At 39.1% G+C, this 57,671-nt stretch carries 47 protein-coding genes, 1 tRNA gene and 3 pseudogenes (2 of these 51 cut by a window edge); 16 read left to right on the top strand and 35 right to left on the bottom strand.

Annotated features, from left to right (window positions below):
* The 4 genes and pseudogenes from PS1M3_RS04760 to PS1M3_RS04745 form a co-directional block, all read right to left on the bottom strand.
* Positions 1–279: the 5' portion of a sensor histidine kinase gene (locus PS1M3_RS04760; protein WP_203986529.1), read on the bottom strand. The gene continues 1,635 nt to the left of window position 1, outside the view; only the first 279 of its 1,914 coding nucleotides appear in the window; its start codon is at positions 277–279; its stop codon lies off the left edge, out of view.
* On the bottom strand, positions 266–2,491 hold the full coding sequence (locus tag PS1M3_RS04755) for an EAL domain-containing protein (RefSeq protein ID WP_203986527.1): 2,226 nt from the start codon (positions 2,489–2,491) through the stop codon (positions 266–268). Before PS1M3_RS04755 ends, PS1M3_RS04760 begins: the two co-directional genes overlap by 14 nt.
* A gap of 161 nt (positions 2,492–2,652) precedes the next feature.
* Positions 2,653–3,285: pseudogene (miaE, locus tag PS1M3_RS04750) on the bottom strand (tRNA isopentenyl-2-thiomethyl-A-37 hydroxylase MiaE); the annotation flags it as partial.
* 275 nt (positions 3,286–3,560) lie between these two features.
* Entirely contained in the window at positions 3,561–4,559 is a 999-nt protein-coding gene (locus PS1M3_RS04745) for a hypothetical protein (protein ID WP_203986525.1), read from the bottom strand.
* Between the two features lie 423 nt (positions 4,560–4,982).
* Here PS1M3_RS04745 and istA (PS1M3_RS04740) point away from each other — a divergent pair, with 423 nt between their 5' ends.
* The 6 genes and pseudogenes from istA (PS1M3_RS04740) to PS1M3_RS04715 all read left to right on the top strand — a co-directional run bounded on the left by istA (PS1M3_RS04740) (position 4,983) and on the right by PS1M3_RS04715 (position 10,422).
* Complete coding sequence (gene istA, locus PS1M3_RS04740) at positions 4,983–6,488, top strand: IS21 family transposase (protein ID WP_203986523.1); 1,506 nt, start codon at positions 4,983–4,985, stop codon at positions 6,486–6,488.
* A gap of 132 nt (positions 6,489–6,620) precedes the next feature.
* Positions 6,621–8,165, top strand: a complete 1,545-nt coding sequence (gene istA / locus PS1M3_RS04735) for an IS21 family transposase (RefSeq protein WP_008111092.1) — start codon at positions 6,621–6,623, stop codon at positions 8,163–8,165.
* Positions 8,166–8,193: 28 nt separating this feature from the next.
* The gene (istB, locus tag PS1M3_RS04730; protein WP_008111090.1) at positions 8,194–8,958 is read left to right on the top strand and encodes an IS21-like element ISShfr5 family helper ATPase IstB; all 765 of its coding nucleotides are present in this window, start codon (positions 8,194–8,196) and stop codon (positions 8,956–8,958) included.
* 114 nt (positions 8,959–9,072) lie between these two features.
* Positions 9,073–9,534: pseudogene (istB, locus tag PS1M3_RS04725) on the top strand (IS21-like element helper ATPase IstB); the annotation flags it as partial.
* 239 nt (positions 9,535–9,773) lie between these two features.
* Complete coding sequence (locus PS1M3_RS04720) at positions 9,774–10,094, top strand: hypothetical protein (protein ID WP_203986521.1); 321 nt, start codon at positions 9,774–9,776, stop codon at positions 10,092–10,094.
* A gap of 4 nt (positions 10,095–10,098) precedes the next feature.
* Entirely contained in the window at positions 10,099–10,422 is a 324-nt protein-coding gene (locus PS1M3_RS04715) for a hypothetical protein (protein WP_203986519.1), read from the top strand.
* Positions 10,423–10,489: 67 nt separating this feature from the next.
* Here the strand turns inward: PS1M3_RS04715 and PS1M3_RS04710 are convergent, their stop codons facing one another.
* The 8 genes from PS1M3_RS04710 to PS1M3_RS04675 form a co-directional block, all read right to left on the bottom strand.
* On the bottom strand, positions 10,490–11,113 hold the full coding sequence (locus PS1M3_RS04710; protein ID WP_203986517.1) for a hypothetical protein: 624 nt from the start codon (positions 11,111–11,113) through the stop codon (positions 10,490–10,492).
* Positions 11,114–11,164: 51 nt separating this feature from the next.
* Complete coding sequence (gene hsdR, locus PS1M3_RS04705; RefSeq protein WP_203986514.1) at positions 11,165–13,675, bottom strand: EcoAI/FtnUII family type I restriction enzme subunit R; 2,511 nt, start codon at positions 13,673–13,675, stop codon at positions 11,165–11,167.
* Positions 13,675–14,883, bottom strand: a complete 1,209-nt coding sequence (locus PS1M3_RS04700; protein ID WP_203986511.1) for a restriction endonuclease subunit S — start codon at positions 14,881–14,883, stop codon at positions 13,675–13,677. Before PS1M3_RS04700 ends, hsdR begins: the two co-directional genes overlap by 1 nt.
* Positions 14,883–16,349: an N-6 DNA methylase gene (locus PS1M3_RS04695; RefSeq protein ID WP_203986508.1), complete on the bottom strand. Its 1,467-nt coding sequence runs from the start codon at positions 16,347–16,349 to the stop codon at positions 14,883–14,885. The genes PS1M3_RS04700 and PS1M3_RS04695 overlap by 1 nt, the downstream gene beginning before the upstream one ends.
* Before the next feature lie 534 nt (positions 16,350–16,883).
* On the bottom strand, positions 16,884–17,708 hold the full coding sequence (locus PS1M3_RS04690) for a hypothetical protein (RefSeq protein ID WP_203986505.1): 825 nt from the start codon (positions 17,706–17,708) through the stop codon (positions 16,884–16,886).
* Between the two features lie 240 nt (positions 17,709–17,948).
* Complete coding sequence (locus PS1M3_RS04685) at positions 17,949–19,442, bottom strand: IS66 family transposase (RefSeq protein ID WP_203987272.1); 1,494 nt, start codon at positions 19,440–19,442, stop codon at positions 17,949–17,951.
* Positions 19,443–19,519: 77 nt separating this feature from the next.
* On the bottom strand, positions 19,520–19,870 hold the full coding sequence (gene tnpB / locus PS1M3_RS04680; RefSeq protein WP_036956871.1) for an IS66 family insertion sequence element accessory protein TnpB: 351 nt from the start codon (positions 19,868–19,870) through the stop codon (positions 19,520–19,522).
* Positions 19,867–20,169, bottom strand: a complete 303-nt coding sequence (locus PS1M3_RS04675) for an IS66 family insertion sequence element accessory protein TnpB (protein WP_138741057.1) — start codon at positions 20,167–20,169, stop codon at positions 19,867–19,869. The genes tnpB (PS1M3_RS04680) and PS1M3_RS04675 overlap by 4 nt, the downstream gene beginning before the upstream one ends.
* Positions 20,170–20,280: 111 nt before the next feature.
* On the opposite strand from PS1M3_RS04675, the gene PS1M3_RS04670 reads away from it, so the two are divergent.
* Together PS1M3_RS04670 and mobV are read left to right on the top strand one after the other, a co-directional pair.
* Positions 20,281–20,745 (top strand): hypothetical protein, encoded by a 465-nt coding sequence (locus PS1M3_RS04670; protein WP_203986503.1) that lies wholly within the window; start codon positions 20,281–20,283, stop codon positions 20,743–20,745.
* Positions 20,746–20,894: 149 nt separating this feature from the next.
* Positions 20,895–21,692, top strand: coding sequence for a MobV family relaxase (gene mobV, locus PS1M3_RS04665; RefSeq protein ID WP_203986501.1), 798 nt, complete (start codon positions 20,895–20,897; stop codon positions 21,690–21,692).
* A 238-nt stretch (positions 21,693–21,930) separates the two neighbouring features.
* Here the strand turns inward: mobV and miaE (PS1M3_RS04660) are convergent, their stop codons facing one another.
* The 3 genes and pseudogenes from miaE (PS1M3_RS04660) to miaE (PS1M3_RS04650) all read right to left on the bottom strand — a co-directional run.
* Positions 21,931–22,704, bottom strand: coding sequence for a tRNA isopentenyl-2-thiomethyl-A-37 hydroxylase MiaE (miaE, locus tag PS1M3_RS04660; RefSeq protein WP_203986499.1), 774 nt, complete (start codon positions 22,702–22,704; stop codon positions 21,931–21,933).
* 2 nt (positions 22,705–22,706) lie between these two features.
* Entirely contained in the window at positions 22,707–24,380 is a 1,674-nt protein-coding gene (locus PS1M3_RS04655; protein ID WP_203986497.1) for a recombinase family protein, read from the bottom strand.
* A 41-nt stretch (positions 24,381–24,421) separates the two neighbouring features.
* Positions 24,422–24,553 (bottom strand): annotated as a pseudogene (gene miaE / locus PS1M3_RS04650) (tRNA isopentenyl-2-thiomethyl-A-37 hydroxylase MiaE); the annotation flags it as partial.
* Between the two features lie 205 nt (positions 24,554–24,758).
* Between miaE (PS1M3_RS04650) and PS1M3_RS04645 the strand changes: the two are divergent.
* Positions 24,759–25,358: a Yip1 family protein gene (locus tag PS1M3_RS04645; protein ID WP_008128633.1), complete on the top strand. Its 600-nt coding sequence runs from the start codon at positions 24,759–24,761 to the stop codon at positions 25,356–25,358.
* Between the two features lie 89 nt (positions 25,359–25,447).
* On the opposite strand, the gene purF is transcribed toward PS1M3_RS04645, so the two are convergent.
* The 10 genes from purF to PS1M3_RS04595 all read right to left on the bottom strand — a co-directional run bounded on the left by purF (position 25,448) and on the right by PS1M3_RS04595 (position 42,195).
* Complete coding sequence (purF, locus tag PS1M3_RS04640) at positions 25,448–26,974, bottom strand: amidophosphoribosyltransferase (protein WP_010557197.1); 1,527 nt, start codon at positions 26,972–26,974, stop codon at positions 25,448–25,450.
* An 18-nt stretch (positions 26,975–26,992) separates the two neighbouring features.
* The gene (locus PS1M3_RS04635) at positions 26,993–27,487 is read right to left on the bottom strand and encodes a CvpA family protein (protein WP_006793890.1); all 495 of its coding nucleotides are present in this window, start codon (positions 27,485–27,487) and stop codon (positions 26,993–26,995) included.
* Positions 27,488–27,671: 184 nt separating this feature from the next.
* Positions 27,672–28,361, bottom strand: a complete 690-nt coding sequence (locus PS1M3_RS04630) for an SPOR domain-containing protein (RefSeq protein WP_008128638.1) — start codon at positions 28,359–28,361, stop codon at positions 27,672–27,674.
* An 11-nt stretch (positions 28,362–28,372) separates the two neighbouring features.
* The gene (gene folC / locus PS1M3_RS04625; protein WP_008128639.1) at positions 28,373–29,638 is read right to left on the bottom strand and encodes a bifunctional tetrahydrofolate synthase/dihydrofolate synthase; all 1,266 of its coding nucleotides are present in this window, start codon (positions 29,636–29,638) and stop codon (positions 28,373–28,375) included.
* A gap of 24 nt (positions 29,639–29,662) precedes the next feature.
* Positions 29,663–30,538 carry an acetyl-CoA carboxylase, carboxyltransferase subunit beta gene (gene accD, locus PS1M3_RS04620; protein ID WP_008128641.1) on the bottom strand — a complete coding sequence of 292 codons (876 nt, stop codon included), beginning with the start codon at positions 30,536–30,538 and terminating at the stop codon, positions 29,663–29,665.
* A gap of 150 nt (positions 30,539–30,688) precedes the next feature.
* Positions 30,689–31,483: a tRNA pseudouridine(38-40) synthase TruA gene (gene truA, locus PS1M3_RS04615; RefSeq protein ID WP_008128643.1), complete on the bottom strand. Its 795-nt coding sequence runs from the start codon at positions 31,481–31,483 to the stop codon at positions 30,689–30,691.
* A 155-nt stretch (positions 31,484–31,638) separates the two neighbouring features.
* On the bottom strand, positions 31,639–37,287 hold the full coding sequence (locus PS1M3_RS04610; protein WP_203986495.1) for a FimV/HubP family polar landmark protein: 5,649 nt from the start codon (positions 37,285–37,287) through the stop codon (positions 31,639–31,641).
* Positions 37,288–37,636: 349 nt separating this feature from the next.
* Positions 37,637–38,653, bottom strand: coding sequence for an aspartate-semialdehyde dehydrogenase (locus PS1M3_RS04605; protein ID WP_006793896.1), 1,017 nt, complete (start codon positions 38,651–38,653; stop codon positions 37,637–37,639).
* A 45-nt stretch (positions 38,654–38,698) separates the two neighbouring features.
* Positions 38,699–39,820 (bottom strand): 4-phosphoerythronate dehydrogenase, encoded by a 1,122-nt coding sequence (locus tag PS1M3_RS04600; RefSeq protein ID WP_203986493.1) that lies wholly within the window; start codon positions 39,818–39,820, stop codon positions 38,699–38,701.
* A gap of 152 nt (positions 39,821–39,972) precedes the next feature.
* Entirely contained in the window at positions 39,973–42,195 is a 2,223-nt protein-coding gene (locus PS1M3_RS04595; RefSeq protein WP_138527414.1) for a TonB-dependent receptor, read from the bottom strand.
* 463 nt (positions 42,196–42,658) lie between these two features.
* On the opposite strand from PS1M3_RS04595, the gene PS1M3_RS04590 reads away from it, so the two are divergent.
* The 5 genes from PS1M3_RS04590 to PS1M3_RS04570 all read left to right on the top strand — a co-directional run bounded on the left by PS1M3_RS04590 (position 42,659) and on the right by PS1M3_RS04570 (position 46,741).
* Positions 42,659–43,804: a porin gene (locus tag PS1M3_RS04590; RefSeq protein WP_203986491.1), complete on the top strand. Its 1,146-nt coding sequence runs from the start codon at positions 42,659–42,661 to the stop codon at positions 43,802–43,804.
* Between the two features lie 12 nt (positions 43,805–43,816).
* The gene (locus PS1M3_RS04585; RefSeq protein WP_138527415.1) at positions 43,817–44,224 is read left to right on the top strand and encodes a phosphate ABC transporter substrate-binding protein; all 408 of its coding nucleotides are present in this window, start codon (positions 43,817–43,819) and stop codon (positions 44,222–44,224) included.
* Between the two features lie 296 nt (positions 44,225–44,520).
* Positions 44,521–44,823: an IS66 family insertion sequence element accessory protein TnpB gene (locus PS1M3_RS04580; protein WP_138741057.1), complete on the top strand. Its 303-nt coding sequence runs from the start codon at positions 44,521–44,523 to the stop codon at positions 44,821–44,823.
* Positions 44,820–45,170 carry an IS66 family insertion sequence element accessory protein TnpB gene (gene tnpB / locus PS1M3_RS04575; protein WP_036956871.1) on the top strand — a complete coding sequence of 117 codons (351 nt, stop codon included), beginning with the start codon at positions 44,820–44,822 and terminating at the stop codon, positions 45,168–45,170. The genes PS1M3_RS04580 and tnpB (PS1M3_RS04575) overlap by 4 nt, the downstream gene beginning before the upstream one ends.
* A gap of 77 nt (positions 45,171–45,247) precedes the next feature.
* Positions 45,248–46,741: an IS66 family transposase gene (locus tag PS1M3_RS04570; protein ID WP_203987272.1), complete on the top strand. Its 1,494-nt coding sequence runs from the start codon at positions 45,248–45,250 to the stop codon at positions 46,739–46,741.
* A gap of 93 nt (positions 46,742–46,834) precedes the next feature.
* On the opposite strand, the gene PS1M3_RS04565 is transcribed toward PS1M3_RS04570, so the two are convergent.
* From PS1M3_RS04565 to rlmE, 8 genes are all read right to left on the bottom strand, one after another.
* Positions 46,835–48,460, bottom strand: coding sequence for a methyl-accepting chemotaxis protein (locus tag PS1M3_RS04565; protein WP_138527416.1), 1,626 nt, complete (start codon positions 48,458–48,460; stop codon positions 46,835–46,837).
* 291 nt (positions 48,461–48,751) lie between these two features.
* Positions 48,752–48,836 (bottom strand) — tRNA-Leu (locus PS1M3_RS04560).
* Positions 48,837–48,902: 66 nt separating this feature from the next.
* Positions 48,903–49,256: a preprotein translocase subunit SecG gene (secG, locus tag PS1M3_RS04555; RefSeq protein WP_138527417.1), complete on the bottom strand. Its 354-nt coding sequence runs from the start codon at positions 49,254–49,256 to the stop codon at positions 48,903–48,905.
* A gap of 1 nt (position 49,257) precedes the next feature.
* Positions 49,258–50,007, bottom strand: a complete 750-nt coding sequence (tpiA, locus tag PS1M3_RS04550; RefSeq protein WP_138527418.1) for a triose-phosphate isomerase — start codon at positions 50,005–50,007, stop codon at positions 49,258–49,260.
* Positions 50,008–50,078: 71 nt separating this feature from the next.
* Positions 50,079–51,428, bottom strand: coding sequence for a phosphoglucosamine mutase (gene glmM, locus PS1M3_RS04545; RefSeq protein ID WP_138527419.1), 1,350 nt, complete (start codon positions 51,426–51,428; stop codon positions 50,079–50,081).
* The gene (gene folP / locus PS1M3_RS04540; protein ID WP_203986490.1) at positions 51,425–52,273 is read right to left on the bottom strand and encodes a dihydropteroate synthase; all 849 of its coding nucleotides are present in this window, start codon (positions 52,271–52,273) and stop codon (positions 51,425–51,427) included. The genes glmM and folP overlap by 4 nt, the downstream gene beginning before the upstream one ends.
* 113 nt (positions 52,274–52,386) lie before the next feature.
* On the bottom strand, positions 52,387–54,330 hold the full coding sequence (gene ftsH / locus PS1M3_RS04535; protein WP_033019700.1) for an ATP-dependent zinc metalloprotease FtsH: 1,944 nt from the start codon (positions 54,328–54,330) through the stop codon (positions 52,387–52,389).
* A gap of 66 nt (positions 54,331–54,396) precedes the next feature.
* Positions 54,397–55,026, bottom strand: coding sequence for a 23S rRNA (uridine(2552)-2'-O)-methyltransferase RlmE (gene rlmE, locus PS1M3_RS04530; RefSeq protein ID WP_006793907.1), 630 nt, complete (start codon positions 55,024–55,026; stop codon positions 54,397–54,399).
* Between the two features lie 87 nt (positions 55,027–55,113).
* On the opposite strand from rlmE, the gene yhbY reads away from it, so the two are divergent.
* The gene (gene yhbY / locus PS1M3_RS04525) at positions 55,114–55,410 is read left to right on the top strand and encodes a ribosome assembly RNA-binding protein YhbY (protein ID WP_006793908.1); all 297 of its coding nucleotides are present in this window, start codon (positions 55,114–55,116) and stop codon (positions 55,408–55,410) included.
* Positions 55,411–55,491: 81 nt separating this feature from the next.
* Here the strand turns inward: yhbY and PS1M3_RS04520 are convergent, their stop codons facing one another.
* Together PS1M3_RS04520 and PS1M3_RS04515 are read right to left on the bottom strand one after the other, a co-directional pair.
* Entirely contained in the window at positions 55,492–56,001 is a 510-nt protein-coding gene (locus PS1M3_RS04520; RefSeq protein WP_203986487.1) for a histidine phosphatase family protein, read from the bottom strand.
* Complete coding sequence (locus tag PS1M3_RS04515) at positions 55,998–57,152, bottom strand: serine hydrolase (protein ID WP_203986484.1); 1,155 nt, start codon at positions 57,150–57,152, stop codon at positions 55,998–56,000. Before PS1M3_RS04515 ends, PS1M3_RS04520 begins: the two co-directional genes overlap by 4 nt.
* A 112-nt stretch (positions 57,153–57,264) precedes the next feature.
* Here PS1M3_RS04515 and PS1M3_RS04510 point away from each other — a divergent pair, with 112 nt between their 5' ends.
* Positions 57,265–57,671 carry the 5' portion of a hypothetical protein gene (locus tag PS1M3_RS04510; RefSeq protein ID WP_039038535.1) on the top strand. The gene runs 397 nt beyond the window's last position, so the window shows 407 of its 804 coding nt (coding positions 1–407); its start codon is at positions 57,265–57,267; its stop codon lies off the right edge, out of view.

Raw genomic sequence — 57,671 nt, 5'->3', positions numbered from 1 at the left:
TCTAAACATATACCTGAGCTTATTGCCCCTTTTTAGGTTTTTGTTGTCTGCTAAAACTTGTGTTAGTTTTTTTATACTACTTAGCTCTTTTACAAACTCTGTCTGCACTAGAGATAGTTTGTCGTCTTGATAATCTTGAACAAGCGCAAGCCTTGATTGGTAAATTTGCCAATATACTAAAAAACTAATAACGCCAGCAGCAACCATAATAAACAATGCTTTAATATATAGCTGTTTATTATTTAAACTAACAGAAAGTCTATGATCAAACTTTTCCATATTGCTTTAACCATGTTGTTAAATCGTCAAAAAACAGTGGTTTTGAAAAGTAATAACCTTGGGCCACATCACAGCCTATTTTTTTAACCCATTCACACTGCTCTAGTGTTTCTACACCCTCAACAATAATAGAAAAATTAAATCGTCTGGCTAAGTTTACAATCATTTCTAGGATGTATTGGTTATTAGCATTGCGCTCAATATCAGTTAAAAAACATCTGTCTATTTTTAAAATATTTGCAGGTATCTCAGTTATGTGTGAAATAGATGAATAACCTGTTCCAAAGTCATCAATGCTTACTTTAATACCCAGCGCCATAAATTCATCTAACGACTCTCTAATTAAGTCGTAATTACTGATCGCTTGGGTCTCAGTAATCTCTAGCTCAAGCATTTCTGGAGGTATATTGGCATCTTTTAACTTATGAAGGATTTTTTTGCAGTAGTCAGAGTCAACCAAATCAAAAGCCGACGCATTAAAAGCAATAGGCAAATTTACGCCCATATCACTTAACTTATGAATAGTCGAAATTATCTTATCGAAAATAACGCTGTCTAATTCACTAATTAAACCTGCTGTTTCAGCAAGTTCAATAAATATCTCTGGGCTTACAAAACTACCGTCTTCTAACTGCCAACGAGCCAATGCTTCAAAGCCCACAGGGGTTAACGTTGCTAAGTCCATTTTAGGCTGTAAGGCTATTTGTAAAGTACCAGCACCAATTACTCTTCTTAATCGGGCCATTAAACTATATCGGTTAGTTAATGCTTCTGTTTTTTCTTGGGTATGCTTTATATATTTTAAAGATGCGGTTTGGCTATCACTTAAACTAGATTCAGCAATGCTTATTATTTTTTCGGGTACAATATTTAAAACAGAACTTAGCGCTAAATCAAGAATTCTCAAATCAGCATATTGTTTTACAGAGGTAATTATACATTTTTGCCTTATCAGGCTAGCTATCATTTCGTCGGTTATATCGAAGTTTGCGTTTATAAGTAATCCAAAGCTGCTGTTATTGATAATGGCAATGCGCGCTGAATAACCATCAAAAATAGTCATTAAATTTTTATAAACTTCTTTTAATAGCTTTTGACAAAAATCATGGCCAAACGAAAATGCTTTTTCTTCAAATTGCTCAACTTCAAAAACTAACAAACGTGTTTGGTACTGCTCGTGCAGGTTCATATTTTTTATTTCACGAATGAGCCAGTTACGATTGTGCGTGTTTAACGACACATCGGTATATGCAAGTTCAGTAAGCTTGTTAAGCAGTGCTATGTTACTAAAGCCTGTGCTTACATTTTCACTGAATACTTTTAATAAATATTCATTTTGTTCTGATATTTCATTGTCCGACTGAACAATCGTTACATAGCTTTCCCCAGCTATTTCTTTGTTGCAAAAATAAAATATCGTGTGGTATTCAGAAAAAACGTGCCTTTTTTCGTCCAAAGCTCGCTTAAAATCACTGTAGATTTGTGGAAGTAAAACCCTATCGTCAATAAGCTTTCCTTCAAACCCATCAAAACAACCATTAGCTGTCGAAATATGCGCTCTGATAATTTCGCCATCACTTTGAGTAGAGCACATAATCCCTCCTCCCTCAGTGACGTTTAAAATATTACTGATTTCTTCTAAAACAGCTTTAGAGAAAGATCCCATATCGTGTTTACTGTTTATGCTTCTTGAAGCATCTAAAACAAGTTGAAGACCTTTTCTGGCTGAAGATATTTGTGAAATGTATTTCCAGGTGCGTAAGTTGCTTGTAACAATAGATTGTAATTTTTCAGCAGAGACGTCTGATTTATTCCAATATTCGTCTATATCAAGCGTTTTCATTATTTGCTGTTCGGGAGCAAAGCCTGGTTGACCTGTAAGTAAAACAATACGCATGTCTGCGTTACCAATCACCTCTCTTATAGTACTTACAAGCCTGAGACCTGAGTCATCATCTTCCATTACAACATCTATAAAAGTGAGCGCTATATCTGGATGCAAACTGAGCACTAAAGCTGCTTGTGAAACCGAGTTAGCTGTGAGAACTTCTATTTCACAATTATCCTCTGGTCTCATTTCTTTTAAGCTGTTGGTTAAAGCATGCTGATAATTTATATCGTCCTCAACAGTGAGCACTTTTATTTTTTTTATTGTTGAGCTGTCTTCTTCAAGCTCCTCATCAAATACAAACAGACTGTTGTTATCGGACATCCTACACCGCCTATATAAAAAATATACAACTAAATTTAATAGATATAGTTCATAAATTTGTATGTAACTATTTACTATATATAGTAGAAGGCGATTTAAGTTTGGTCTAATTTTTAGTGCTTTATCTCATCAGTTATGCAAAAAATAAAGCACTGGGGGGATTATGCTGGAGTACCACTATGAAATTTGAAGTCTTCATCTGCCGATACAATAAGTTCAGCTTCAATTTCACCAAATTCCTTAACCCTTTGCGTAATATCAAAATCGGCAATTTCTTGCGCCAAGGCTAGATAATCTTGATAATGACGTGCCTCTGAGCGCAGTAGCGAAATATAAAAATCACCTAGACGTTTATCTACATGGGGCGCCAACTTTGCAAAACGCTCACACGAGCGTGCCTCAATGTAAGCACCTACAATTAATTTGTCGACAAGTGCATTTGGCTCGAATGTTTTAACATTTCGTAACATCCCTTTAGCGTAACGACATGGTGTAATACTTTCGTACTCTACACCATACTCATCCATTATTTCTAAAACTTGGTAAAAGTGATGTAACTCTTCTTTTATGAGCAACACCATTTTGTCAATTAAGTCTTGCCCGTAAGGAGAGTTAGACTTGGGAATGATTGATTTAGTAAGCTTGTTTTTTGCTGCTAAATCACGCCAGTTACCTTCACGTTTATAAATAAGTGTTTCGAAAGGTTTAAGCCAAGCTAAAAGTGCATCACCGCTTTCTTTATCTACTGCATACTTACGAATTAAAAACATTGCTGACTGAGCGGCTTTTAACTCACTAAATGTAAATATGTGCATATTAAAATTCAAGATGATTTAAAATCTATATCCACAATGAATTTAGATTTAAAAAATCGCTTAGTTCAAATTATTTAGAGATCAAAACAGAAAACCCCTTGCAATCTTTTTAATTGCAAGGGGTTATAAAATTAAGATATATATTTTAAATTGTTTCTGTAGATTGATAGTTCATGAGCTATTCTCCACTTTTTAAAAGGGGTTTGAAAATTCAATAATTCTTAGATTGTCTCTGTTGATTTATATTTCATGATTTACTCTCCACTTTTCTGAGGAACTAATACTAGTATATATCCTTGACCAGGCAGTAGCAAGTTATCAGATGTGACTAATTGCCAACGTTCAAAACCATATCCATCGTCATTAATATAATGCTCATCTGGTAAATCACCTAGACCAAACCTTTCAAAATGAACTCGATGCGAGTCTGAAACCTTCACTCTGATTTTAGCCCCTTTGATATATCGTTTTATGGCTCCTTTTATGTAAGGATCACTTGTAAGGTCTTGAGTCCATTCGACAACTCTTTCTAACCTTATTACCTTATCGTTCGCATCAACCTTTGTACGTGCGAATTCTGAAAGAGGCACTTCTAATAAACGACGGTTTTCATTGTCTGGGTCAACCTTGAAAAGTTCTGGTTTATCATATGCTATGTCGTTTAACCTTAAAGCTTTAAATGTAAACTCCCCTTCAGTTTCAACATATTGCTTCAGAGTTGGCTCTTCAGATAAAGGTGAAATAACAAGTGTTGAGTTAGTCACACTCTTGACTGTTGCAATATTGTTATTATCAACATATATGTCGTAAGAAAGAGTGTGTTCTTCGAAATGATAATCTAGCTCAGAGTTAAAAAACTGATTTTCAATTCTTTCAACCGCCTGATGATGTGTGCTAGGAAGGACATTTTTCAATAATGCATTAGTTATACCCTTCCATTTTTCTATCAAAGGAACACCATCTTTAATTTCATTTGGCGCATAAAAAACATCATATATATGCTTTTGAAAAAGCTCAGTAAATTGCGCCGATTTCATTATAACAGCAAACACACCGGCACCTAAAATTGCACTACCTGATTTTAATATCGCTTCACCAGTACCAGCTGGAGCGTATGCGAAACTATCAATCGAGCTACCAAAAATAGCCCCTATAAAAACAGAAACAAGGCCTCCCCAAAATAACACAACAGATAAGTTACCTTTAATAGGCTCAACGACAAGACTATTAAAAAAGTTTTTCACATTTCCCATAAGAACAATTCCAAGCTATTGATAATATTATTATATTTAATTTTTAGTTGGTACATTGTACCTTTAAAGCAATGAACGTCAAACTTCATAAAATATTGCTTTTTCAGTAGGGAATTTGAGTTTTTAGTTTACCACAAAGATCACGGTATGATTTACAAGCATAAGGTGGGCTCTCAAAAAGAAATTACTCCTTACTGGACTTTCCAAGTTACCACCCAGATTCCCATTTTCACCTGATGCCCTAAAGTTTTCCCAGATAAATATGATCGTGGAAATTACGCTTGGGAAAATATTAACTTTAAAATGAAACTAATAAACGCATATATTCAATATTAAGCGACAATTACGGTGGCCGGTCTAGCGACAATTATCTTGGCCGGTTGATCTGATAAGGTTCGGTACAGCAGAACGGAGGAGTTCACTGTGCCGGGAACACGAATCACTGATCAGCAGGTCACTATTTATATGAAACATAGAAAGCGTAATAGCCAAGTTATCGCGGCTGCGAAAGCAGGTATTTCTGAACGTTCAGCAAGGCGCATTGATAAACTGGATGAGCAGCCATTGTCTAATAAACGCCAATGGCGAACACGTATAGATCCACTTGAATCTATCTGGGACAGTATTGTTGTCCCTCTACTTCAAGGTGATGCTACGTTAACTCCAGTGGGAATTTTTGATCATCTTTGCGAGTTTCACACCGACAAATTTAACCCGAGCTCACGGCGTACATTAGAGCGTCGAATTCATAAATGGCGGGCACTGTATGGCTCAAGCAAAGAGGTCGTATTCCTGCAAACACACGAGTATGGCCTATTAGGTATATGTGATTTCACACATGTGAAGTCACCCGTTACCATTGCTAGTGAACCCCTTAAGCATATGTTGTTTCATTATCGTATGCCCGCCAGTGGCTGGGCTTACGCCCAAGTGATTTACGGCGGTGAAAGCTTTGCTGCTTTTTCTGATGGTGTGCAAAACGCATTTAAAGCAGCCGGCGGTGTGCCTAAAGAAGTGCGTACAGACAGTCTCAGTGCCGCCTATCGTAATCATACTAATGATAATGATTTTACAGAGCGCTTTAATGAGCTAGTTATCCATTATGGCTTTAAAGCGACCCGTAATAACCGCGGTATTGCGCATGAAAATGGGGCTATTGAGAGCCCTCATGGGCATCTTAAATCGCAACTGGAGCAAGCATTAAAAATCCGTGGTAGTTATGACTTTCAGACAAGAGAAGTCTATGAATCGTTTGTTGCAGACATTGTTGCTCGCCGTAATCGCCGTGTAAGTGATAAGTACGCAGTAGAGCAGCGACAATTACACGCTTTACCACGGACGATGAGCGTCAATTACACCGAGCATTATCTAACGGTGTCACGTACGAGTACTATTTCATTGAAACGTGTTACCTATAGCGTCCCGTCACGCCTTATTGGTAGCCGATTACTTGTTCGTTTATATGACAACCGCTTAGAGCTGCGCTATGGCAGCGATTTAGTTCAAACGTTAGCGCGTGTCTATGCTTCTAAAGGGTGCCGTGCACGCAATATTAGTTACTTGCATGTTATTGACGCATTGGTTAAAAAACCATTGGCATTTCGCTACTCACAACTACGTGACGACTTACTCCCAAGCGACAATTACAAAGCTATTTGGGAATACGTTAATACTCATCTTTTAGCGGATGAAGCGAGCTATTACATGGTAAAACTGCTCCATTTAGCAAAACAAAGTGGGTGTGAACGTCAATTAGGACGATTTGTAGCAGTGTCAATTACTCAGCGACAATTACCGGCCATCCGAGAATGTGAAGCGCAATTTTTAGTGATTGCATCAAACATACCCACAATAAAAATAAAGCAACACAGCTTGAGCGCTTATAGCAGTGCGTATTCTCATGCATCGCGATCACCTAATACTATCTAAGCCGATCACTTTTCGGTCAAAATGGTATTGAGTGATCGGCTTGAATGGTATCGTTCAATTTGTACACGTTTTTGTCTAGCCAGTAGGTGTTTTTAACCGTTATTCTTTTCATTTTTGATGATGAGAATGACCATGCCAACGGCACCTATTTCAATGCGTAAACTTAAAGAGATTTTAAGACTAAAATACAGCTGTAAACTCAGTCATCGTCAGATAGCAACAAGCTTATCTGTTTCACCCTCAATCGTGTCTAAATATGCCTGTAAATCAGCAGAGTTAGATATTACTTACTGGCCGCTTGATGAGAAGTGGGATGATCACGCTCTGCAACAAGCGTTCTTCAAAACAAAGCCTCGATTAAAGGGCTTTACCATTCCTGACTGGTCGTTAGTTCAGCAAGAGCTTCGGCCTAAAACCATGACGTTGTTGCTGCTTTGGGAAGAATACAAAGAGCGGCACGCGGAAGGTTTTTACAGTTACACTCACTTCTGCCGTCAGTACAAGGCATGGCTTAAATGCCAAAAACCCTCCATGCGACAAAATCATAAAGCAGGTGAAAAACTGTTTGTGGATTACTGTGGCCCAACCATGAGTATTGTTGATACAAGTACAGGCGAATGTCGTACTGCACAAGTGTTCGTTGCGGTCATGGGTGCATCAAATTATACCTATGCCGAAGCGACTTACAGCCAGAAACTCGAAGATTGGGTGATGAGTCACGCCCGTTGTTTTGAGTTTCTTGGCGGAGTTCCTGAGCTAATAATTCCTGACAACCTTAAAAGTGCCGTCACCAAACCGTGTCGATATGAGCCTGACTTAAATCCAACCTACCAACAACTAGCGACACATTACGATACGGTCATTGTGCCCGCTAGACCCTATAAACCAAAGGATAAGGCTAAGGCTGAAGTGGGTGTGCAAATTGTTGAACGTTGGATAATGGCGCGCCTTCGCAATGAAACCTTCTTTAGCTTGCGTCAATTGAACCTGAAAATACAAGCATTACTGGTCGATTTAAATCAACGTAAAATGAAAAAGCATCCTGGCTCACGGCTCAGTCAGTTTGATGCTATCGACAGACCTGCACTCAAACCACTGCCTACACAGCCTTACAGCTATACCTTAGTAAAACAGGTGAGCGTGCATATTGATTATCATGTGGAAATTGAAAAGCACTACTACTCAGTGCCACATACCTTAATTAAACAAAAGCTTGAAGCCCATGCCTCCGGGAAGTTGGTGACACTCTACCATCAAGGCATACAAGTCGCTGTTCACCCCAGATCATACCGAGAAGGTGCGCACACCACGCTTGATCTGCATATGCCTATCGCTCATCAAAAGCAGCAACAATGGACACCACAGCGGTTCGAACGCTGGGCGAGTAAATTTGGCACATCAACTGAGCAGTTTGTTATGCAATTGATGCAAGCTAAAAAACATCCAGAGCAAAGCTACCGTGCTTGTATGGGGTTATTAAGCCTAGGTAAAAAGTTTAGTGATCAACGTCTTGAAGCCGCCTGTCATCGCGCATTAACCACAGGTGTTACTCGCGTTAAACAAGTAAAGACTATCTTAGAAAAAGGCTTGGATAAACAACCCTTGCCACAAGCTCAAGGTGATTTACTACAAGATATTGATCATAAAAATATCCGTGGCAACCACTATTACCATTAATAAAAATTAACAAACCATAGGAAGACTTATGCAAAATATCAATCAACAAGTTAATAATCAGTTAAGTAATTTAAAGCTAAGCGGCATACGTGATGCGCTATTGCAGCAATACGAGCAACCCAATTTATACGTTGAACAAAGCTTCGAAGAGCGGCTAAGTTTATTGCTTGAACATGAAATAACGCAGCGTGATCAGCGTAAAATAGATCGCCTAACGCGACAAGCAAAGTTCAGAGTTGGCGGCACACTTGCCCAACTCAACTATGGCGCAGCACGACAACTCGATAAAGCTCAGATCCGTTCATTAGCACAAGGTGAATGGCTTCGTCTTCACCAAAACATCTTGATCACAGGAGCAACAGGTTGTGGCAAAACTTACCTCGCTTGCGCGCTTGGTCAAAACCACTGCCAACAAGGGAGTAGCGTTTATTATTTTAGGCTCAAAGAGCTATTAGAAAAGATGTTTCTAGCGCAAGCCGATGGTAGTTATCGAAAACTGATCAACAAGCTTAGCTCTGCCAATTTACTGATCTTAGATGATTGGGGATTAGAGCCATTAACGGCTCAACAACGGAGTGATTTACTGGAATTAATTGATGCAAGATATGATACAAAATCGACCTTAATAGCGAGTCAATTACCGATAGAAAATTGGTATGAAATGATCGGAGAATCGACACACGCGGATGCGATTCTAGATAGGCTTGTGCACGGGGCGATAAAGTTGGAATTAAAAGGCGAGTCGATGCGAAAAAAACTAAATTTCTTGACTGATGCCGATCACTCAAGTTAGATTTTACTGAGGTCTACTGACAGACAAAAAAGTGATCGGCTTGAATGGTATTGAGCGATCGGCATCATGGTATTACGCAAGCCCCTTGTTGCTGATTTAATAAATCAGCCGGATTGGTTGAAGCACGGTGGCAATATATTGTTATTTGGCGCCAGTGGTCTTGGTAAAACGCATATCGCCAGTAGCATCGGTTATGGCCTTATCGAGCAGGGCCATAAAGTTAAGTTCGTTGCCGCGTCAGCGATTGTTCAACAACTCCAGCAAGCAAAGCGACATTTACGCTTGCAAGACGAACTTGTAAAGCTCGATAAATACAGCTTATTAATCGTTGATGACGTTGGTTACGTTCGAAAAACTGAACAGGAAACGAGCGTGCTGTTTGAATTGATAGCCCATCGCTATGAGCGACACAGCATGATCATCACATCAAACAAATCATTTGAGCAATGGGATGAACTATTTGAAGATTCAACGATGACAGTCGCGGCAATCGATCGTTTGGTTCATCATGCCACGATTATTCATTGTGAAGGTGACAGCTACCGACGCAAAACAGCGCTCAATAAGAGTAAATAAAATTCGGTATCAACCGGCCAAGATAATTGACGCGGAACCGGCCAAGTTAATTGACGCTAGATAATTCAATTTGATACAAAACACATGTAAGTTTAAAGCTAACTTAGACTGAAACTATGTTAAGTTACAATCATAGCAACAAAATTAAAGGATTAATTAATGAAAGTTACAAACCTTCTCATCTCAATTTCTCTGTTAACTTCACTGTATTCAATACAGTTAATAAGGATATAAATTTTATGTTGATTGGTATTTTACAAATAATAATAGGTATAGCCCTATGGTGTTTGGCTTTTAGCTTGGGTACTGCGTGGATAGCGTTTTGTTTTGGCTCGATACTGATTGGTATTTTAGTTCTTATTTTCGCACCTCACCTTCTGCTTTTGCCCTTTGCCTTTATTGCAACCCCAGCAAATGGTTTTTTATTTTTAGGTTGGCAAAATATTAGGAATGTTCAAAATCAAACAATAGATTCAGATGCTGTATGGGATAAATCAAGTGAAAATTTAAGCCAAATCTCAGCACTAATCGAAGAAAAAAAATATAATCACAAGGAGTAAACTTATGTTTGGACTATTTAAAAGAAAAAAGCCTAAAACTCTGTTAGATGGAGTAAATTCTAGTATTGTAGATATTTACAGACCTTATTTGGTCAATAATAAAAACCTTCCAGATGAAAAAATACTCGAAATTGTACAAACCGTTATGAGAGCATTTCAACAAGCTTCTGAAAGCAAACAGGAGCGTTTATCTGGCACTACCATGATGAATATAGGTATTAAATTTATAAAAGTATATGACTTAGCCGGTCCAGATTTTTTCATCGAACACTTAAAGTATGAAATAAACTTATATCTCACATCAGGCCTACGAAAAGACTACCTCTAGGTTTCATGAGCTATGTGGTCAACCTAAGCTGACCACATGAACAAGCCACAAATTCTATTGCAGCCTGTTATGAGCTACTAACAGCAATAATAATCCCTATTATTATAACCCAAAAAATTAGAGTATTTTTAGCTCCTTGTTTACCTGCTTTCTGCCTATGTAAGATCACTCTTTCAGTTACTCTCATAAGCTTTGAACTGCTGTCTGCTGAAAGCTCTTGTTCATCAGAAATTTTATCTTCATGACGCTTTATCTCATCAATTAAAAGTTGATCATTAGCTTGAACATCATCTTTAGTATATGAGCTTAAGGCATCCTCGCTAAAAACCTCTAATTTAGTACCAATTCTTTGTAGTTCAGATAGGGTATGTTTCAATTTTTGGGTTTGCTTAAAATCTCTAGTATTAACAACTTTTTTCGCAGTGAAAACAGCTAAATAACAACACATTGTTTTAGCTGCATGCAGGCACTTTTCATTACCTTCGACTAATAAGTTGTATGTATTTTCGGTGTATTTTTCAATATGAGCATAAAAATCGCTATCTTTGTTATGTTTTCTCGCCGTCTGTTCTAATATTATTGCTTTTATTTCCGCTAAATTTTTACCTTTAACCCAAAAGTCATACACAAATAGTGTCGTCCACCCTAAAACATCAATCTCAGTTTCTTTTTCAGTAAATTCGTACTTCATATATTCCCTTAGTTAATAAATATCCATAGTCTAATATGCTAGTTCTAGTAACTACCTTGCATACAAATACTTCTGAAAACCAATAAACGTATCGCGTATCGCGGCTGGTGATCCAAACTCAATAGCGGCGTCGTTAATGGTGTTGTATTTAAGCTCTACTAAGCTGCGCATTTTTTTAGGTGCCAGTTCTTGCACGCCGTCTTCAATGTATTTACTTAATATAAAGTTGATAAACTCTTGTTGTTTATAGTCAGTAAATGCAGAGTTTATTTTAGGCTTAGCTTGTTGAGCTCGTTCTGTGCGTGTTTGCGCTTCTGCGGCATAGGCTATGTACGACAAAACATCGTATACATCGCTATCTTGTGCATCAATTACGGCCTTCATGCTGTCGAGTTTTTCGCTATCGTAACCCGCTTCGGTTAAGTCTTCTAATAGCTTTTCGCGAGTGGTTGGGTCGCTCCAGATTTCGCGTAGTTGGTCTTCGTTTTCAAAAAAGCGTGGTAAGTCGTCAAACATACGTTCAACAAACTCTTTAGCTGTAATGGGCTTCCCTTCAGCGCTCCAGTACATTGCTGAAGAAATATGCTTAATTAGCCGTGTACGGCCGTCTGAGAGCTTTATTTCGAGCTTTTCACATACACATGGCCTTTCGCCACATTTTTCACAGCCTTCAGGCTCTGGCTTTTCACAAACACATGGTTTTTGTTCACACACCTTGCACGGTTTCTTTTCACCGGCACCATCGCCGCTAGTGTCTTCACATTGGCACGGGGTTGTACCGCACTCTGGGCATACTTCGCTGGGTATTGGTTCACCATCCCAAGCTGGGTCAGCAAAGTTATGGTGCGCTTTTACAAAGTCGTAAATGGTAAAATAGTCTTTTCCATCATATGTGCGAGTCCCTCGCCCTATGATCTGCTTAAACTCAATCATATTGTTACAAGGCCGCATCAATACAATATTACGTACATTACGCGCGTCAACGCCGGTAGAGAGTTTGCGTGATGTGGTTAAAATTGTTGGAATAGTTTTTTCGTTATCGCAGAAGGTTTTTAAGTCGTTTTCACCCGCTACACCGTCGTTAGCGGTAACACGAACACAATAGTTAGTGTTGGTGGTCCAGCCTTTTTTCACTGCGTACTGATTAATAAAATCGCGCACCATACCGGCATGAACCTGTGTTGCACAAAACACGATAGTTTTTTCTTTAGGATTAAAGCGATCCATCCAATAGTGTACACGGCGCTCTTCGCGCTGAGGTATGGTAATAATGCGGTTAAAGTCACCTTCTTTATACAGTTTACCAGGCTCAGGATCGCCTTTTACAACAACACCATCCCCCTCTATGTACTTGTACTCATCCATAGTGCCAACAATCGGTAACACTTTGAATGGCGTTAAAAAGCCATCGTTAATGCCTTCTTTTAAAGTATAGCTGTAAACAGGTTCGCCAAAGTAACCATAGGTGTCGGCGTTATCGGTGCGCTTAGGTGTTGCGGTTAAACCTAGCTGAACTGCTGGTTCAAAGTGTTTAAGAATATCGCGCCAAGCACTTTCATCATTTGCGCCACCACGGTGACACTCATCAATAATAATTAAATCAAAAAAATCAGCTGGGTATTGCTCGTAATACGGATTTTCTGCCTTTTTGAGTGGCGCATTTTCATCTTCTTCTGTTGTAGCTTCTTTTAATTCGGTTTTAGGCCCACACATTAGCGTATGGAAAATAGTAAAGAACACACTGGCATTTTTAGGTACGCCGCCTCGTTTGCGAATATCGTCAGGGGTGATACGTACAATGGCATCGTCACCAAATGAGCCAAAATCGTTAAACGCTTGATTAGCTAAAATATTACGGTCGGCCAAAAACAAAATACGCGGGCGCTTTTTAGCAAGGCTAATATCTTTTTGCGCGGTTAAGCTCCAACGGGTTTGAAATAACTTCCACGCGGTTTGAAAGCCAATACACGTTTTACCCGTACCGGTAGCAAGCGTTAGCAAAATTCGAGGTTCGCCTTGGGCAATGGCTTCAAGAGCATTATGAATAGCATTTTCTTGATAATAACGCGGCGCCCAATCACCTTTGGCCTCAAAGGGAATAGTAGAAAACGCATCACGCCAAGCCGTGGTAAAATCGGCTTCAGGGGTATCGCCTTTTTGCTCAAAGGTAAGGTCCCAAAGCGCTTGGGGTGATAAGTATTCATCTACCAGCGTCTCAATGCCGGTGAGCATATCAATCTGGTAAATTTCATGGCCGTTGGTGGCATACGCAATACGGCATTGCAGGCGTTGTGCATAGTCTTTCGCTTGTCGCACACCTTCGCTATAAGTTAGGCTTTCTTTTTTGGCTTCTACTGCGGCAAGCTTGCGGCCTTTATATACCAGCACATAATCACACGGCACTTTATTAGCACGTTTACCGCCAGCCATGATTTGACCTGGGCAAATCAGTTCACGACGAATAAAGCTGTTATCGACTTCACCCCAACCGGCAGCGACTAATTTAGGGTCGATTAAATCCGCTCTGGTGTCGGCTTCGTTACGCGTCCTTGCTTGTGACATTAGGCCACCGCTCCTTCTTTTTCTTTGGTCAACTCGCCTGAAAAGGCTTTTTGTAGGATGGATTTCTTTAGTTCGTCTAGTGTTGCCAACTTCTCAGTGTAAATCTTGATTAACTTTTTTGATTCCGCAGAGACATTTTTTATTTTCAACTCAAGTTCAACCTGCTTAGACTTCGAAGGGATTGGTAGATTAAGCGCCCTAATACTCTTCATGCTAACAGTCGGTTGCGCACTACCCGCGGCAACACTATCAATCTGACGTTTAGCTATAGGACTTAATAGAAAGTAATACAACCAATAAGGATTAACCTTTGAAAGAATAAAAATAGTATTTTGCCCAAGACAAAATGGCTCATCCGTTTCTACAATAACAGGCACTCCATAGGATGCACCAACTCGGGATAGAATTATGTCACCAACAGCAGATTTATGCCTTTTCGAAAATTTTTCATATGTTTCTTGATCAACTCGTCGAGCTTTCTCTAAATTTAACCCACTCTTCTTTATTTCAGTAACCCTAACCATTGGAAAACCACCTGTCTCTATATAGCTAGGTGTCGTATGCAGTGAATCAACTAATTCAGCAACTTCACCTAAAGGTTTGTTTTCCCACCCCTCACCACGCTGGCTAAACACTTGTTGCAAATAGCTTTCAAAAAGTTCGCGGGCGTTTTTGAGGTTTTGCTCGGTCTTGGCGCGGGCTTGCTCTATATCGGCGAAGGCTTGATCGAGAATAGCGACGATGCATTTTTGTTCGGGAATGGGAGGGAGTACCACCCTGATAGAATTAAATTTACTCTTATTTACGATAGGAACAGTTGTTCCAGATGCTAATTCCTCAAGCTGGGAATTAAACCAAGGGGACAGCGCCTGATAAAACATAAATTTAGATACGAAGCTATCATCAGCCTTAATTCCATTAATTTGCTGATTAAAAGCAACAACTTTAGAGTTAATTCCAACTTTCCCAAGATTTCCGATGCATGAAATCAGTATTGAGCCAGATGGCAGGGTTCGACTTATGGAGGCCCCTTTATCACTCAAGTTGTCAGCCGTTTCGAAAATTACAGAGTTTAATAACTCTGGCGGCTTAACGAATGGAACGTCGCAGCCATAATTATCCTTTTGACTTTTGGGAGGTGTTGACCCTGTAACTGTTTGAAATAAATTGCCCAGAGAGTCAATCGTCCAATGCGTAGGAAAAAGCATTACAACAACTCCTGAATCTTACCAAGAATCGCTTCGCTCTCTTTATCCAGCGCAATGATTTCTTCAATAATGACTTGCGGTTCACGCAGTGGGGCATCTTCTGCTTGGTTTGGGTTTTTTACCGATAAATCCCATGTTGCATCATTTAGTTCAGACGTTGCCAATGACCAAGACTTAACACTGTCCTCAAAGCCTTTTTGCAATTCGACAAATTCTTTTAAATCGTTGTCATTTAGGGGATTGGTTTTACCTAAGCTGCGACCAGGGTCTAGCTGATAGAACCAAGTTTTCTGTGTTGGCTGGCCTTTAGTGAAAAACAATACGACGGTTTTAACCCCAGCGCCTAAGAAGGTTTTTGCTGGGCAATCGAGTACGGTGTGTAAGTTGCAGTTTTCTAATAGCTCTTTACGCAAGGCAATGGCGGCGTTATCGGTATTCGATAAAAAGGTGTTTTTAATCACAATGGCAGCGCGGCCACCAGGCTTGAGCATTTTGATAAAGTGCTGCAAAAACAAGAAGGCGGTTTCACCGGTTTTGATTGGAAAGTTTTGCTGAACTTCTTTGCGCTCTTTACCACCAAACGGCGGGTTAGCTAATACAATATCGTGCTGGTTGCTTGGGGTAATGTCTTGTAGGTTTTCGCCCAGGGTATTGGTGTGAATAACGTTAGGTGCTTCAATGCCATGCAAAATCATGTTCATAATGGCGATAACGTACGCTAAAGACTTTTTCTCTTTGGCGTAAAAGGTGTTTTCTTGCAGGGTTTTTAAATCGCTGGTTGAAAGCTGCTTGTTGCTGGCACCACCTTGGCGTAGGTAGTCGTAGGCTTCACATAAGAAGCCTGCGGAACCTGCTGCACCATCGTATATGGTTTCGCCAATTTGTGGCTGTAATACGTCTATCATGGCGCGAATTAATGGGCGTGGTGTGTAGTATTCGCCCCCGTTACGGCCAGCGTTGCCCATGTTTTTAATTTTTACTTCGTACAGGTGTGAAAGCTCATGCTTTTCTTCTTGTGAGCGAAAGCGAAGTTCATCTACTTTTTCGAGCGCGTCACGTAGTGAATAGCCACTTTGAATTTTATTTTTGATCTCGCTAAAAATCTCACCGATCTTATATTCAATGGTGTCAGGGCGCTCTGCACGAAGCTTAAAGCCTTTAAGATAGGGGAAAAGATCGCCATCAACAAAATCCATTAAGTCGCTGCCGGTTAAGGCGTTATTGTGATCAAACTCACCATTAGCAGTTTTAGGCGCAGCCCACGAACTCCAGCGGTACTTTTCTTCAATAATGTACTGGTATTCTTCTGCCATTAATTCGGCTTCTTGAGACTTAGTAAACTCTAAGTCATCAAGGTATTTTAAAAATAACATCCACGATGATTGCTCGGTGTAGTCTAATTCGCTAGAGCAGCCTGCGTCTTTGTGAAAAATATCGTCGATGTTTTTAAAGGTTTGTTCAAACATTATTGTTTTATCCCTGCATAGGCTGTAGAGCCTAATTAAATGTTTATATAATTATTTTAGCCACTTACTATTTGATGCGTTAAAGGCTTTAAGTGATATTGAGTATTTTAATCCATGCTTGAGCAACATAATGTTTTTGTTTTGCACAATCAACATTACCCAGTACAGGGCTGTATTTCAAGCAGTTAAGCCAAAAAGAAAATTGCTATTAAAGCACTAAATACGTTTGTTGTATTACGTCAATAAGCGAAGCTTTTATTGTTGTATGGATTACATTGGAATTATAAAGGGAAAAACATTAACAAAGAAGTGCTGGGTTTGAATTGAAATACTTTAATATCCAATCTAACCAATAACTTGCACTTCTTAATTCTTAACGCGAAGCACCTCATAAACTTGCTTAATTGCTTTAGCGAACTTTATTTTTTAATATGTTCGCTAAAGTTGGTTTTATACAGCCCGCATTCAAAGCGAAGTAATTTGAGTGTATTAATAACTGTAATTCAAAAAGAGTTACAGTTATTAACAACCTTATTACGCCTTGTCTATGTGCTTTGCAACAGTTTGTCTACTGAGACCTACAGCTTTAGAAATTGCCTTATAGGTCATGCTAGGAATCTCCTTTTTTAACAGGGCTGCATGCGTCTTAGGCTCACCCTGTTTTATCATTAGAAGACATGAGCTTTTACGGTTTAATTCCTCTTTGAGCTCTACATTTAACAAATGAAGACTTTCAAGATCTGCATCTTTTTGCGTAACTATAGCCAATAATCGTGACCACTGTTTCAATACATTAAAAAATGAACGATAATCAGAACATGCTAGTAATCTTTTTTTACTGAACAAGCGGTTTTTTAACAAACCGATTAGATGCGGGTTTGAGTCTGCCTCAAGCTTATGAAAAACCCTTGTAACCTGCTCATTTAAGGGACTAAAGCGGATAACTTTTTGACGCCAGCGCTCATCCTGTTGAAATTCATTTGCACAAGCCCGTAAAATCTTAGTTGCTGGCGCGGGTTCACTAAGGGCTAAGCTGATAAGGAAATAAAGCTGCTCATCACTTAGCTTCTGACGAGTTAGGCCTTCTTTATCTGCATTTTCTTTTTTCCTTTTTCGAATATCAGCTAGAACAGCTAAACTTTGTTTGCGAAGGTTTTTCAGCACAATAAATTGTTTTTTTATCTGTATATTATTGCTTGTTATGGATTCTTCCATATCCATATCCATATCCATATCCATATCCATATCCATATCCATATCCATATCCATATCCATATCCATATCCATATCCATATCCATATCCATATCCATATCCATATCCATATCCATATCCATATCCATATCCATATCCATATCCATATCCATATCCATATTATTTTCTCATATTCCGTTATGACAAGTTAATATATTAACATAAATGGCACGACTCGTTATTTTTACCCTTATATTTATTATTATTTATTAAGGAAATTATTTATAAACGCCTAAAATCAATAATAAAAAAAATAGATAGAAAATTAGCAATATTTATTTTTACCGATTGGCGTCGAGTTACTTCAAATACGTTACTATATTAGGTAAGCGTCCGGCAATCTACACCTAGCTTTTGATATTCCAAGGCAGTAAATCATCGATTTGGCAACCCGGTTTGCAGATTTGGGTTAAATAATAGCTAATATAATCGTAAGGTATTAGTCCGTTGGCCTTTGCCGTTTCCACTATGCTGTAGAGCATTGCACTGGCGTTGGCCCCATTAGCTGTTTGGCTAAACAGCCAATTTTTGCGGCCAATGACAAAGGGTTTAATCGCCCGCTCAGCGCGATTATTGTCGATAGACAAATGACCATCTTCAACATATTGAACCAACTTATCCCATTGATTCAGGCTGTAGTTGAGCGCTTCCCCTAATTTGGATTTAGGTAAGGTATTGAGCAAAGATTTTTCCAACCAAGCTTTATATTGGTTAAGTAATGGCTCCGACTCTTTTTTCCGGATGGCTTGTTTTTCAGGCGCTGTTTTATCTTTGATTCTGGTTTCAATTCGATACAGTTTTTGAATATGATTCAACGCCCAATTTGCTTTGCCCGTTTTTCCTTTGGGTTGCGCTTTTTCAGCTTCATCAAACTTACGCCGTGCATGTGCCCAGCAGCCAGCAAGCTTAGCTTTAGTTTGGTCATACCCTTGGTAACCATCCACTTGAAGGTAACCTGTATAATTAAGTAAAAAATTCGCAGGATAACAACCTGAACGACCCGGCTGATATTCATACAGTACGATATTTTTAAATGGGTTATTTGCTACAGGCGTGTCAGTACCTGTGCAATATAACCACATATAGGATTTTGTTTTGTCATCACTCACCACATTGACTGTGGTCTCGTCCGCTTGAATGACATGTTGCTCTAATAAGATTTGATGCAATTTGTCATACAGTGGTTTAAATAAACTGGCACATTTGATTATCCAGTCACTCATGGTTTGTCGACTGATTTCAATGCCGTGTTGTTTAAACATGGTTTCTTGCCGATAAAGCGGCAGAGCGTATTGATATTTACTGGTGATGATTTGGCTGAGTAAGCTTGGTGTTGCAATGCCTTTAGGAATTGGACTCGCTGGCATCGGGGCTTGTTTGATTTGAACTTGTGTTTCGTTTTGCTCACAGGCTCGGCAGCTGTATTTAGGTCTAACATGTTCAATCACTTTGATTTGAGCTGGAATAAATTCAAGTTTTTCAGATTTATCTTCACCCATTTTATGCATTTCACCACCGCAGCAGTCACAGCTTTTATTTTCGATGTCGTGCACAATCACTTCGCGTGGTAAATCAGCCGGTAACGCAGTGCGTTTAGCTTTTTTACGGGTGTAAGTAACGGTTTCGTTTTCAGCTTCAACTTCACGTTCTAACTCAGCGATGTCTTCCGCTTCGTTAAATAAATCACCTTGTGCAGGGTGGCCTTCGGTTGATTTACCGAATTGTTTTTGTTGGGCTAATTTGAATTGTTCTTCTAAATACGCGATTCTGGAATCTTTATCCGTTACTTGTTTTTCAAGTTCGGCAATGCGTTTGAGAAGTTGCTGCTCTAGTTCAGTCATAGGGGGTATTTTACCCTGTAACTCGCTGATTATCTGCATGTTATTCAGATTAAAAGCTGATCAGGTATGAGCTAAAGTTATAAGCTCAAGTTTGATAAAATCAGCGGTTTATGACCAACAATATCAAAGCCATCGAGCAGCCAGTGCAGTTGTTGCTCAGATAAAACAAGCTGGTTTTCATGCTCGGCATTCGGCCATTTAAACTTATTGTTTTCTAATCGCTTATGCCACAAAGCAAACCCCGTTTTATCCCAGTAAAGGATTTTGAGTTTATCTTTGCTTTTGTTGCAGAAGATAAATAAAGCACCGGACATCACATTTAAATTCATTTCAGCGACAACAATATTAGCTAAACCATTAATCGATTTTCGAAAGTCCACCACTGGGCGGTGCAGGTAAATGTCACTTGGCTCAACAAACATTTTCATTTAACTAAACCTCTAATCAAATCAGACAAATACTGTGCAGAGGTTGAACCTGGCAATTTTAATTCTCCAACCTGCAAAGTCAGTGTGATATGGGCAGGCTCAACGATTTCTTGCAAACGGGTTTGTTCAGTTTGAATGGTCACTTTGCTGAAACTAGATTGGGCGGTTAATTGTTTGCGGTACTTATAAAAAGTGGACGTTGCTAAGTTATTTTGCTGGCAAAAATCTTGTATGTTTAAACCAGAGCCTGGTTGTCGGTGAATTAAATCTAGCCATTGTTGTGTTCGATTGGTTTGCATAACTCACTCCTGTTATTAAAAAGAAATGAGCTTAGCGAATATAAAATAAATGTTTAGGTGTGGTTTAGCCGACGGTTACTATATTAGTAATCAAAACAAGGAATAGAGTTTATGAGTAACGTTTATATTGAAATTGAATTCATCTCAATTGTTGCAAACCTAGATAATGCATTTTCGGTTAAAATTGATGACACCATTAGTCTTACTGTAACCCTAGAAAAGGAGAGCCGCATGGAAAGCCTAGACTTAACAGTTATGGAATCGAAAGAATTTATCTTCGACGAAAATACAGGGGCTATAACAGGAGATGCAAGTCTGAAAGTCTGGCCTGTTTTCTTAGATAAGGCAAAAGCTATCTTCTGGGAAGAAGAGTCCGTATGGGGTTCTATTAGCCCCCGATCTTCGAAAGATATAATAGCTTTCAAGGCAAATGCTCATAAAAAGAAAATTAAATTTTCTCAAAGAGCCTGCCCATCGGCTAAAGAAAACACACTAACAAATGAGAGCACAACTTCTGTAAAAGATGAGCATGGGCGACCATTAGGTTCAATGGGTGTTTGCCCAGAAAAGTGTTAACCCACCGCGGAGCGACATTTTGGCTGAGTTGCGTAGCGTTACTCTTGCCAAAATGTGGAGTGGGTGCACAATTTACAATTGTGTTCAAAATTGTCTATGACAATTTTGAAAATGCATCCACATTTAAAAAATTGGCTAAGGATTAGGCAATGATTGATACAAGCAACAATAAAGCTATCTTCAGGATAAAAAAAATTAATTTGCAAAGGCAGTTACGTGCTGCCCTTGCTCATAATTTGCGACTGGTAAACCCTCCAAACGTAAACACTGAGCTATCTCATTATAATATCCAAGCAAAAGGGTTAAACACTATTGAAGCCTGTATGAGCCGGTTTGAGAGCGCTTTAGAGGGTATAAAAGTGCGTAAGAATGCTGTACTAGCTCATGAAGCTATTATCACAGGCTCCCCAGATCATATGAATAAATTGACAAAAAAACAGCAAATAGCATATTTCACTGATGCTGCACACTGGCTAGTTAAATTACATGGAGGAGATTACAAAAATATCCTTTGTTTTTCAATACACTATGATGAATTAGGCGCACACGGTCACTATTTAATTGTACCCAAAATAGAATCAAAGTTAAATAGCCGAGCTATTATTGGTGGAGCTCGAGGCAGACTTAGCGAATTACAAACGGAGTTTTACGAAAAAGTGGCAAAAAAATACGGATTTACACGAGGTATAAAAAATAGTAAAGCTACACACCAGCATTATAGTGAATTTAAAAACCTTAAAAACGACTTAAGTGAGGTAAAGAATAAATTGGAACAAACCCAAATTGAGTACAAGACAGCCCTTAATAGACTCAGCTCTGCTCAGCAAAGCCTGTTATTTATAAAAAAGGAACTGAAACTAGCTAAAACTCTGGGGGTATCTGACTTAAGAAGAAAAATCGCTCTTCTGGAAAAGAATACTATGTTTAAGGTAACCCCACGCATTTAGAGTTATTGCCTTAGCTATTAAATTAAATTTCATGAAGTAACATAACAAATAAAATTAAAAATTATTTAACCTCTCAGGTTCCGACTTAAAAATCTGTTGTTATCAAAATTTCACGCAATAGGGTTATTACTATAGATCAATTATTATATTAAACATGGGCTTAAAACCCATGTTTTCATTAATAAAATACAACTTTCTTAAAATCAGGTGAGAAACGCTAACTTCGCAAGTTAAACCATTATGAAAGTGTAGGCACACCACTATGAAATTTAAAGTCTTCATCTGCTGAGGTAATTAAGTCAGCCTCAATGCCACCAAAAAAATTGATTCGCTCTGTAATATCAAACTCACTGATTTCTTGAGCAAGGAGCAAGTAATCTTGATAATGACGCGCTTCAGAACGCAATAACGATATGTAAAAGTCACCTAAGCGTTTATCTACATGCGGTGCCAGTTTTGCAAAGCGCTCACATGAGCGCGCCTCAATATAAGCACCAATAATGAGTTTATCGACTAAAGCATCTGGCTCATACGATTTGACATGGCGTAACATGCCTTTAGCATAACGACATGGAGTGATGCTCCTATATTCAATTCCATACTCATCCATAATTTCGAGTACTTGATAAAAGTGATGTAGCTCTTCTTTTATGAGCATCACCATTTTATTAATTAAATCTTGGCCGTAGAGAGTATCTGATTTTGGGATCATAGACTTAGACAATTTATTCTTATCGCTAAGGTTGCGCCAGTCCCCTTCTCTTTTGTATATCAGAGCTTCAAAAGGTTTTAACCACTCGAGTAAAGCATCACCACTATCTTTATCAACGGCATACTTACGAATTAGAAACATTGCTGATTGAGCTGCTTTTAATTCACACACGAGGTGGTCTAAAAGTACTATGTCGAGATTCTCATGTTTTTTTGCTTTTTCAACCCATTGCTTAGGTGTATTACACTGCAAGAAGCTATTTATTGGTTCTAAGAGTTTATTAATTTCATTTGAGTTCATTACTAATCATCTTTTAATAATATATCTAAATAGCCACTTTCTGAATGTATCTTATGGTAATACATGACTCGAGCTGCATTTTCAACAGAAGATCCCCTGATTTTGTGAGGGTTCATTAACCTATCGATATCCCAATCGGATGTGCGCACCTCAGTGACATATTCACTTTTTATATAATACTCTTTTGAACCATAAAAAACACATTGGTAGGCTTTGCGTTTTCGATCATATTGGCTAAATTTAAACCTAGCTACAACGTTATCCTCTTCTAAGCTAAAAGATAATTCCTTGTTTTTTAAAATTATCTTATTGCCTATCCGATTTAATTCGAGATTATAATTTAAAGGGTCGGTATGTGATAAATCAACTATTTTTTTAGATATTGAAGCTACATTAAGTTTTTTTTCAATTTCGGCTTGTATTTCAGCTAGCTGGCTAACAATATCATTTATTTCATCATCTAACTCTTCCATCAAACCAAATATTGTTCCTGATTTTTTTTCACTATTTTTATAATGATCTTTCAGGTCAGCCAATTTTGTTTGAAGCCCTTTTAATTCATAGGTTAGTTTCGTTTTTTTCTCATGGCTGGTAGAGCTTTGTTTTGCCCTACTAATTTTAGCAAGTATCAGGGGCTCAACATAAGCAAAAAAGAAATGATAAGCTACAACATAAGGAAATGTTGTCGGTGCATCACAACTTTCTCCCCCCGATCTCTGTTTTCTACTACATCGAAGCAACGGTAATGACTCTGCTGATTGTTGGATACTCATACCTGAACCACAATGCCCGCACTTAACCAAGCCATGTAAGGGCCACTTCCTGTCAGGTCTAACGCTCGTAAACAGTCGTTCTTTACATATTTGCTGAGCAATATAAAATTCTTTATCACTTACAACCGATTCGTAAAGCTTCTCATTGTAAACCAGACCTATGCACTTAGGATTTTGGATTATTCTGATAATTTTTGTCGGATTAATATTTTTCAGAGGCTTTATTTTACCGTATTTTTTTCTCAGTGCTCTTTCAATCAAAACTTGACCAAGTCCTTCAGCATGCAATTTAAAAATATCTCGCACCACGTCCGCGTATTCATTTAACTTGCCTTTTTGGTCTAGCCAAAAAGGCATCCGCATCTTTGGGGGTATTTTATTTTCTTTGGCGTTATATTCTCGTCGACTCCAAGAACTTTTTACTTTTTCTGAACGCCATTTAGAATCTGAATGAGCTTTATCAATCTCAACAATTAAACGCATACGTGTTGCTAAGTCATTACGTTTACTTGGGGAGTAAACACTTTGATCTCTTGCTGTAACAATAGAAACATCATGATCCCAAATTTTATCAAGTAACTTTTCCGTTTCAGTAATTGTCATTCGAGACAATCTAGAAAAATGCTCAACAAGAATAATCGAGCCTTTAGGAACTACCTTTGACTCTATCGCAGCAACAAGCCTCCCCAAAGACCCCGAACTTAAATGCTTGCCCGAAAATGCAGATACACCTGCATCAATGAGAGGCTTACCTTCAAGCTCAACCACCGCGCAGTTCGGGTGACTACGTAACCACTCTCTTTGTGCCTCCCCTTGCCTATACAAAGAGCTGTTCCCTTCTTGCGCTTGAGAACTAAAGCGCTGGTATAAATATACGTTACCAGATAATTTATCGTCTGACATAGCAATTACTCACTGAATTTAAATATGCACATATTATCATTAAGCTCACAAATTAAGTGATCTATTAAAATAACTGACAGATTTTCTTTTTTGATTGCTTTATCTACCCACTGAGTCGGTGTTTTGCACAATAAAAAATCATGAATAGGCTCTAACAGCTGGCTATGTGACACGTTTGATACTCGTTGCTAATTAAAATTAAAGAACCTGTATTTTAACACGAATTCACGGTTTGATTAAATCAAAGCCAACTTCATTTATTTGTTAAAAATTAGTTAACTTGACTTTGTACACTATGTGGCCCATAACTGTAAATGAACTGTATAAATAATACACTACAACAAAAACAATAATACCTTCCTAAACGGAGTACACACTATGATATTAAACCACCTATGGGGCTTATACGCTCACCCACTTGAAGAGTGGCAAACAATTGATAACCGACACGAAAGCTTGACCTATAGCTTGTCACACATTTTACTTATTGCTTTGTTTCCATCAACAATGGGGTATTATTCGTCTGTATACTTGGGCTGGAGCATTGGCACTGGTGGTCTAGTATTTTTAACACATGAGAGCGCGCTATTAATAGCTATAGCCATGTATGTAGCTTTAATTATAGGTGTATTTGCACTTGCCTATTTAGCCCATTGGATGGCCGTTACTTTTGGCTCTAAACCCACCTTTACTCAAACGCTTGAACTAGCGGCTTACACAGCAACACCGGTATTTATGTCTGCGCTTGCCGCTTTTTGGCCTGTGCTTTGGTTTGTTGTATGTGCTGGAATTGTTGCATTAGCTTACTCGGTTTATTTACTTTATACCGGAGTACCTATACTCATGCACATACCTGAAGAACGTGGTTTTATTTATGCAAGCTCGGTCGTTACCTGTGGGCTAATATTATTAGTCATCATATTAGCTGCCACTGCGATTCTTTGGACAAATGGCATTGTAAGCCCCATGTTCACATAATAAATTTTTAGTAACTCGATTAAGTAATGTTCAACCAACAAAAAAGGAGCTAATTAGCTCCTTTTCTAAAATTAAAATACTCGAAAGAATTAATCTGTCTCGTTTTCTTCTTGGTTATGTATCTCTAACCCTGATGACATCGCGGTTTCGCGTGTGCTTTTAGCTGTATCGTTTCTCAGTTTATCTATTCGGTTTAAATAGTTTTGATCTATGTCGCCTGTTATATATTGCCCGTCAAACACAGAAGTTTCAAATTGAGTTATTTCTGGATTTTCTTGGCTTACAGCGGCCATTAAATCTGTTAATGACTGAAAAATCAATCCGTCAGAACCAATACTTGCGTTTATATCTTCAACCTCACGGCCATGAGCAATAAGTTCAGCTGCCGATGGCATATCAATACCATAAACATTTGGAAAGCGTATTTCAGGAGCTGCTGAGGCAAAGTATACGTTTTTAGCACCAGACTCTCGCGCCATTTCCACAATTTGCGCAGATGTAGTACCGCGCACTATTGAATCGTCAACAAGTAATACATTTTTACCTTTAAATTCACGATCAATTGCGTTTAGCTTTTGACGCACTGACTTTTTACGCATTTCTTGACCAGGCATAATGAACGTACGGCCAATGTAACGGTTTTTAACAAAGCCTTGGCGGTACGGTAAATCAAGTACGCGAGCAATTTCAAGCGCGACATCGCACGAAGTTTCTGGAATAGGAATGACAACATCAATGTCTTTATCTGCCCACTCACGTGCTATTTTCTCACCCAGTTTGGTACCCATGTTTACGCGTGTTGCATAAACCGACATTCTGTCTATTGTTGAGTCTGGACGAGCAAAATAAACAAATTCAAAAATACAAGGCGAGTAAGACACTTTATCTGCACAATTTAATGAGTGAAACTGTCCATCTTCAGTCACAAAAATAGCTTCACCTGGGGCTACATCGCGAATAAACTCAAAGCCATCAGGTTTTAGTGCCACACTCTCTGAGGCAAACATGTACTCTGTGCCTTTTTCAGTCTCGCGTTTACCAAAAACAAGAGGGCGAATACCGTTAGGATCACGAAACGCTACAACGCCGTGACCGATAATCATAGCAATGGCTGCATAGCCACCCGTTACTTTTTTGTTTACCTCAGCAACGGCTGTAAACACATCTTCAGGGTCTAGGTGTAACTTGTCTGAGCGACTAAGCTCATGCGCCATAATATTAAGCAATATCTCAGAGTCAGACGTTGTATTAACATGTCGACGTGCTTCTGAAAATAACTGTTCTTTTAGTTCTTCAGCATTTGTAAGGTTTCCATTATGCGCAAGGGCGATACCAAATGGTGAGTTTACATAAAAAGGCTGTGCCTCAGATGAACTAGAAGAGCCTGCTGTTGGATAACGTACATGGCCAATACCAATGGTACCTTGTAGTCGCTTCATGTGACGTGTGTGAAATACATCTTTCACTAGGCCGTTTGCTTTACGTAAGCTAAACGTATTATTTTCAATGGTAATTATTCCCGCGGCGTCTTGCCCACGATGCTGCAAAACAGTTAAGCCATCATATATCGCCTGATTCACAGGAGACGTTCCGACTATTCCAACGATACCACACATGTAATTTATCCTCGCCGATTAACGGTTTACTGAATTTAAAAAGCTGGAGTTGTTTTCGAGGTACGAAAAAAACCATTCAACAACAAAGCCAAATTCTGGAATCAAAATAGAATTACCCCACCAGTGCGTATTAGGTGCACCAGTAAAAGCATCAAGAAAGAAGAGTAACGCGCTCACGACCAACACGCCTCGTAGAGCACCAAACACTATGCCAAAGACACGGTCAGTACCCGATAAGCCAGTACGAAGTACAAGCTGACCTAAAATATAGTTTAGTAAACCGCCTAACAGGAGCGTCGCAAAGAAGAGTATGGCAATGGCCGCCGCATTTCTTAAAAGGGGTTCAGAAATGCTTGTTAGGAAGGAAGCTAAATATTGGTAAAATAAACTTGAGATGATAAACGCGCCTGCCCATACCGCTAATGACATAGCTTCTTTTACAAAGCCGCGTATTAAACCGATGATGGTAGACAGTGCAATGATGCCAAGAATGGCGTAATCAACCCAGATCATAATAACCAATTAGTCGCTATTTTGGGGCGCATTCTATACCCAAACATCCTCAGTATGCAAGTTTAAACGGGAGATAACCGCAGCCAACCTGAAACATTTAATTAACATTTTGACAGTTAATAAATTGGCCTAAGTAATTGTGTAACATCAAAGAAAAAGGCCTTATTGTTTAAGGCCTTTTTAATTAGTTAGTTACTTCGTATTGGGTTATTTTACCGTTAAGCTTAGTAAGCTTTTTAAGTTCTGGTAATTGCTTTTCCAACTCAGTTTTATCAAGTGACGGACCAACAAATACTTTTGTTAGCGTTCCGTTAGGTGTTTTTATAGGTTTAGTAAACGTATTAAACCCTTTTGAAGTTAATTTAGCCTGTAATGCTTTAACATTTGCAGCATGAGAAAAACTACCTAACTGCACCACATAGGCCATATCAGTTAGATTTTCATCACTTTTACGCGGTGTAATAGGCTTAGCTGCCTCTTTGACGACTTTTTCAGGAACCTTAGTCTCTTCTTTCGCTTTAGCAACTTGCGGTTCAGCAATGTCAGTTTTTGTAGCTTTAGGTATGACTGACGCTTCAACTATTTTCTCTTCACTGGCAAAGTTGCTTTGTGAAATAGTATCGTCTTGCTCTAAAACGTCATCATCAGGAGAAATATCTTCAATGTTATCTTGTTTTAACGGCTCAGCTATAGCTACTTGATCATTAATTGAGTCTTGCAAGTCAATCGTTTTGAACTCAGGTCGCTCTGGGATCGCTTTAAAGCCTTCCTTGTAGTGCACTTTTTCGCCATCAAGTATGTTTGGGATAAACACAATCGCTGCGATCACCACAATACTTGTTCCAACTAAGCGATTTATAAAACTTGAGTTCACCGATATCCTCTCTATTTTTTAAAATAATTAATAGCATCTGCTACTGTAAAAAATGAACCAAATACAATTAAAATAACATTGTCTTGTTGCTTAGGTAAAATAACACTCAGTGCTCGTTCAACGCTTTCAAAGCTTTGTACCTTGTCGTGAGTAGATACGCTTTGTAGGGCTTCTTTTAAGTTATTAGCACTATCACCACGAGGGCCGCCTAAGCTAGCAAGAAACCAATCATCAACAAGATGGGCTAGCTCTTTGAGCACCGCTGCTTTATCTTTATCAGCAAGCATAGCGGCTAATGCATGAACTTTAAAGCCTTTATCTTTGTAACTTAATAACTTATTGGCTAAATAGCGAGCTGACTCTGGATTGTGAGCGACGTCTGTAAATACCAATGGCTCTGTGCTTAACTGTTCGAAGCGCCCTTCCACCACCAAGTTAGCTAAGCAATTCTTTATTACATCAACATTGGGTAATAAATTTAAAACGCTCAACACTGTTAGAGCAGTCGCTGCATTTTGCGCGGGTATTGCAGGTTTATTGAGTGTAAGGTTATGTTTTTCAAACTGCCAATTAAACGTTTTGTCATGCTCTTTAAAAATAAAGTCAGTGCCTGATAATGTCATATTGGCACTAATCTCGTTACCGTAATCAATCATTGTATGCGGGATACTTAAGTCCCCAATGATAGCGGGGGTATCTTTACGGAATATACCCGCTTTATCGTACGCCACCAGCTCTCGGGTATCGCCAAGGTATTCTTTATGGTCTAAATCGATGGTTGTAATAACACTTGCGTATGGCGTTACTATATTTGTTGCATCAAAACGCCCGCCTAAACCTACTTCTAATAATACATAATCTACTTCAAAGCGCTTAAAAATAGCCAGTGCTCCCAACGTACCGTACTCAAAATACGTAAGCGGTGTGCTCCCCCGGCCTTGCTCTAGCGTGTTGAAGGCATCAACATGGTATTGATCATCAAGCTCTTGACCATTTATGCGAACACGTTCGTTATATCGAATTAAATGAGGAGAGGCGTAAGTACCTACGCTGTAACCTTGCGCAAGTAGTAGCGATTCTAAGCAGCGAGCGGTAGTCCCTTTGCCATTTGTGCCACCAATTAGAATTATTTTACTGGGGGTATTTAGTAAACCAATATTATTGGCAACATCTGCAACGCGCTCTAAGCCCATTGCAATGTTGGCTGGGTGAACACTTTCTAAATAAAAAAGCCAATCATCAAGGCTTGATGATTGGCTAGGGATTGTTTTTGTCATAGCATAAATCAGAAAAGCTTAAATTTACGCTACTCTATGCTCTTGTTCAGTAGAAGGCAAGTTCATAAATTTAGCAAGCACACGTGCTAACGTATCACGCATTTCACGGCGGTCAACAATCATGTCTATTGCACCGTGCTCAAGTAAAAACTCACTACGCTGAAAACCTTCTGGTAAGGTTTCGCGAACTGTTTGTTCTATTACTCGCGGGCCAGCAAAGCCAATTAAGGCTTTTGGTTCAGCAACGTTAATATCACCTAGCATTGCTAATGAAGCCGATACACCACCCATTGTTGGGTCGGTCATTACCGAAATAAATGGCAATCCTTTTTCGCTCATTTTAGCAAGTGCTGCACTGGTTTTGGCCATTTGCATAAGCGACATAAGTGCTTCTTGCATACGTGCACCACCTGAGGCAGAAAAGCACACTAATGGCATGTTGTGCTCTAAACATTGGTCTACGGCATCAACAAACCGTGCGCCAACAACCGAAGCCATTGAACCACCCATAAATGAGAATTCAAAAGCAACCGCAGCAACAGGTATGCCTTTTAAGCGGCCCTTCATTGCAACTAGCGCGTCTTTTTCGCCACTTGATTTTTGGGCTGCGCTAATACGGTCTGAGTATTTTTTAGAGTCTTTAAACTTTAATACATCTTTAGGCTCGTGCTCAGTACCAAGCTCCGTGCGGTCACCTTCATCTAAAAAGTGCTCTAAACGTTTACGGCCGCTCACACGCATGTGATGGTCGCATTTAGGACATACGTTTAATGATTTTTCTAGTTCAGCTTTATATAAAATTGAATCGCAAGCTGTACATTTAGCCCAAACGCCTTCTGGAATTTCTTTACGACCTGACGACTTAGTCGTTTTAGGTAAGATTTTTTCTAACCAACTCATTTGCAACTCTCTTAATGCTGTTCTGTGTCGCGAGTCTGCTAATAAGTAGCAGACAGATTTTTTCAATTAAAACATGAATTACACAAACACGGTATAAAAAACTGGTCTTAGTAGTTAGAGGAAATTAAATTTAGCGATTAATAATTCTAACTAAATATCAACATCAGGTAAAAATAATGGCCCTAGTGGGGTTTTAGGAATATTAAACTGCTCTGGGTAATCAACATCGACTAAATACAAACCAGCGGCTTTAGCTGTTGCACTCGCTTTTGCACGCTCTTTTAAATCTAATAGCTCTTTTAGCCATACAGGTTGGTGCTTGTGTAAGCCAATATCCATTAAGCAACCGGTTATATTGCGCACCATATGATGCAAAAATGCATTCGCCTTAATATCAATTACAACGTAATCACCTTGGCGCTGAACAGATAAGTGATGAATTGTACGTTTAGCGGTATTAGCTTGGCAGTGTAATGCTCTGAATGATGTAAAGTCATGCTCACCAATTAAATGCTGACACGCCTCTTGCATTACCTTTTCATCTAGCTTGTGATGGAAATGAGTAACACCCTCGTTCATAACAGCTCCACGGTATGGATAGTTATAAATAACGTAGCGATACCTTCTTGCGGTTGCACTAAAACGTGCATGAAAGTCTTCTGCAACAGGTTGAGCAAATCGAATAGCAATATCTTTAGGTAGCAAAGTGTTCATACCCATAGTAAACGCGACCATTTCACGAGATGCATTGGTTTCAAAATGAACAACTTGGCCTGTTCCATGCACTCCTGCGTCAGTTCGCCCTGCACACACAATTTCAACTGGGTGGTTACAGATACTCGACAGCGCCTTTTCTACTTCTTGTTGTACGCTATTTACGTGCGATTGACGCTGCCAACCACTATAACGTGCGCCATTATATTCAACCCCAAGTGCTACTCGCATATTTATCGTTTTACCTACTGTACTAATTAACGGCGCATTTTATGCTATCTCGCGGCGCAATAAAAGCGACCGTGATGTAATCATATAAAAACAATAAAAAACCCATAATCAGCATCACCAATTATGGGTTTATCGTATTGAAATTAACACAAATGCTATTGTTGTAATTTTGCTTGCAAACTAAGCGCTTCTTCTTGAACTTCTTCAGGCCCTTTTGCTATTACGTCTTCAATCACCTTAAGCGCGGAATCAAAGTCGTCGATTTCAATATAGGCACGTGCTAAGTCTAACTTAGCGGAGTAACCTCCACTCTCGGCATCAACGTCTGTTGGATTATCACCAGCAAGTAATGCATCAAACTCACTTAAACCTAAGTCTATATTTACGTCATTGTAAGGCTCATGCTCAAGTTCAGCATCGTCACTTTGCTCAAGTAATGAGTCAATATCTACAAAATCGTCTTCACCTAAAGGTTTTGCGTCTTCAGGGACTGGCTCTTTATGATTGAAGACTTCTTCATCAACTAAGTCTTCTTTCAATAAAGAATCAAAGTCAACATCAAACTCGCTGCTATCTTCTATAGCAAGTTCATCGGGAGCGGCTAACTCATTGAGCAATGAATCGAAATCGGTTTCACTTAAATCAGCCATAAATTCATCATCAAGTGCTTCATCTGATACAAGGTTAGTATCACCCTGAGAGTCAACTTGAGTTAGTTCAGCTTCACGATCAACATTAGTTTGTTCATTTATTTCATCGTCCGATTCACTTATAAATGCTGGATTGTCTAGCCCAACGCTGCTATCAGGCGCTAAATAGTCCCCATCAGCGTTATTCGACTCTGAGAGTAAATCATCAAGTGTGTCATCGTTTAAGTCGTTAAGATTGTCGAGCTCACCATCTAGTTCATTAAATTCATCAATTAACAGGTCGTCATTAAAGTTAGTTCCCGCGCTGTCTATATCATCTTCAGCTGAATTTTGATTATCAGCTTCGTTGTCATTAAGCTCTGGAGTGAACGCATCGTCACTGGTTATTTCACTATTATCTTCACCTGAACCTGAGAAATCAGCACCATTACTCGGTCTATTAGGAAGTAGCTCTTCTGCTGAAACCGCATCATCGTTAACTTGAGCAATTGATCCCTCAACCTCGTCATTGATTTCAAGCTCAGCATCTAGTTCATCTAGTTCATCTAGTTCATCTAGTTCATCTAGTTCATCTAGTTCATCATCAACAGTTTGCTCGATACCTAAATCAGATGATTCAAGCTCTTCACTATTAGGTAAATCAGTGCCTGTTTCTGCTAAATCGTTTTGTGAATATTCAAGGTTTTCGTCTAAAATTTGGCTTTCATCAGTAGCTTCAGGCGCTGATACTTCAGTCTCGTCATTAGCTTCTAGCACTAACTCTGATTCATCAAACTCATTATCAATTAATGGTTCATTATCAAAGTCATCCTCTAGGCTATCTAAATCAAAATTTGATGAAAGTGCTTGCGATAGTTCTTGCTCTGTTTGGCTTGGTGATAATTCTGGTTCATGCTCAATGTCGACTTCCTGAGCAATCGCACTGCCGCCATCATCTAAATCTTGTTCAAATTCTTTAGTATCCGTTCTCTCAATGTCGTTTTGGGGCGTTTCTAAAACTTGCTCTTCAACGCCTTCGACACCCACTGAATCAAACTCTAAATCAGCGCCTAGTAATGAATCTTCGTCCGTATCCTCTGGGACTAAAACGTTGGCTTCTTCATTAATTTCAGGCTCTAAACTTGACTCGTCAAAATCGCTATCAATTAATGGCTCATCATCAAAATCATCTTCTAAGCTATCTAAATCAATATTTGATGAGAGCGCTTGCGATAGTTCTTGCTCTGTTTGACTTGGTGATAGTTCTGGCTCTAGGCCTGCGTCTAAAGTTTCATCAATTGTGGTATCACTAACTACTTCATCTAAATTTAATCCATCTAGCTCTTCGTCGTTATCAGTATCACCATCTGGCGTCTCTGAAACAAGCTCCTCAAAGTCTTCTGCATTGACAGAATCAAATTCTAAGTCGGCGTCTAACCCTGCTAAATCAACCTGTGAATCATCAAAGTCCTCTTGCGATAACAATGCTTCATCTGTAATTTCTGGTAGTGGTTCTTCACTTTCTGAATTAGTATCAAGTCCAGAATCTGACTGTTCAAACTCACTATCGATTAACGGCTCATCGTCAAAGTCATCTTCTAGGCTATTTAAATCAATACTTGATGAGAGCGCTTGTGATAATTCTTGCTCTGTTTGACTTGGTGATAGTTCTGAATCAAGTTCTTCATCAGCCAGCACCTCGATATCATTATCCGAAAAATCTGAAACCTCTTCTGCAAACTCTTCGTCATCATCTAATTCATTATGCCCTTCTTTTGTCGCGAATTCTTCAGCATCGCCTACCGCCAATAGCTCATTGTCATCAATTATTGGGACTTCATCAAAATCAGCAGTGGCATGGGGCTCATCATCAAGTTCCTCGTCAAAGTTACTCAAGTCTGCGCCCTTAGAAATAGAGTCAGCTAAATCTTTTTCTGTTTGACTAACAACATTTTCACCTTCATTGCTAGTAGATTCTTGCGTTTCAGCCCCTTGATCTTCAGCTATTTCTAACTCAGGGTAATCGTCTAACTCTTCACTAGGCGTTATTGATTCTGTTTCTAGTAATTCATCCTCAAGGGATAAATCAGAATCTGTGTCTTCTGCTAAGGGATCATCACCTAAATCAACTTCAACCTCTTCAATTTCATCGTCCAGATCATCAAGTGTCCAATCAGGGCTTTCTACGTATTCTGAGTCTTCTGGTTGTTGTAATTCATTTAAGAGTTCGTCTACACTTTGCAACGCATCATCGTTATATTCATCCAGTAAATCTTCTGGATCTAAAAGCGTGTCTGATGTGTCTGTAAAATCATCGGCCCCAAAGTCTTCAAGCACTTCATTAGGCTCTAGCTCTTCTTCAAGCTCTGGCTCTTCTTCAAGCTCGGGCTCCTCTAAAAGCTCAGGCTCTTCTGCAAGCTCTGGCTCCTCTTCAAGCTCTGGCTTTTCTTCAAGTTCTGGCTCTTCTGCAAGCTCAGGCTCTTCTGCAAGCTCTGGCTCTTCTTCAAGCTCTGATTCTTCTTTAAGCTCTGGCTCTTCTTCAAGCTCAGGCTCCTCTTCAAGCTCAGGCTCTTCTGCAAGCTCTGGCTCTTCTTCAAGCTCAGGCTCTTCTGCAAGCTCTGGCTCTTCTTCAAGCTCTGGCTCTTCTTTAAGCTCGGGCTCCTCTACAAGCTCTGGCTCTTCTTCAAGCTCAGGCTCTTCTTCAGACTCATTCTCCGATTCAGATTCAGATTCATCAATCAAAGCTGAAGCTAAAGATTCGACATCATCAACATTTAACTCTTCTTGTGCATCAGCTAAATCATCGACAGAACCGGCCAAAGCAGTATCAATGTCATCGTTTTCTTCGACTAACGACTCTGTTAGCGTTTCATTAGCTGAATCGTCATCTGCTTCATCAATTAAGCTGTCGATGTCATCCAAATCAAAGTCATCGCTTTCTTCTACTGAATTGTCTGTTAATGTTTCATTTGCTGAGCCGTCGTCCGCTTCATCAATTAAGCTGTCGATATCGTCCAAATCAAAGTCATCGCTTTCTTCAACTAACGACTCTGTTTGCGCTTCACTTACGGAATCTTCATCTGCTTCATCAATTAAGCTGTCGATATCGTCCAAATCAAAGTCATCGCTTTCTTCAACTAACGACTCTGTTTGCGCTTCATTTACGGAATCTTCATTTGCTTCATCAATTAAGCTGTCGATATCGTCCAAATCAAAGTCATCACTTTCTTCAACTATCGACTCTGTTGGCGTTTCATTATCTGAATCATCATTTGCTTCATCAATTAAGCTATCGATATCGTCCAAATCAAAGTCATCACTTTCTTCAACTATCGACTCTGTTGGCGTTTCATTATCTGAATCATCATTTGCTTCATCAATTAAGCTATCGATATCGTCCAAATCAAAGTCATCACTTTCTTCAACTAACGTATCCGTTGACGTTTCATTAGCTGAATCATCATTTGCTTCATCAATTAAGCTGTCGATATCGTCCAAATCAAAGTCATCACTTTCTTCAACTAACGACTCTGTTTGCGTTTCATTAGCTGAATCATCATTTGCTTCATCAATTAAGCTGTCGATATCGTCCAAATCAAAGTCATCACCTTCTTCAACTAACGTATCCGTTGGCGTTTCATTAGCTGAATCATCATTTGCTTCATCAATTAAGCTGTCGATATCGTCTAAGTCAAAATCGTCACTTTCTTCAGAAGTTTTATCTGATGTGTCTACTGGTTCGGCACTCGTTTGATCAAGTAAATCATCTATATCAAAATCATCGGTCGCAAGCTCTTCGCTCAATGCTGCCATTTCATCGTTAGATTCTAAACTATCACTTTGTGGCTCTTTTTCTGCTGGTGAATCAAACTCAGGTAAGCTGTCATCTTCGTCGAATAGGCTATCTAAGTCATCATTACTTAAAATATCATCAGTGCCAGACGGTTCTTGGTCTAAATCTAAATCAATATCGTCCAAGCTATCATCAGCGCTGTCGTCAAACCCTTGTTGCGTGAAAATATCGACTTCATCGTCTTCGTCACTTTCATCATCAAAAACAATATCGTCGCTAAGAAGGCCTTCTAACTCGTCTTGATCAAGTAAGTTATCTGAATCATCAAGTTCGTCTGAGTCATCTTCTAATAAATCATCATCTGGAAGCATGTCACCTTCGAGGTGATCATCTAATTGAACGCTCAAGTCATCCAATGGATCTGGAATGATTGGGTCATCAAGTGGATCAGTTGCTAAGTCATTCTCATTAGAATAAGTTGGAGTTTGCGGTAAAAACTCATCATCTGCTTGAGGCTCTTCTTGATTGCCTTTTCTTTTGCGAAGAAACATAACAATTGCAAAGATAATCAATAATCCGGGAATGAACATTAACAGCCCCAGCACAATAGGGTTTGACAACAAGGCTAATAAGTCAAAACTGCTTTGAGGTTCAACCTCTTTAGCTTTTTGCTGGGCAATTATTTCATTTTGTTTAAGTATTAATTCCTTTAGCTGCAGCTGTATTTCACTATCTTGCCCTAATTGTTGGCGAACATTTTCGAGCTCTTTAGAAATTCCAGTCAGCTGTTTTTTAAGGTTATTATTCTCAACTAAAATCTCTTCAACATTTGTTACTGAACTTTTAAACTGTTGCTGTAACTCAACTAATTTATTAGTTTGGTCTGTTTTTATTTCTTTTATTTCTTTTTGTAACTCTTTTTTGGCGTCGTCTACATCAACTTTACGCGCTTGTGTAACCTGTGTTTGAGCTGATGTTATTTCAGTTTGTGTAAGTGTTCCGTTTTTTTTCTTTTCCCATAACTCGTCATCTTGCTCGGAACGCTGCCTAGCTAGTTGAGTATTCACTCGTCTAATTTCAGATAAAGTCGGTATTTTTAGATAAGCCCCACTTCGCATATGATTGAGGTTTTGATCTAAAAATGAGTTGGGGTTTTTGTTATACAAGGCCTGCATAACTTGATAAATACTTACAGAGTTATCTGGACGTACTTTTACAGCTATACGCCAAAGTGTATCGGTGGGTTTAATCGGACCAATAGACCGCCCTTGAGCACCATAGTCAACGCCTTTAGGCCCCTTTAATTGGGTACTATCTTGTGTATATACAGGCGTTACTACCAGTGCAGACGCTAATATTATAAGTATAGCCAAACCGCGCATGCTGATCCTTTAATGTCTAAATGTTACAAAGCACTCTTAAATAGGTGCGTAAACATTGATTACTCTTGCCTTATCAGTCTAATGACTGACTCACATTTGTTATTACAATCTATTTTTGTTGCAAGCTCTATTCCAATTACAAACTATAAACCACTTAGGGCACAATATCCATTGCAACACATTGAAAAGAAATGCCTTAACAACACATTTTTAATATTGATTTATTGAGTATTATCAGTAACTTTATTAAATATTATAAAAAACGGCAAAAAAGTGGCGCTCTATTTAAACAAAAAGCGGCAAACACATAGTGCTTACCGCTTTTAAAGAGTGCTTAACATTTAAAATGTTACATATAATTTTCTATTAACTCTTCAGCTATTTGAACACTATTAGTTGCAGCACCCTTGCGGGTATTATCACTAACAACCCACATATTTAAGCCATGAGGGTGTGAAATATCAGCGCGCAAACGGCCAACATATACAGTATCGTTGCCACTGGCATCGGAAACCGCTGTTGGATAATCACCTTCATCGTCAATTAGCTCAACGCCTGGAGCATCATTTAACAGCTGTTTAACGTGTTCGAAGTCGTATTGCATACGTGTTTCAATATTAATAGATTCAGAATGACCAAAAAACACAGGAACACGCACACACGTTGGGTTTATTGCGATTGTTGTATCACCTAATATTTTGTGCGTTTCGTTCACCATTTTCATTTCTTCGCGGGTATAGCCGTTATCTTCAAAGCTATCTATCTGCGGAATAACATTAAAGGCAATTTGCTTAGGAAATATTTCATTATCCATTGGGCGTGCATTCATCAAGTTAGCTGTTTGCTTTGCTAACTCATCAACGGCTTCTTTCCCTGCGCCTGATACCGCTTGGTAAGTTGATACATTTATTCGATCAATACCATACGCATCATAAATTGGTTTTAATGCCAACATCATTTGGATAGTCGAACAATTTGGGTTTGCAATAATATTACGATTTCTAAAGTCTGCAAGACTTGAGGCATTCACTTCTGGGACAACAAGGGGTATTTCAAAATCATTTCTAAAGTGCGAGGTGTTATCAATAACTATACAACCTGCATCGGCTGCAATTGGGGCATATTTTTCTGAGACGCTCCCACCGGCAGAAAACAATCCAATATGTGCTTGGCTAAAATCAAAGCCTTCAACGTCTTGTACTTCGATTGTCTCACCACGAAACTTAATGTCTTCACCTGCACTGCGGCTGCTCGCAAGCAAAAATAGCTGATCAACCGGAAATTTACGATCAGCTAAAGTTTCGATAATTTGACGCCCTACTAAACCAGTAGCACCAAGTACGGCAACGTTATATTTTTGCGACATATTTTTTCCTCTTTAAACGATATTAAAACACCGTTATATTAATAATTAGTTGGTTAGTGTAAAACCAAGTTGATCTAAGACAGCCAACTGCGAGCCATCACCTTTAACGGTTAAGGTGCTAAATTCTCTTCTTACAGGATAGTGTTTACGTAAACTATCAAAACCATCCGACTCTAGATGACGAAGTAAAATCCCATCATCCCTTCTTACATCGTAAATTGTGTGCACTAAACGTGCGATGTCTTGCTCTGTAAAACTCTCAGCAATAGCCACTTGCGTTATAGCTGGTACTGGCAAAAAATCGGTTAGAGATTTTGAAGCCTCAACGCCTTTAAGCTCACACAGTTTTTGGTAAAGCATTTGTGTGCCTCTGGCCTTGCCTTCAAGCGTGTGGCCTGCAATATGCACACTGGCATAGCGTACATGTGCAAGTAAGTCTGTTAAAATATTAGGTTCATTTTCCCACACATCAAGCACTAAATCTAAATCGGCCCCTGCTTCCATTAAATCCAGTAAAGCACTATTGTCAATAACATCCCCTCGGCTGGCATTAATTATCGTAGTACCCGGTTTTAAGGCGTTAAGCCTTACTTTGTCCATCATGTGAAGTGTTTTATGAGGCCCTTTTTTAACAAGTGGCACATGGAAAGTTACAATATCTGATTGTGCAAGTAGCTCATCTAACTCTACATGCTCATTCAATAACCCTTGTGCATGTTTTAATGGATCGCACAAAAGCAGCTTTACATTTAATGCTTTTAACTTTTTAGCCAAACAACTGCCAATACTCCCGACCCCTACTATGCCAATAGTTTGGCCTGTTAATGGGCGGGCATTTTCTTGGCTCAATGCAAATAAACTACTAATAACATATTCAGCAACAGCAACAGCATTACACCCTGGAGCACTTGTAAATGCGATGTTTTTGTCTTTCAAAAGATCTGTATCAATATGATCGATACCAATAGTCGCAGTACCAACAAAGCTTAATTTATTCGCTTTTGCTAATAGCTCACTAGTAACATTGGTAACAGATCGCGTGAGTAATACTTCTACGTCTATCAGTTGGTCAGGTTTTAAGTTACGCCCATCAAACCGCTCAACCTCACCAAAATCTGAAAAGTACTGCTCAACTAAAGGCATGTTTTGATCGGCAAGAATTTTCATCACAGAGTCCATTTGGCAATTAAGGGCGCTATTGTATCGAACAACCAGACCTTTGCACAAACTAAAAAGGCCGAATCAAAAACTGATCCGGCCTTTTGAGCTAAATAAAATATAATGCTTAAATTACATTCTATTTTTATGCAAACTTAAGTTTATAACTCAAAATCTTTTTTGAATTTTAAACCAAATTCACTTCGGTCATTACTTCTCATAACACCGACAAAGCCTGATTGTTGTAAACGACCTACATCGTATACTTCGTTCAGTACGTTTTCGCCATAAAGTGTTACTTCCATATCGCCATATGCGTTAGTGTAAGAAATATTAAAGCCAACTAGCTCACGCGAATCAATCGTTTCACTCTGGCTATATACTGACTGACCTTGCATTTCACTACGGTATGAATAATTAGCATTAAGTGCAACAGTCGCACCACTGTCTAAATCCATAAAGTATGATGGGGCAACCATTACAGTCCAGCGAGGTGTTAAAGCCGGTGAATCACCTTTACCAATGCCTTGAACGCCGGCATCAACCTCTGTAATTTCTGAATCTAGGTAACCTACCGCACTTCTTATTGTGAAGTCGTCAGTAATTGCAACGGTGGTTTCAAGTTCTATACCTTGCGCTTTTGATTGGCCCGCATTTTCAACAATAGTTACAAAACCACCACCCGCTGTTGGGTCTGAAAACGGAAGTGCTAAATCAGTGTAATCAGTAACAAATACCGCTAGCATCATAGATACGTTTTCGTGTACTTGGCCTTTTAAACCCATTTCGTAGTTTACGGCTTTAGTTTCGTCGAACGACACAAACTGATCAGGTCCACCAAATGGACGTGGTGGGAAGCCACCAGTTTGATAACCTTTTTGAATTTGACCATAAACGTTCATGTTGTTACTGATTTGGTAAGATGCATTAATATCCCACGTCACCGCGTCAAACTCTGCACTTACGTATTTACGTTCAGCAAATGTAGGGAAAATCGCATCGGCATCTTTCTCATCTTTTGAGTATCGAAGACCACCACCAATACTTAAATCATCTGTTAAATCGTAACTTGTATTAAAGTATACAGCGTATGAATTTGTTTCTTGGTTTATTTCAAAGTCACCATAGCCACCAAATGAAGGTGTAACACCATCGTTTAATAAACCATTAGGTGTGTTGAATGGGCTAAATACAAATGGACCAGAACGAGTGAAACCATCTTCATTAAAGAAGTAAAGGCCTGATACAAAGTCCATATTGTCGTAAGTCGCATTTAGTTGGATTTCAAACGAGTACTGGTCTGCACCACCCTCTTCTGGGAACTCAGATAAGTTAAGAGGTGACGCATCATCATCAAGTCCACCTTCGTATTCAGAAGTGCGGTAACTCGAAATAAATTTAGCCGTGTACGTATCATCAATTGCCCAATCAGCAGTAAATGACGTACCCCACCCTGAGTAAGACGTAGATTCAATACCAGCAACAGTAGTGCCTAGATCGTCAGGGTCTGATGGGATCATGTCCTGTGTTAATAGAGGAAAGTCACCATTAAATACATCATTTGCATCAAGCGGCTCAGTTAATTCAATAGTATAAGGCGATTGACCCGACTCGTTATCAACACCGTCAAGTGAAAAAGTAAACGCTAAATCGCTATTGGCCTGCCATTTAAGGGCTACGCGGCCACTAAACTCTTCTTCTTCACCAATTTCTTTTTCTGGATTCGCCAGGTTTACTGCTTCGCCAACGCCGTCACGTGTTTTGTATGACGCACTTGCTGACATACTTAACTCATCATTTAATGAGTTATTAAAGTACACATCGCCTGCAATACGGCCACGGCTACCTAACTTTGCAGACGTTGTTAAAATACCTTCATCGCCCGGCTGTTTTGTAATAACGTTTACTGCGCCACCTAACGTGTTACGGCCATAAAGAGTACCCTGTGGGCCGCGCAGTACTTCTACACGCTCAACATTAGGTAATGATAGGTTAGACCCCATTTGACGGCCTAAGTAAACACCATCAAGGTATACACCCACACCAGGGTCGGTTGTAATAATGTGATCTTGCAAACCAATACCACGGATAAATACCGAAGCATGTGCTGCGTTACCTACACCGTAACGTGTGATGTTTAGATTAGGGACGTATTTACCAATATCTTCAAGGTTACTCATATTGGCTTTATCAATTAAGTTAGCACCAATTGATGTGATAGCGGTTGGAGATTCAAACAAGCTCTCTGTACGTTTACGAGCTGTAACTTCGATTTTTTCAAACGCATCTTGTTTTGCAGTTGTTTTGGTTTCTTCAGCACTTACTGAGGTAGTCAGGGCAGCAACTATTGCTAGGCTTAACTGTGAGAGTTTGCGTAGTTTCAAAATATTCTCCAAAGGATACCGTAAATTGTTTATTATGCATTTACTGGTGCAACCAGTAAATTTTGGGCATAAAAAAAGATGCGTGGTAGCATCTTTCCTCTGGAAGGGCATTATATTACACAATTGTGAATTTATGTATTTATTTTTTGGTAAAAATGCAAATGTTCCTATAAAGGAAAGGTTAACACGTTGCAGCAATACTTACTTTTTACGCTATTACTGCATAAAACCTCACTCTACAAATATATGTTATCAAATTAAATTGGTTGCAACTTTTCTTAATATTTTTACTTAAAATCATAAACCTGCATTAAAAATATCAGGTATCCCTCTTCAAAAACCAATAGTAAAGTATTAATTTAATTAATTTTTACTACTAACTTGCTAAATTGATTAGATATAGCTCTATTTCACTTCTATAATATGCTCGAATCAACATCTAATTAACTAATAGGAAATACATATGAAAAAGCTATCTGTAGCAGTAGCATTATGTGCGGCTTTAGCAACAAACTATGCTAGCGCCGAAGTTCGAATTAATGGCTTTGCATCAATTGTCGGTGGAAAGAGCCTTGATAGCGACAGTACCTTATATGGATATGATGATGACATTTCATTTAAAAACGAAAGCGTCTTTGCATTACAGCTATCAGCTGACCTTATGGAAAAGCTAACGGCAACAGCTCAAATTGTTGCTCGTGGTGAGAATGATTTCGACGCAGAATTTGAATGGGCCTACGTAACTTATGAATTAAGCGACGAGTTACAAATTAGCGCGGGTAAAATGCGTGTACCTTTTTACCGTTACTCAGATTTTATTGATGTAGGTTACGCTTACCGCTGGGTACGCCCGCCTCAATCTGTTTATAGCATTCCTTTTTCTACCTATGAAGGTTTAAGCTTATTGCACAATACACAACTTGGTGATTGGGATTCAACGGTGCAGCTAATGTACGGAAGCTATGACGGCGAATTAGACGCAATCACTGAAAAAACTCAAGCTGAGCTTAATGATTTTGCTGGCATTAACTGGACGCTTGCATACGACTGGTTCAGTGTTCGTGCTGCATATTTGATTGCTGAATCATCATTTGCACTTGACGGAACAGACCCCAGCGGCGCTGCATTAAATGGATTAGAAGCTGCACTTCGCGCAAACAGCTTAAACACGTTAGCTGACGATATTGCAATAAACGAAGATGACAGCAGCTTTTTCGGCTTTGGCTTCTCAATTGATTATGATAATTTCTTATTTGATGCTGAATATACACAATTTGAAGTAGAAAACAGTATTTTGACTGAGCAAACACAATATTATGCATCTGTAGGTTACCGCTTGGATGACGTTATAGTCCATTTTACGTATGAAGATAATGACGATAAACATGATGCATCTCGCTTCGATCCAATTGCAACAGTGCCAAGTCTGAATGCAGCTATAAACGGTGCCTTGACAGGTGTTCAAGCGCAAAGCAATGTATACACTATCGGCGCGCGTTACGACTTTCACCCTTCTGCAGCGTTTAAAATCGATTTTAGCCGCTTTGAAGACGATGTAACTGATACAGAAACTGATGTTGTTGCTGTTGGCGTTGACCTTGTATTTTAATTGGAGCAAATAATGAAAAAATTAATTTTAGCTAGTGCACTTTCATTGTGCTCAATTAATACTTTTGCAGAAGTTGCGGTAATAGTTAACGCTGGTAACGCAAATGCTTTAGATGCAGATACAATTAAAAAGATATACCTTGGTAAAGCCAAGTCATTTGGTGATGGTACTAAAGTAAATCCAGTAAACCAAGATGGAACCGCTGCAGCAGATGAGTTTAACGATAAAGTTGTAGGTAAATCTGGCAGTCAGCTTAATGCTTACTGGTCTAAACTTGTATTTACAGGTAAAGGTACACCACCAGAGAAGTTAGGCTCAGATCAAGCTGTCATAGATTTTGTAGCAGCTAATGCTGATGCTATCGGCTATGTAGATAGCGCAAAAGTGAGTGGCAACGTAAAAGTAGTTGCGACCTTTTAACCGTTTAAATCGGTAAATTAAAAAACCACCAAATGGTGGTTTTTTTGTGCCTGTAAAAAGTTATATCAATTAGCTTAATTAACTAAGCTGTTAAAAATATGGGAAACGCGTTAATAAGCAAGGTAAAAGTTTGTTATCCAATTCATCAATGTAAATAGTACAGTTAGCGTCCAGTCTTGCACTTTAAAATGCTCTGTTATTGCAGGTCGGTAATACCGTAACCGTCGGCTAAACCACACCTAAACATTTATTTTATATTCGCTAAGCTCATTTCTTTTTAATAACAGGAGTGAGTTATGCAAACCAATCGAACACAACAATGGCTAGATTTAATTCACCGACAACCAGGCTCTGGTTTAAACATACAAGATTTTTGCCAGCAAAATAACTTAGCAACGTCCACTTTTTATAAGTACCGCAAACAATTAACCGCCCAATCTAGTTTCAGCAAAGTGACCATTCAAACTGAACAAACCCGTTTGCAAGAAATCGTTGAGCCTGCCCATATCACACTGACTTTGCAGGTTGGAGAATTAAAATTGCCAGGTTCAACCTCTGCACAGTATTTGTCTGATTTGATTAGAGGTTTAGTTAAATGAAAATGTTTGTTGAGCCAAGTGACATTTACCTGCACCGCCCAGTGGTGGACTTTCGAAAATCGATTAATGGTTTAGCTAATATTGTTGTCGCTGAAATGAATTTAAATGTGATGTCCGGTGCTTTATTTATCTTCTGCAACAAAAGCAAAGATAAACTCAAAATCCTTTACTGGGATAAAACGGGGTTTGCTTTGTGGCATAAGCGATTAGAAAACAATAAGTTTAAATGGCCGAATGCCGAGCATGAAAACCAGCTTGTTTTATCTGAGCAACAACTGCACTGGCTGCTCGATGGCTTTGATATTGTTGGTCATAAACCGCTGATTTTATCAAACTTGAGCTTATAACTTTAGCTCATACCTGATCAGCTTTTAATCTGAATAACATGCAGATAATCAGCGAGTTACAGGGTAAAATACCCCCTATGACTGAACTAGAGCAGCAACTTCTCAAACGCATTGCCGAACTTGAAAAACAAGTAACGGATAAAGATTCCAGAATCGCGTATTTAGAAGAACAATTCAAATTAGCCCAACAAAAACAATTCGGTAAATCAACCGAAGGCCACCCTGCACAAGGTGATTTATTTAACGAAGCGGAAGACATCGCTGAGTTAGAACGTGAAGTTGAAGCTGAAAACGAAACCGTTACTTACACCCGTAAAAAAGCTAAACGCACTGCGTTACCGGCTGATTTACCACGCGAAGTGATTGTGCACGACATCGAAAATAAAAGCTGTGACTGCTGCGGTGGTGAAATGCATAAAATGGGTGAAGATAAATCTGAAAAACTTGAATTTATTCCAGCTCAAATCAAAGTGATTGAACATGTTAGACCTAAATACAGCTGCCGAGCCTGTGAGCAAAACGAAACACAAGTTCAAATCAAACAAGCCCCGATGCCAGCGAGTCCAATTCCTAAAGGCATTGCAACACCAAGCTTACTCAGCCAAATCATCACCAGTAAATATCAATACGCTCTGCCGCTTTATCGGCAAGAAACCATGTTTAAACAACACGGCATTGAAATCAGTCGACAAACCATGAGTGACTGGATAATCAAATGTGCCAGTTTATTTAAACCACTGTATGACAAATTGCATCAAATCTTATTAGAGCAACATGTCATTCAAGCGGACGAGACCACAGTCAATGTGGTGAGTGATGACAAAACAAAATCCTATATGTGGTTATATTGCACAGGTACTGACACGCCTGTAGCAAATAACCCATTTAAAAATATCGTACTGTATGAATATCAGCCGGGTCGTTCAGGTTGTTATCCTGCGAATTTTTTACTTAATTATACAGGTTACCTTCAAGTGGATGGTTACCAAGGGTATGACCAAACTAAAGCTAAGCTTGCTGGCTGCTGGGCACATGCACGGCGTAAGTTTGATGAAGCTGAAAAAGCGCAACCCAAAGGAAAAACGGGCAAAGCAAATTGGGCGTTGAATCATATTCAAAAACTGTATCGAATTGAAACCAGAATCAAAGATAAAACAGCGCCTGAAAAACAAGCCATCCGGAAAAAAGAGTCGGAGCCATTACTTAACCAATATAAAGCTTGGTTGGAAAAATCTTTGCTCAATACCTTACCTAAATCCAAATTAGGGGAAGCGCTCAACTACAGCCTGAATCAATGGGATAAGTTGGTTCAATATGTTGAAGATGGTCATTTGTCTATCGACAATAATCGCGCTGAGCGGGCGATTAAACCCTTTGTCATTGGCCGCAAAAATTGGCTGTTTAGCCAAACAGCTAATGGGGCCAACGCCAGTGCAATGCTCTACAGCATAGTGGAAACGGCAAAGGCCAACGGACTAATACCTTACGATTATATTAGCTATTATTTAACCCAAATCTGCAAACCGGGTTGCCAAATCGATGATTTACTGCCTTGGAATATCAAAAGCTAGGTGTAGATTGCCGGACGCTTACGTAATACCTACTAGCCTACAAAACAAAAAAGCCTCCACTTGGAGGCTCTATTGGTGTAAATTTTACGTATATTACTCAATTCTAAATTTGGCTGTTGCATCTAGCAGGTTATCTGATAAGTAATGTAGATTTTTAGCTACATCTCTTACAGCTAGTAATGAATCCATGGTATCTTCAAAAGAAACATGCATATTAGAAACATTTTCTACAACCATGGCTGCAACCGATGTTTGCTCTTCTGTCGCTGCTGCAATCTGAGAGTTCATACCGTTTATTTCTAACATTTGCTCTGCTATTTTTTCTATTGATATACCTGTTTTTTCAGCCGCTGTTGCATTATCTGTAGCCATATCACGAGCAGAAGTCATGGCAGTAACCGAGTCATTAGCAGCCGTTGTCAGTGCTCCTAACAACTCTCTAATCTCATTTGTAGAATGAGCGGTACGTGATGCAAGCTCTCGTACTTCATCAGCTACTACCGCAAACCCACGGCCATGTTCACCAGCACGCGCAGCCTCAATAGCCGCATTAAGCGCAAGTAAGTTGGTTTGATCAGCAATTGAAGTAATTACATTCAATATTTGCGATACGTTTTTTGTGTCGTCCGCAAGTTTATTAATTGTTGTTGCCGCTTGGTTAATTTCATCACTCAATGTACGAGACGCATTTACTGACATTTGTACTTGTGTACGGCTTTGTTCTACTTCTTTTTCTGCTGTTTCAGCGGCGTGTGATGCATTTGCTGCAGATTGAGAAATATCACCCACACTTTGCTTCATCTCTTCCATTGATTGCTTAACAATTTCAGCATCTGTTGTTTGTTTAGTTGTTGCACGCTCTGCCTGCTCCATACCTTGTACTAATCGGGTAGAGTTTTCCATTAGAGGTTCACATACAGCAATTACTTCAAGTACGGTTTCTTTTAACAGCGCAATAAAAGAATTAAAGTTGATAGAAACTTGGCCAATTTCATCTTTAGAATTCACGGTTAACTGGGTACTCAAAGACCCTTTACCATTCGCTAATAAACTTAAATTATTTGCTGCATCACTTGCTGAAGAGCCAATATTCTTTGCTATCCATATAGCCATAAATAAAAGCAGCAATAAAGACACGATGGACACAGCAAGCATTAAAGTAAGTGCATTATCAGAACGCGTGTTAGTGCTTTCAACTAATTCAAAAAAACGATTATCAGCTTTTTGTTGCGCTGCTTTAAAGCTCTCTAAAACAGAACCATAAAGACTTGTTTTTAACTGGGCTTGCTGCTGGATTTTACTAAAGTCGGCAGTGCCATTTACCATTCCATTAGCAATGGTTGCTGAGATTTTTTCGTAGTCGGCTAATTCTTTCACTACATCATTACTAATGTAGCCATTACTTATCTGCTTAATTAGATTTATATTTGATTCAATTGTTTTGTAAGTGTCATCAGCTTTGGTTATTAAGTCTTGTTCACCAAATGTCACTGCTTGCGTGTAAAGCTCATCGAGTTTTTCTAACAGCCCTACATTCGCTGATGTTAACTTTACAACTTTATATGAAGAATTCCCCATTTCATCTAAAGAAGCCCTATTATCATCTATGGCAAGAAAATTAATTAATACCATAATTATAAAAGCAACAACTGCAATACATGTTATTGCATGTATTTTTTTAGTTATGCTTAGGTTTTGAAAAGAGAAGCCTGAAGCCATACTATTTACCTTTTTGAGTTATCTAAATATATTATCGGCTCAATACTGATAAGTGTGAGTTAAATTTGTAAAATTTCTAGTTTTTTTTTCATTTTAATCATTAATTAAGCCAAAAACTAAAATTAACACAAAAAAATAAACATTATTGGGTACGCGATGTGTTTTCTGTTAAAAAGATCATCAAAAAATCTAAATTATTGTTATAACACAAACGTTTTAAGTGCAAAAAACAATCAAAACAAATTTTAGAAATAAAAAAACCAGTAACATTACTGCTACTGGTTTTAAATTTGGTGCGGATGGGGGGACTTGAACCCCCACGCCCTAAAGCACTACCCCCTCAAGGTAGCGTGTCTACCAATTCCACCACATCCGCATTTTAAATTTTTGTTCGCTTTTTTTATTTGTTTGAGGTTAACAAATAGCTGAACGTTAAACTGTATTAGTTTGGTACGTCTGAGTTACTTTCTTCGTTAGAAGTAACAGGAACATCTTCTTCAACAGGTACTACTGTTTCTAGTGCAGGCGCTGCTTCTAGGTTTTCCCATTCATCAGTCTGTTTTATTTGACCGGCTGTTAAGTTACCTAAAACTATACTTAGCACAAAAAAGACTGTAGCTAGGCTTGTTGTTGTCTTTGTCATAAAGTTACCAGCACCTGAAGAACCAAATACAGTTCCAGAAGCGCCTGCACCAAATGAAGACCCCATATCAGCACCTTTACCTTGTTGGATTAAAACCATACCAACTAAAGCTAAAGCTACAACTAAATAAACTACTAATAAAATTTCGTACATCTTATACGGTCCCTTTTGCACTATTACAGATAGCAACAAAAGATGCTGCTTTTAGACTAGCACCTCCAATAAGGCCACCGTCAATATCTGGTTGTGCAAATAATAATTCGCTATTTTTTTCGTTAACGCTTCCACCATATAAGATGGTAAGCCCTTGTGCTAAATTACTGTCTAAAGACGCAATTTTGTCACGGATAAATTTGTGAACAGCTTGTGCCTGTTCTGGCGATGCAGTCTTACCTGTGCCTATGGCCCAAACGGGCTCGTATGCTATCACAGAATCTTTCAGCGCTGCTACACCTAATTTTTTAATTACCGCATCTATTTGAGCAGCAACTACATGTTCTGTTTGTCCACTTTCTTGCTCTGCTTCACTTTCGCCAACACAAAGAACGGGTATTAAACCAGCCGATTGAGCTCTAGCAAATTTATCAGCAATAACATCGCTGCCTTCGTTATAAATACTACGACGTTCTGAATGGCCAACTAGCGCATAATTTACGCCAAGATCTTTCAGTAGTTGTGCATCAACTTCACCAGTAAAAGCGCCTGGCGTGTTTTCAGATACAGTTTGAGCACCTGTTATGACACCGCTTGCAATCATTGCTGAAACAAGTGGGAATGGAGGAAATAAAATAACATCTATTTCTGGTGATTTAATACTATTTATAGCATCCGACATATCTTTGACTAGCTCTATTGAGCCATTCATTTTCCAATTGCCAGCGACCATTGCCTTACGTATTGCCATTTTCCACTCCACATTAGAAAGCGGGCGAGATATTAACTTTTATCGCCCGAAGTTACAAGAGGTTATTGTTATCAATCAGGTTGTTTGCTCATAGATTCGACAATCTCTGCAATCTTACGTGCACTGTCTAATACTATTTTTTCTTGCTCTGCTTCAACCATAACACGAACGACAGGTTCAGTACCTGATTTACGAAGTAAAACGCGACCTTTATTACCTAAGCTTTTTTCTACCTCTTCTACAGCCGCAAGCACTTTTGGCGCCGTTGTAGGATCGGTACCCGGTGTATAACGCACGTTAATCATTTTCATTGGGTATTTTGTAAACCCGGCGCCTAAATCTTGAAGCGTTCTATTTTGTGCAACCATAGCAGCCAGCACTTGCAAGCTTGATATAATACCATCACCCGTTGAAATTAAGTCTAGGTTGAGTACATGGCCTGAACTCTCTCCACCAATTTTCCAGCCTTTTTGCTGAAGTAATTCCATTACATAGCGATCGCCAACTTTGCTTCTAGCAAACTCAATGCCTTTTGCTTTTAGTGCATTTTCAAGACCCATATTTGACATAACAGTACCAACAACACCGCCACCTAAAATATGATCGTTCGCTGCCTGACAAGCAATTATATAAACTAAATCGTCACCATCAAATACACGGCCATTATGGTCAACCATCATTACACGGTCGCCGTCACCATCATAAGCTATGCCTACATCGGCTTTATGTTCAAGTACTTTGCGTTTTAACGTGTCTACATGAGTTGCACCGCATTCATGGTTTATATTTACACCATTTGGCTCACATGCATGCGTAATTACGTCAGCGCCGAGCTCACGCATGACTGATGGGGCAATATGATATGTTGCGCCGTTAGCGCAATCTACAACCACTTTTAATCCCTCTAAAGACAGCCCTTGTGGAAACTGACTCTTACAAAACTCAATATAACGTCCATCTGCACTTGCCAAGCGTGTTGCTTTACCTAACTTATCTGAGGCCACACAGGTCATTTGCTCATCAAGCATTGCCTCTATTTCGAGCTCTACAGCATCATCAAGTTTTAAACCTTGACCATTAAAAAATTTGATACCGTTGTCGTAATATGGATTATGTGATGCGCTTATTACAATACCGGCTTCAGCCCTAAATGTTTGTGCTAAATAAGCAACAGCCGGCGTAGGCATTGGGCCAAGCAGAACAACATCAATACCGGCGGCTATTAAGCCTGCTTCAAGGGCTGTTTCAAGCATGTAACCAGAAATACGCGTGTCTTTACCAATAATAACTTTTTTTGTTCCACCTTTTGATAGCACACGTCCTGCAGCCCAACCCAGCTTCATTGCAAATTCAGGGTTGATTGGCGCTGTTCCCACTAAACCACGTACGCCATCTGTGCCAAAATACTTTCTTTGTTTCATTCTATTATTCCTTTTATACACGCTTGGTAAACACCAAGTACATCTGCAGTTTCTTTTACGTCGTGAACACGAATTATTTTTGCACCATTTTGTGCGGCAATAAGTGCGCCAGCTAAACTACCGGCCATTCGTTCGCTTGTGTCTCTGTTTAACAGGTTACCTATCATCGACTTGCGAGAAAGCCCCGCTAATAACGGCAAGCCTAATTTATTAAAGTCATTAAACTTGGTTAAAATTTCGTAATTATGGCTTAATGTTTTTCCAAATCCAAAGCCTGGGTCAAGAATAAGCTGCTGAGCTTTTATTCCCATTACCTCACAGGCACTAACGCGACGTTTAAAAAATTCATTAATATCGCCCATTAAATCATTATATTGTGGAGATGTTTGCATACTTCGGGGCTGCCCCTGCATGTGCATTAAGCAAATTGCGATGTTTTCAAATTGTGCAACAACATTCAGTGCGTCAGGCTCTTGTAATGCGCGAACATCATTTACCATATCTGCACCAGCTAAAATAGCTTGCCTCATCACCTCAGCTTTACTCGTATCGACAGAAATAACACAATCACTCTGAGCACGTATAGCTCTTATTATTGGAACCACTCGTTCAAGCTCATCATCAAGGCTAACTGCCTGAGCACCAGGTCGAGTAGACTCACCACCAATATCTATTATTTTTGCGCCATCAGTTAATAACTGTAATGCGCGCTGCACAGCGATGCTGGGCTCTATAAATTTACCACCATCTGAAAATGAATCTGGGGTTACATTTAATATACCCATAATCACAGGCTCAATTAAATTTAGTTCTCGACCATTTGGTAAATTAATAATGTTGTTCATAATGAGCCTTGTTTGCTTTTCAGAATTCAAACAAATCTAACTAAAAATTTGAGCGAAATTGAAACCGATACAAAAAAGCCCCGAAGTACGGGGCTTTTTGAGTATTTTAACGATTATTCAGCTTTGTCATCAACATTTGTTTCATCTTTTTTAGATGATTCTGTTGTTGATTGGCTTTCATCACTAACAGATTCCTTTACAGAATCTGTTTGTGGTGCTTTTGGCTCATGACGGTCATGAGCATCGCGTGGCTCTCGCACTGGCTGGCGCGCCATTAAGTCGTCAATTTGCTTAGCGTCAATCGTTTCATATTTCATTAACGCGTCTTTCATTGAATGAAGAATATCAATATTCTCTTTCAATATTTTTTCGGCACGCTCGTAGTTTCTATCTGAAAATAAACGAACCTCCGCATCAATTACTTTAGCTGTATCATCCGACATGTTAGATGCACGACTACCGCCACCACCCATGTACATTTCGTTTTGATCTTCGGCGTAAAGTAGTGGTCCAAGTTTTTCACTTAACCCCCAATGTGTAACCATTTTACGTGCTATGTCTGTTGCACGTTCAATATCGTTACTCGCACCGGTAGTCACTTTGTCGGCACCGTAAATAAGTGCTTCAGCGATTCGGCCACCATAAAGGCTAGAAATCATTGATTCTAATAGCTCTTTAGAATGGCTAACACGATCTTGCTCTGGTAAATACATAGTCACACCTAGCGCACGGCCACGTGGAATGATAGATACTTTATAAACAGGGTCATGCTCTGGCACCATGCGTCCAACAATTGCATGGCCGGCTTCGTGGTATGCCGTCATTTCTTTCTCTTGCTCGCTCATCACCATGGTCTTGCGCTCTGCGCCCATCATGATTTTGTCTTTAGCAGCATCAAACTCAGCCATGTTTACAACACGTTTGTTACCACGTGCGGCGTAAAGTGCGGCTTCGTTGACTAAGTTAGCTAAATCAGCACCCGAAAAACCTGGGGTGCCGCGTGCGATTACAGCTGCATCAACGTTGTCACCTAATGGTACTTTACGCATGTGCACTTTAATAATCTGTTCGCGGCCGCGTATATCAGGTAAACCAACTTCTACTTGACGGTCAAAACGACCAGGACGAAGTAATGCCGGGTCTAATACGTCTGGGCGGTTAGTCGCAGCAATAACAATAATGCCTTCGTTACCACCAAAACCATCCATTTCTACCAGCATTTGGTTTAATGTTTGTTCGCGCTCATCGTTACCGCCGCCCATACCTGCGCCACGTTTACGACCTACTGCATCAATTTCATCGATGAAGATAATACAAGGCGCTGCTTTTTTGGCTTGTTCAAACATGTCACGTACGCGCGATGCGCCTACACCAACGAACATTTCAACAAAGTCAGAACCCGAAATTGTAAAAAAGGGTACTTTTGCTTCGCCGGCAACAGCCTTAGCAAGCAACGTTTTACCTGTACCTGGCGGTCCAACCATAAGTACACCCTTAGGTATACTACCACCTAATTTTTGGAATTTAGACGGGTCGCGAAGGAAGTCAACCAATTCGGTAACGTCTTCTTTTGCTTCATCACAACCAGCAACATCGGCGAACGTAGTTTTGATTTGGTCTTCGCTCATTAAACGTGCTTTGCTCTTGCCGAATGACATAGCGCCTTTGCCGCCACCGCCTTGCATTTGACGCATGAAGAAAATCCATACACCAATAAGCAGTATCATCGGGAACCAAGAAATAAATATGCTTGCTAAAAATGATTGTTCTTCAGGCTTTACACCTTTCACGTTTACATCACTTTTAAGTAAGTCATTTAAAATGTCTTTGTCGTAGATTGGCATAATGGTTTGAAAGCGCTCACCATTATTTTTAGTACCTGTGATTGTTCCACTGGTACTCTCGATTGCCACTTCTTGTATTGAGCCATTTCGGGCATCTTTTACAAACTGACTGTAACTTGTTTGACGGTCGATTTGCTCGCCACCATTAAAGCTCTGAAAGACTGACATAAGCACAACTGCAATGACCAGCCATAGTATTAAATTTTTCGCCATATCGCTCAAGGGGTTAACCTCTTGTATCCAATTAATTTAAATTCAACTAAACGCCAAGCAACTGTACTACAGTTTGTATCCAGTCGCTACTATATATACTTCCCGAGAACGGGCACGTGAGGCATCAGGTTTGCGTATTTTCACTGCTTTAAAACTATTACGTACTTCCTGCAAGTATTGATCAAAGCCTTCGCCTTGGAAAACCTTAACAATAAATGCACCATTTTTCTTTAGAACTTGATTACACATATCTAGCGCAAGCTCAACTAAATACATACTTCCAGCTTGGTCCACTGAGTTATTACCACTCATGTTCGGTGCCATGTCAGAGAGTACCACATCAACATTTTTTCCATCAATGCGTTTTAATAAAGCATCTAACACGGCTTCTTCACGAAAGTCACCTTGTAAAAAATCAACACCCGCTAAAGAGTCCATAGGTAAAATATCACAAGCAACAACTTGCCCCTTGTCACCTACCTTCTCGGCTAAATACTGTGACCAACTACCCGGAGCAGCCCCTAAATCCACCACAGTCATACCAGGGCGAAGTAACTTATCTCTATTTTGTACTTCATCTAATTTAAAAACCGCTCTTGAACGCCAGCCTTTTTTTTGCGCTTCCTGAACATATTTATCATCAAAATGTTCTTTCAACCATCGCTGTGAACTGGCTGACTGTTTTTTATTTGTCATAAATTACACGCAACTAATTAGTAATATTCTCTAGATGGCGTTAGAATACCCTTAATTCAAGCCATATTCAGCAAAATTTGTATAAACATGACATTATCAAATAAACAAAAGCAGTTTTTAAAAGGCGAGGCACATAGCCTTAAGCCTGTAGTTTTACTAGGTTCTAACGGTTTAACCGAAGGCGTAGTGATGGAAATTCAAAGTGCACTAGAAATTCACGAATTAATCAAAGTTAAAGTACCAACTGACGATCGTGAAACCAAAGCGCTTATTTTTGAAGCTATCGTTCGTGAAACAGGTGCGACAAAGCTTCAAACAATTGGCCACACTATTGTGCTTTACCGCCAAAGCCCTGAGAAAAAAATTCAACTGCCGCGTAACTAATTTAATTTCTGAGTAAATTATTGCGCTTAATAAAAAAACCAGCTATAGGCTGGTTTTTTATTATTTATTTAGCCCTGAATTCTAAAAAGTAAAATTCATTTCTAAGTCTTTGAGTAAATATTTTATATCTGCATGATGCTTTTTTTTGCTTAACAAAAAATAGCGTGAAAACTGCATTTCACTCATTGGTTCTATTTCTTCATTTGAAAGCAACGTTGCAAGTTCTGGAGTTGTATTGCTATGACCAATCACAGCAACTACGCCATTCAAAGACACTATCTGGTTTTTTAAATCTGCCAAATCTCTAGCATTGTAAATCTTTATTTCAGAGCCAAAATGCGCAGCAAGTGGGCCTGCTGTTTGTAAAGTACGTTTATAGTTACTACTAAATAAATGTACCTTATCAAATTGCTTAAATAATGTGACTAGCTGCTCTGCCCGTTTATAGCCTTGCTGAGTTAACGCTGGGTTTTTACCTGCTAGTTTTTCACTATGGCGAAAAAGGTATATTTTTTCTGGAGCCGAAAATACATATTGGCTATTAAATAAAACTGCACATAACAAGATAAAAACACCGTATTTTACTTTCATATTGTCTGCTCACGTTTGTACTTCAACAAACGATTAATAAACTCGGTCGTTAACTCATTAATTAACCCTGTCTCGGCGTTTAACACTAAGCTAAAGCCAATATTTAAATGGGGAAATACCACCAAATCACTTCGGTATCCTTGCACCCAACCACTATGATAATACAAGGTTTCATTATCGTAATTGTATACTCGCCAGCCTAAGCCGTAATAAGCTTCGTGTAACTGTTTTTTCCACACCCTGCGGTACATTTCTTTTTTAGTGCGTGTATAGGGCCGAGTTTGTTTAGACAAAGCATCGAGTGACAACACTTCAGGGTAGTGACCTAATTGCGCCTTTAACCAGATAGCCATATCGCTTGCACTAGCATTAACACCAGCTGCGGGTCCAACTTTGTAGTAATTTTTTTTCAGCTTTGCAGTGTACCAACGTTTTTTTCCACGTACGTGCGGTAAAGCGTAATTACTATCAACCACCATGGCTTCATAACCCAAGCTAGCATCAACCATATCAAGTGGCTGAAAAATGCCTTCATTTAGCCATTGTGAATAATCTTTATTTGTACTTTTTAAAATAACATCATCAATTAAACTAAACATGACGTTTTGATAACCGTAGCATATACCAGGCTCGCAAATAGGTTTAACCGTCACTAACTTTTGTACTATATCGGGATAATCCATTCGCGACTCAATTAAATTGTCATATGCGTTTGGCACCAAGCCGCTAGAATGGCTAAGTAAGTGATAAACTTTTAAGTTGTCTTCGTATTCTGTGCCTATAAAATCAGGTAAGTAATTACTGACGGAGTTATCTAATTTTATGAGCCCATCACTAGATAATTTTGCAGCCAGAGAGCCTGCAAATGTTTTAGACACCGACGCCAGTCTAAAACGAGTGTGAACATTAACCTTTTGACCATTTCGGGCTTTTGTTCGTCCGACCGCATAGATGTAATCACTATTGCCTAAATTAACTATCGAAAGTGCAGCTCCTGGAATGCCTTTACTCGTGAGTTTTTTTTCTGCGTAACGGCCATACTTTTTTACAAAACTATCCCAATTTGGGTCTTGCTGCGCTGCAAAACTAACGGTTGCATACACAAAACACACTGCAGTTAAGCAATACTTTAAAAGTGGTAAGCGCTTCATTTTTTAATACTTTATCTTTTTAACTGCCTCTGTATGCATAATATCATGAACTTTTCTTTGGACTAACGTACAATACAAAAATTATTGTACTTTTTGTGGGTGTTAAGTATTTATGCGTTTTTTAGTTGTATTACTTTTTGTTTTATTTTCATCAGGTTGTGCTATTACCAAACAACCAGCAGAACCTTTGGCTATGCCGTTAAAGCCAGCATTAACAACGCAAACATATCAGCTTAAATACCAAACAGAGCATGCTTCACCAAAAGTGAAGTCGGTGCAATTGCCTGCACACAAAGTTTTACAAAATCAAACTGTAAAAATAATTACCGATAAAGCAAGTGTAACCGACACTCTACTATCGCAAATAAGCCAAGCACTTAACGATAAACAGCTTAAAGTTACGAGTAAAAATAACAGTGATTACACGCTGACTATTCAAAAGCTCGACTTAACATTTAAAGAAAACACACAGTATTCAATTGCCACACCTGAAAAGCCATTTGTCTTGTTTGAAAATAT

It is taken from the genome of Pseudoalteromonas sp. PS1M3 (assembly GCF_016865405.1).
In the GTDB taxonomy this organism is placed as follows: domain Bacteria; phylum Pseudomonadota; class Gammaproteobacteria; order Enterobacterales; family Alteromonadaceae; genus Pseudoalteromonas; species Pseudoalteromonas marina.
The sequence above is the reverse complement of the archived record's forward strand: the minus strand, read 5'-3'. Positions and strand labels throughout refer to the sequence as shown.

Bases quoted from the DNA above. Each gene is read 5' to 3' on its own strand.
- PS1M3_RS04755 (WP_203986527.1), bottom strand. From the start codon at position 2,491: ATGTCCGATAACAACAGTCTGTTTGTATTTGATGAGGAGCTTGAAGAA.
- PS1M3_RS04745 (WP_203986525.1), bottom strand. From the start codon at position 4,559: ATGGGAAATGTGAAAAACTTTTTTAATAGTCTTGTCGTTGAGCCTATT.
- istA (WP_008111092.1), top strand. From the start codon at position 6,621: ATGCCAACGGCACCTATTTCAATGCGTAAACTTAAAGAGATTTTAAGA.
- istB (WP_008111090.1), top strand. From the start codon at position 8,194: ATGCAAAATATCAATCAACAAGTTAATAATCAGTTAAGTAATTTAAAG.
- PS1M3_RS04720 (WP_203986521.1), top strand. From the start codon at position 9,774: ATGTTGATTGGTATTTTACAAATAATAATAGGTATAGCCCTATGGTGT.
- PS1M3_RS04715 (WP_203986519.1), top strand. From the start codon at position 10,099: ATGTTTGGACTATTTAAAAGAAAAAAGCCTAAAACTCTGTTAGATGGA.
- PS1M3_RS04710 (WP_203986517.1), bottom strand. From the start codon at position 11,113: ATGAAGTACGAATTTACTGAAAAAGAAACTGAGATTGATGTTTTAGGG.
- hsdR (WP_203986514.1), bottom strand. From the start codon at position 13,675: ATGTCACAAGCAAGGACGCGTAACGAAGCCGACACCAGAGCGGATTTA.
- PS1M3_RS04700 (WP_203986511.1), bottom strand. From the start codon at position 14,883: ATGCTTTTTCCTACGCATTGGACGATTGACTCTCTGGGCAATTTATTT.
- PS1M3_RS04695 (WP_203986508.1), bottom strand. From the start codon at position 16,349: ATGTTTGAACAAACCTTTAAAAACATCGACGATATTTTTCACAAAGAC.
- PS1M3_RS04690 (WP_203986505.1), bottom strand. From the start codon at position 17,708: ATGGATATGGATATGGATATGGATATGGATATGGATATGGATATGGAT.
- PS1M3_RS04685 (WP_203987272.1), bottom strand. From the start codon at position 19,442: ATGACTGAACTAGAGCAGCAACTTCTCAAACGCATTGCCGAACTTGAA.
- tnpB (WP_036956871.1), bottom strand. From the start codon at position 19,870: ATGAAAATGTTTGTTGAGCCAAGTGACATTTACCTGCACCGCCCAGTG.
- PS1M3_RS04675 (WP_138741057.1), bottom strand. From the start codon at position 20,169: ATGCAAACCAATCGAACACAACAATGGCTAGATTTAATTCACCGACAA.
- PS1M3_RS04670 (WP_203986503.1), top strand. From the start codon at position 20,281: ATGAGTAACGTTTATATTGAAATTGAATTCATCTCAATTGTTGCAAAC.
- mobV (WP_203986501.1), top strand. From the start codon at position 20,895: ATGATTGATACAAGCAACAATAAAGCTATCTTCAGGATAAAAAAAATT.
- miaE (WP_203986499.1), bottom strand. From the start codon at position 22,704: ATGAACTCAAATGAAATTAATAAACTCTTAGAACCAATAAATAGCTTC.
- PS1M3_RS04655 (WP_203986497.1), bottom strand. From the start codon at position 24,380: ATGTCAGACGATAAATTATCTGGTAACGTATATTTATACCAGCGCTTT.
- PS1M3_RS04645 (WP_008128633.1), top strand. From the start codon at position 24,759: ATGATATTAAACCACCTATGGGGCTTATACGCTCACCCACTTGAAGAG.
- purF (WP_010557197.1), bottom strand. From the start codon at position 26,974: ATGTGTGGTATCGTTGGAATAGTCGGAACGTCTCCTGTGAATCAGGCG.
- PS1M3_RS04635 (WP_006793890.1), bottom strand. From the start codon at position 27,487: ATGATCTGGGTTGATTACGCCATTCTTGGCATCATTGCACTGTCTACC.
- folC (WP_008128639.1), bottom strand. From the start codon at position 29,638: ATGACAAAAACAATCCCTAGCCAATCATCAAGCCTTGATGATTGGCTT.
- accD (WP_008128641.1), bottom strand. From the start codon at position 30,538: ATGAGTTGGTTAGAAAAAATCTTACCTAAAACGACTAAGTCGTCAGGT.
- truA (WP_008128643.1), bottom strand. From the start codon at position 31,483: ATGCGAGTAGCACTTGGGGTTGAATATAATGGCGCACGTTATAGTGGT.
- PS1M3_RS04610 (WP_203986495.1), bottom strand. From the start codon at position 37,287: ATGCGCGGTTTGGCTATACTTATAATATTAGCGTCTGCACTGGTAGTA.
- PS1M3_RS04605 (WP_006793896.1), bottom strand. From the start codon at position 38,653: ATGTCGCAAAAATATAACGTTGCCGTACTTGGTGCTACTGGTTTAGTA.
- PS1M3_RS04600 (WP_203986493.1), bottom strand. From the start codon at position 39,820: ATGAAAATTCTTGCCGATCAAAACATGCCTTTAGTTGAGCAGTACTTT.
- PS1M3_RS04590 (WP_203986491.1), top strand. From the start codon at position 42,659: ATGAAAAAGCTATCTGTAGCAGTAGCATTATGTGCGGCTTTAGCAACA.
- PS1M3_RS04585 (WP_138527415.1), top strand. From the start codon at position 43,817: ATGAAAAAATTAATTTTAGCTAGTGCACTTTCATTGTGCTCAATTAAT.
- PS1M3_RS04580 (WP_138741057.1), top strand. From the start codon at position 44,521: ATGCAAACCAATCGAACACAACAATGGCTAGATTTAATTCACCGACAA.
- tnpB (WP_036956871.1), top strand. From the start codon at position 44,820: ATGAAAATGTTTGTTGAGCCAAGTGACATTTACCTGCACCGCCCAGTG.
- PS1M3_RS04570 (WP_203987272.1), top strand. From the start codon at position 45,248: ATGACTGAACTAGAGCAGCAACTTCTCAAACGCATTGCCGAACTTGAA.
- PS1M3_RS04565 (WP_138527416.1), bottom strand. From the start codon at position 48,460: ATGGCTTCAGGCTTCTCTTTTCAAAACCTAAGCATAACTAAAAAAATA.
- secG (WP_138527417.1), bottom strand. From the start codon at position 49,256: ATGTACGAAATTTTATTAGTAGTTTATTTAGTTGTAGCTTTAGCTTTA.
- tpiA (WP_138527418.1), bottom strand. From the start codon at position 50,007: ATGGCAATACGTAAGGCAATGGTCGCTGGCAATTGGAAAATGAATGGC.
- glmM (WP_138527419.1), bottom strand. From the start codon at position 51,428: ATGAAACAAAGAAAGTATTTTGGCACAGATGGCGTACGTGGTTTAGTG.
- folP (WP_203986490.1), bottom strand. From the start codon at position 52,273: ATGAACAACATTATTAATTTACCAAATGGTCGAGAACTAAATTTAATT.
- ftsH (WP_033019700.1), bottom strand. From the start codon at position 54,330: ATGGCGAAAAATTTAATACTATGGCTGGTCATTGCAGTTGTGCTTATG.
- rlmE (WP_006793907.1), bottom strand. From the start codon at position 55,026: ATGACAAATAAAAAACAGTCAGCCAGTTCACAGCGATGGTTGAAAGAA.
- yhbY (WP_006793908.1), top strand. From the start codon at position 55,114: ATGACATTATCAAATAAACAAAAGCAGTTTTTAAAAGGCGAGGCACAT.
- PS1M3_RS04520 (WP_203986487.1), bottom strand. From the start codon at position 56,001: ATGAAAGTAAAATACGGTGTTTTTATCTTGTTATGTGCAGTTTTATTT.
- PS1M3_RS04515 (WP_203986484.1), bottom strand. From the start codon at position 57,152: ATGAAGCGCTTACCACTTTTAAAGTATTGCTTAACTGCAGTGTGTTTT.